The following is a 57,122-nucleotide window of genomic DNA, read 5'->3' on the forward strand; positions in this document are numbered from 1 at the left end:
CCGAGGATTGAACCCGTCGGATTGGACGGCGTGTTCACGATGATCATCTTTGTCTTCTCCGTGATCACGTCATATATCGACTCGTCCACCTGAAAGTCCGCATTCAGCGAGTAGTGGACAGCCTTTCCTCCCGCAATCTGCACGCACGGCTCATATGAAACCCAGGACGGATCGATCACGACGACCTCGTCCCCCTTGTTAAGGGTCGCCATCATCGTAATGCGGATAGCATCCTTTGCCCCCGCCGTCACCATGATCTGTTTCTGCGTTGCCGCAATGTGATTGTCGCGGTTCAGTTTGTCGGCAACCGCCTGTGTCAGTTCCGGAATGCCGCGGGACGGCGCATAGTGCGTTTCACCGCGATTCAGCGCATCAATTGCTGCCTGCGTAATATGGGCAGGCGTTGCAAAGTCCGGCTCACCCACCGCAAGACTGATCACATCAACACCGGATGCGATCATCTCCTTCGAACGGTTGCTCATCGCCATCGTAGCCGAAGGCGCAACCGCTGCAATCATTTCCGAAACTGATCTCATTCCTCAAGTCTCCGGACCATCTTTACTGCCGACTCAACCGCACGCTTGCCGTACTCAATACGATCTTCAGCCTCAAGTCTCGTCATGCCGGGTCCGGAGATGCCAAGCGCAACCGGTTTGTCGAACTCAAGCGAAAGGTCGAGAATCTTCCGTGCCGCATGCTGGACCACAATCTGATCGTGATCCGTTGCACCCTCGATAACGCAGCCGATGGTGACAACCGCATCAATATCCGACTTTTTCAGAAGTTTGCGAATGGCAAGAGGCATATCGTAGGCGCCCGGAACATATATCCGGTCGTGAACTGCGGCACCAAGGAACCTGGCATGCTCTTCTGCCTCCATCTCCATCATATAGGTAAGATCGCGGTTAAACTCTGCAACAACGAATCCGAGTCTGACTGGTTTGTCGGTCATGGTAATCTTAGTACAATTCTGTCGCAAAAGTATATAGTGGTTCACAAAAAAGTCTCAACTCAAAAATGAGTTGGCAATGAGTTACTGTTTGATCATCCGGGTCGAGGTTTTCGCTCTCTGATAGCACCAGGAGAAGATTGCAACCGACAGAGGTACCAGAATCAGAATGCCGACACCGGTCGGAGTGTCTGCAATCACGGTCCAGCCGAAGTTGTCCGGCGTAAGGAAACAGACAAGCAGGATATGGACACATCCCATGATAACGGCTATCAGAGTCGCTATGAGAGTTGTGATCTTTTCACGGTAGACGTACCAGATAAGACCACTTACAACACCTGCAATCAGCGTTGCAAGGCAACAGGGAACCATCGTTGCACCGCCAAGTGTAAACCGGTAAGCGGCACCGATAACAGCAGCACCAACCCCTATTACGGGGCCAAACCACAGACCACCGTAGATCGGACTGCCATCACGGACATTGAGCAGTGCACCGCCGTACTCAATGCTTGCGATCGATCCAAGCAGCGACATTATTCCAAAAATTACAATTCCAACAGAGTATTTTACCCAGTCGGTAAAATCTCCTTTCATATCGTCAAGCAGGCGTGTTTTCCCAAGGATAATCCCAAGTACAGCAGCAAATCCAAGGTTCACACTGAACAACATAATGAGACTTCCTGCAGTCGCATCCATAATATATAGTAAAGATCTCTACAGTATTTGAGAGTGCCGATGATCTCACTGATGCTTGTGGCCGTGTATGTGGTGAAGATCCGGTGCATGCGGATGGTTGTGTACCAAATCCTCATGCGTATGCAGATGGGAGTGCTCGCCTTCCACTGGGGGATCATGGTCATGAGTGTGATGTTCGTCGTCATGACGGTGACGGTGTTCATGCGTCAGCAGTGTGTGGACATGACGATGGCGGTGACCGCCGGTCGCGGCAAAGTAAGCCCCGGCAATCATAATCACGGTAGCAGCTGCAAAGGAAACGGTCAGCGGTGTCTGGAAGATCACAAACGACAATCCAACACCAATGAACGGGGCAACTGCATAAAATGCACTTGTCCGGGCTGCACCGAGTGATCTCTGGGCGAGAACATAGAAGTAGATCGAAAGACCGTATGCAAAGAATCCGAGGAGAAGTGCGGCAAGAATACCGCCGACATCCGCAGTCATCTCGCGTGCAACCAGGGCGAGCAGAAGTGCACCGCCTCCCGCACCGAATCCTTTGATGATCACAATCTCCACCGGATCTTTTAAGGAGAGCATCCGTGTGCAGTTGTTCTCAAAACCCCAGGCAACACAGGCAAGCAGGACAAGAATTGATCCGGCGGAGAAGGCAAAACTACTCATGTCCTCAATGGTGAGGAGGATGCTTGCGCAGACGATCAGAATAATGGCAAGCCACAGCCGCTGGTCAATCGCTTCACGGAAGATGAGAAGGGCGATTACGGAGGTGGTGACGATCTCAAAGTTGTTTAAGAGAGATGCGTTCGCTGCAGTAGTCATGGTAAGGCCGAACATCAGCAGAACAGGTGCAGCAATATCGAGCACAATCATGCCGATGACGTACGGAAGGTCCTTTCTGCCGACTGGAGCCTCGCGGACCGTCTGTTTTCCGGCGGTCTGAACCAGACTGACCACAGCCATACCAATACCTGCCCCGAGATACAGGAGAGCTGCAAGCAGTGCCGGAGGCACACTGTCCAGCAGTACTTTGGAGACCGGAGAGCTGATGCCGTAGAGGACAGCGGCAAGTACGGCAAAACCGATTGCGAGATACCGGGGGGCAATGACTGCGGGCATATTCTGTTTGTAATATTGGCAATAATTGCATATAACTCTCTGTTAGAATGGATTTTTTTATTGTTATGCGGATTTATTACCCAAAATACCGGGGTGTGTGACACGTATTACGGACTGCAGATTTGTGTGGAAAGGGTAAACGATTTCGTCACCGCATGCTGAAATCAAACACATAGAGGAACCCGGACTCGCTATGCAGAATTTTTTCCAGGCGGTACTCAACGATCACCTGTTCTGTTCTGGATACTGCCCAGGGAACAAAGGAGGAGTCGGCAACTACGATGTGATGCGCGGTGTTTCCTTTTCCGGATTTGGGAAGGATGAAGGCGGACGGTTTTGCAGTAAGAACTCCCGCACGCAGTTCAAGGACAATGTTTTCTGCATGCCGATTGGCAGATTGGTAGGTGAAAACCACCGGATAGTATGCCGTACCGTTTTCCTGAAATGCGGGTACCCCGCGTTCCATGCAAAATCTCCCGGGAAACGGGCGGGAGACGGAGAAGATTGAGACAGGAGCTTTGATTGGTGCAAGGATGAAAATTTTTTGGCCATAGACTCCGGTATTTTCCGCCGCAACAAAGCTGTCCAGATCATATTTGAATGCAGCAAACTGCCGGAGAAGATGATCATTCTGGGAACGTTCCAGATCTTCAGCGAACTGCGGTACGGCATGAACCGACCAGATGCCGAGAGCGAGAATGATCATCACAAGAATCAGAGAAAACCCGATCACTTCGGAAACCGCATCATCACTGCACATCAGGCAACCTCAATCACGTAGAGAACTTCCCGAACGGTCAGGTTGCATTGCCCGGCATCGCCCAGTGTCTGTGCAAAAACATTCCGGAGAAGGGAGTCGCCAAAAACAGAAACGCTTGCGTTAGTGAACTGATACTCACGGATGTTTTCCACATGAAACCTGAGAGTGATCGGTTCCGTTTTGGAAATTTCCATCGCAGGGGATGCAAGAGCAGGGATCATGAGACGGAGATCGTTTTCGCGGGGAGCAACGGACGGAGGAAGAATCACCGACCGTGTTCCGCCGGTCGTAAGCACAACCGCACCACAATCGGCCGAGAGTACAAAACGTTCCGCGTACACAAATTCAGGTGTATACGATAGTCTGAGCGGAAAATAGGAGGTCTCCGACTCATTGATCGTGATGCGGATTATGGTGTCCGAGTTTCCGATGCTGAGAGTTCCGGCATCGATCGTCACCGATCGGGTGTCACCGGTTCCTCCCGCAATCCACAGGAGATCCATTGCAAGTTTCATGTCCGAGAACTGTACCGCAGTCTCCGCTGCGATATGCTGTTCCTTCCGCAGCTCTCCGGCAGGAACACCTCCTGCTGCCCAGACGGCCAAAACAACTGCGATCAATGCAAGAATGCAGATGAACCCGACAACTTCGGAGAGACCATCATCTGCAGATGAGTGCATAGCAGAACTTTCTCGAAACTCATGATATAATTTTGCCTATTTTTTGACGATGCAAATGCTATTATTTCGGAGGAGATATGCCAGCTCATCATGACGTTGAAATAAAATACAAAGTCTTGTCCGACGCTATCTTTATGTGTGTCGGGGACGAATACATTAAGCACTCTTCCATGAGTCCCAACGACTCTACCGGAGAAAAACGAGGTATCCTTATGACAAAGAGACCGCTTGAAATTTTAGATCAGGTCCTTAACCGCCAGCCGGTGATTATTTCACTGAAGGGCGGGAGGGAGATCCGCGGGGTTCTCCAGGGCTATGACGTTCACATGAACCTGGTTCTTGACAAGGCTGAGGAAGAAGGAGAGAACGGCATCGTTCAGCTCGGCACGTTAATCGTCCGCGGCGACAATGTCATCTACATCTCTCCGTCTGTAGAATAAATGAGGTGAAGTAAACAATGACAAAAGGCACACCATCAATGGGTCTGCGCAACAAGCATTCCCACATCATCTGCCGCCGCTGCGGAAAACAGTCTTTCCACGCCCGGCATGGTGTTTGTTCATCATGCGGATTTGGCAAGAGCTCCAAGATCCGCGGATACAAATGGACGAAGAAAGCAGCAGATAACTAAAAAGGTTGTTGTATGAGTGGTATTGCCGGCATCGTTGATTCTCGCGGTGTCGCCTACCCCCTATATTACGCCCTGCATGCGCTCCAGCACAGAGGCCAGGAGGCTGCAGGAATATCTACTTTTCACGAGAAAACTCTTCTGACCCACAAGGGTCCCGGTCAGCTTGCCGAAGTATTTAATGAACAGATTCTATCCAAGCTTCCCGGAACGGTCGGTATCGGACAGGTGCTCTACACTCAGAAAGCACACCGCGGCAGAACAGAAAACATTCAGCCGCTGAAGTTCTCGTTTCAGGGCCATGAGCTGTCCATTACGGTAAGTGTTGCACTGGTGCAGGACAACCGCGAGTCTCTTCGTGCAGAGTATGAGGGGAAAGGGCACATCTTTTCAACGACCACAAATGCAGAGCTGATTGCGGCGATGATCGCCCATGAGCTCATATCCGGGGCAAATGCGGAGAATGCATTTGTCAATGCAATTCAGCGGCTGAAGGGAGCATACGCAGGTGTCGCAATTCTGGACGGGGTGCTGTATGCGTTCCGTGATCCGCTGGGAACAAAACCACTGTGTCTGGGAAAACTTGACACCGGCTACATTGTGGCATCGGAAAGTGTTGCAATTGATACGCTGTCGGGAACATTCCTCCGTGACATCACACCGGGAGAACTGATCATCATCAACGGGGACGGCGTGTCCAGCCGTCAGGTGCTGACTGCGGATCACAAGGCGTACTGCGTGTTTGAGTATGTCTATACCGCACGGCCTGACTCAGTGATTGACGGGGTGCTGGTGTATGATGCACGCCGGAGAATCGGTGAACGGCTGGCAAAGCATCCGGTGAAAGCAGATCTTGTCTCGCCGGTGCCGGACTCCGGCACGGCGTTTGCAACGGGTTTTGCGGATGCATCCGGCATTCCGTACATGGAAGGACTCTTAAAGAACCGGTACGTCGGCAGAACTTTTATCATGCCGGCCCAGAGTCTGCGGGAGAACGCGGTGCGGATGAAACTGAATCCAGTTCGCCGCCACATCAGCGGAAAGTCCGTTGTCCTTGTGGACGACAGTATTGTCCGCGGTACGACCTCGCTCCACATCGTGGATATGGTGCGTGAGTTCGGCGCGGCAGAAGTACACATGCGGATTGGTTCAACACCGATTGTTGCTCCCTGTTACTTCGGCGTGGACCTGCCGACCCGTGAAGAGCTGATCGCAAACGGCAGAACGGTTGAGGAGATGCGCGAGATGATTCATGCAACAAGCCTTGAGTACATCTCGACCGATGATCTGGTAGAGTCGGTAGGTATCCCCCACGAAGATCTGTGCATGGCCTGCTCCTGCGGAGCATATCCGCTGGACATCCCGAACGAGTCATGCTGTACGTGCCGCAGGATAAAACCGGCGAAAGAAAACTAAGCTAAGCAGCAGATACCTGCTGCAAATATTTTTTGAATCTGTGTGTGTTGCAATATGAATGAACGGGGTTTGTTTTCCAGCAGGATGGGATTCATTCTTGCCGCAGCGGGGGCTGCAGTAGGTCTTGGAAATATCTGGAGGTTTCCGTATCTTGCAGCCGAGTACGGCGGCGGTATTTTTCTTCTGGTCTATCTGGTTCTCGTGGTGACGCTCGGATTTACTATTATGATAACCGAGATTGCCGTCGGCAGATCAACCGGGACGAGTGTGGTGACAGCGTTTGCCGGACTGAACAAAAAATATACGTTCATCGGGTATTTGTCATTACTCGTTCCGCTGATTATTCTTCCCTACTATTCGGTCATCGGCGGATGGGTAATGAAGTATGCGGCGGTGTACTTCACCGGCGGCGCTGATGCAGCTGCGGCGGACGGATTTTTCGGAGGATTCATTGCACTGCCGCTTGAGCCGATTCTCTGGACACTGATCTTTGTGGCACTTGCCTGCATTGTGGTACTGCTCGGGGTGGAAAAGGGAATTGAGCGGGCGAATAAAATCCTGATGCCAACGCTGATTCTGATGCTGATAGGACTTACGGCCTACTGTCTTTCCCTTCCGGGAGGACTGGACGGTCTGTGGTACTACATTTATCCGGACTTTTCCAAGTTTTCGGCAGAGACGGTGCTCGCGGCAATGGGGCAGGTGTTTTACTCACTGACGCTCGGGTTCGGCGTGATGATTACCTATGGTTCGTATCTTGCAAAGAAGACGGATATGGAAAAGTCGGTGCGGACCATTGAAATTTTTGATACCGGTGTTGCGTTTCTTGCAGGTCTGCTGATTATCCCTGCAGTATTTGTATTCTCAGGCGGCAGCCCCGAGGCTCTTGGTGCAGGTCCGGGACTGATGTTTCAGGCGCTGCCAAAGGTGTTTGATATGATGCCGTTCGGTTCGGTTGTTGCAGCTATCTTCTTTGTGCTGGTAGCGGTCGCAGCGCTGACCTCCTGCATCTGCATGCTTGAGGTGCCGGTTGCAGTGCTCGGAGACCGGTTCGGCGTGTCCCGGAAGATTGCGTCGGGACTGGTGTTTCTGTTTACGATGGCACTTGCGGTTCCGGTTTCGCTCGGATTCGGTGTTCTTGACTGGATCAACGTTGCGGGAATGTCGCTCCTGGATATGTTTGACTTCTTCAGTAACAGCATCCTTCTTCCGATCGTGGCGTTTCTCACCTGTATCTTTATCGGATGGATTGTGAAACCGAAGGTGGTTATTGATGAGGTGAAAAGTTCGTCTCCGTTCCATGCAGAGCGGATGTATGTGGTGATGGTGAAGTTCATCGCACCGCTCTGTATTGCGGCGATTCTGATCTACGGTCTGTTTTCGGTTCTCTGAAAATGACCACACTTCTTTTATAGTGGTGTGCCGATAGTATCAGGTATGCAGGGAAAGAGATCATGACGGATATTACGTTGAGATATCGTCTGGGCGGAGAGGACTATGTGGCGTTTAACGAAGAACATACTGCCAACTCACCGGTGATACAGAAGCAATTGGAAAAAAACCGAAACGGGACGGCACTCGCCTTTGCAGTACTTTCCTTTGCGATGACGTGGGTATGGACACAAAATATCCTGCTTTCCCTGGCTTTCGGGATAGTTATTGGACTTATTCTCGCTTTTGTATATCCCAAACAGATGAAAAAGTCACTACATACACAAACCTGGCGCATGTTCTGCAGTGAGGAGGGCGATCCGGTGCGAGAAGCTGACTACATACTTACCATGCCTCCGGATGCACTTCACTGCACATGGAACAAAAATCACCTCATAATTGACTACGGAAATCTGTACAAGGTGATTGAGAGCAAGACGCATGTCTATCTCTATTATGATGAGATTCAGGCGCTGATTGTTCCGCAGCATGCGTTTTCTGACACGGATGCAAAGAAAGAGTTTTTTGGAGTCCTCGAAAAACGAATGACTGCCGCGAAAAACACGGCATCTTGATTACGGTGCAGCACCCTTCTACTTAGTATCATGATAACGGTACTGTCCGGCGGAACCGGCACGCCGAAACTCATCCGCGGACTCCGCCAGATTCTGCGGGACAACGAGATCACGGTTGTGGTTAATACCGCCGAGGATCTCTGGATGTCGGGGCTGTATGTTTCACCTGATATCGATACAGTGCAGTATCTTTTTTCCGGACTGCTGAACACGGACAGCTGGTGGGGCATCCGCGGCGACTCATTCGAGACATTTCATGCCATGGAAAAACTCGGGTACACCGAACCTCTGCCGCTCGGCGACCGCGACCGGGCAACCAACATTGCCCGCGCCGAGTTTTTGCGGCAGGGCATGACACTGACCAAGGCAACGGAAAAAATTGCGAAAGCCTACGGGGTGCAGGCCACCATTCTGCCGATGTCCGATCAGGAGGTTACGACGTACGTCAGAACCGAGGACGGAACACTGATGCATTATCAGGAGTACTGGGTGGGCCGCCGCGGCAATGTGCCGATCACGGGAATCGTCCGGAAGACGGCGGGCGATGCACTGCTCACAGCAACCCCCGAGGTGATCGCAGCAATTGAGGAGAGTGACGGTGTGATTATCGGGCCGTCAAACCCGGTGACAAGTATCGGTCCAATCCTTGAGTGTGCCGGTGTCCGGGAAGCACTGCAAAAGAAGTTCACGATTGCGGTAAGCCCCTTTATCGGCAGCCGGCCGATCAGCGGCCCGGCAGCGGCCCTGATGCAGGCGTGGGGATATGCGCCGACCGCCTATGGAACGTGGGAGGTGTACAAAGATGTCGTCAGCATGTTTATTCAGGACAAGCGCGACACAGAGATTGACGTCCCCGGTGCCCACCGGCTGGATACGATGATGACAAACGAAAAGAAGGCCGAGTCCCTTGCCTGGGATCTGCTCTCCTACTTCCCGAGGAAATGAACACGCTTGCTGTCTGCGGAATGATCTGTTCTCTCTGCTGTCAGCATCTGAAAAAGAAAAATCCCTGTCCGGGTTGTGTGTCGGATGAACCGGACAAACCGATACACTGCAGAGACTGCAGCATAGCTGCGTGTGCCAGTGAGAAGGGATTGTCCTTTTGTTTTTTGTGCGGAGAGTTTCCGTGCAGACGAATAAAAAACCTTGACAGAAGGTATGTCAGGCGCTATCAGGCGAGTCTCATTGCCTTCGGCATTCGTGCAAAAGAGATCGGCGTCAAAAATTTTCTTGCAGAAGAACTGCCGAGGTGGACGTGCGACTGAGGCGGGATCGTATCTCTGCATGATGGTGTGTGCAGTGAGTGCGGAAAAAAACCGGACAAGTAACTATTCAAAAAAAATTATTTTCGCATCTGACACGGGATGCAGATATATTTTCCATCGATCTCTTTCGCAAGACCGTCCGCCACCTGCTCACCGCAGACGGAACAGACAACATTGTTGTAGATCTTTGCCTCTCGCGGCAGAGGCTGAACTGCAGCCTTGATCGCAAACAGTTTTTCCGCAGGAGTTGCAAGAATTTCATCCACATGCGCATGTGCAAGGCGGTGAAACTCCTCATCCTCGGCAGGTGTTGCCGAGCCGTCCATGATCTTTGGTCGAAGTTCCACCATTCGTACGTTCTTCGGAACCGCGTCGGGGACGGCAACAAGCCGTATGGAAGTATTGTTGTCGCGGCGGTAAAACGAGAATGCCGTTTTACCCCAGTTGTTTACAAACAGATTGCCTTTGCCCGCGGTGCAGCCGAGCAACACCTGAATTGCATCAACCGTACAGGAGTCAGTCTCCGTGATCGCCACAATCTCTTCATCTTCGGAGAAGTGCAGGTCCAGTTTCTGTGCAGCAAGTTCGCAGGCTTTGTATCCGAGTGCAAGGCCGCCGCAGGCATGACCGTGAAATGCTACAAGATCGGCGAAGTCTTTCATAGCAACATAATCGCCGCTCCCTCCTATTAATAGTATTGATATGAAAATACGTAAGTTCCTTTGGCCAACATTTTTCCATACACTTATTATTGAGTATGAAAAAGAAATAAGATGATAACATGAATGTGTGCCGACGATCTCTTTTCATACTCTTAGGATGTGTTTTTGTTGTTTTTCTGTGCATCAGTGCAGGATGCATATCCACGCCGACAACAACATCAAACGAAACTCCTCATACCATCACTATAACCGATGCATTCGGCCGGGAAGTTACCATCCCCGATAATCCACAGAAGATCGCCGTATCCGGTTCCGGCTCAATGCGGTACTTCGTGTATCTGGACCTGGACCTTGACCGCATCGTCGCGGTTGACTATCAGGACAGCAGCCTCTTCACCCGGGAAAATGAACTGCGGCCTTACCTCTTGGCAAATCCGGAGATCAAGAACCGGGCGGAACTGGGATCTGCCATGGCGGTTGTAGACAATGAGAAACTCCTCGCATCAGGAGCCGAGGTTCTCTTCATGGGAGGGGCAAGCAGTTCACGGATCGAGGTCGCCGATGAGATCACGGCAAAGACCGGCATCCCCGTAGTGATGTTCTACGTAGGTGACTATGTTACCAAAGGCGATCAGATTCGTGAGACGCTCCGAATGCTTGGAAAAATTCTGCATGAGGATGCACGTGCCGAAGAGATCATCACTTACTTTGGATCAGTTGAAGAGGACGTCAAAAACCGTGTCGCAAATGTAACGGAGTCCGAAAAGCCGACAGTGTATATCTGCGGCGTTTCCTACAACGGCGCACACGGAGCAGACGGAACCGATCCGAATTACCTGCCGTTCACCCTGCTTGGTGCAAAGAACGCAGCCTCCGGCATCGGTGAGACCAGTCAGACAGGGTATGCAAAGGTTGCCAAGGAACAGATTCTTGCCTGGGACCCGGACATGATCTTCGTGGACCTCGGGACACTGACCGCCGCAGAAGGCGGAGCACTCGCCGAGTTCCGGAACGATCCCTCCTACGAAGGACTCTCGGCAGTTAAAAACGGAGAGGTGTATGCGGTCAACCCGCACACGTCGATGAACGTGAACCATGAAACGAGTCTTGCAAACGCCTACTACATCGGCAAAGTCCTCTACCCCGAACAGTTCGCCGACATCGATCCGGCAGCAAAGGCCGATGAGATCTATGAGTTCGTGGTCGGCGCACCGGTGTACGATCAGCTGAAGTCACATGTCCAGAACCTTTCCTATCAGAAAATGGAGCTGTAGATCTCAAACATTTATTATCAGCTAATATCTCCAAGGTGGAAATTTATGAATGATGCAAGTAGCGAATGGAATGAACAGTACGCGAAACAGGAACAAAACATTTCCTATCTTTCCAGTGCAGATCACTTCTCCCTGCAAAAACATGTAGACCGTATGGTACGGGACATGAACAGTAAAACATTTTCACGGATACAAGAACAACTCTCCCTTCTTTCCTTCCCTGCCGGATCAACCGTGCTTGATATCGGACCAGGACCGGGAACCCTTGCCGTTCCTTTAGCGAAAAGAGGATGTAAAGTAACCGTCGTTGAACCATCCATACCAATGGTCTCCGCGATGAAAACCTATCTGCAAGAATCAGGAGTAACCACAGACATCCAGGTCATCCCCAAACTCTGGGAAGAAGTAAAACCCGAAGAAATTGGAGTATTTGACTATATCATCTCCTCATTTTCACTGGCAGTCCCCAACTTGTCCGATGCACTTGATAAAATGAATAACACGGCAAACCGGCAGGTACACATATTCTGGTTCTTGTCCAGTCCGCACTGGGAAACAGTACGCCGTGATCTCTGGCCAGAACTCTATGGAGAAGAGTTCATGGGAAAACCCCGATCTAATCTTGTCTGGAACACGCTGTATCAGAAAGGAATTATGGCGAATCTGACCGTACATCGCATGAAGACAGAATATATCTACACCTCAGAAGAAGAAGCACTGGCACACTATTGGGAACAGTTCCCCATAGTCAAAGAAGAACAAAAAGACATCATTGTGAAGTATCTGAGAACACATCTAGTTCCCCTCAAAGATGGGAGGTATCAGTTCCCAGCATTAGAACACTATGCACACATATGGTGGGATATAATTTGATAAAACAACATTCACAGATTATTTGGTAACAAATAGAATTAAGGTTATGACAAGACCGAGCGCATGTGCGTATTAAAAAAACTCATTTTTTCACACTAAATGAAGTGTATTTAATACTATGGAAGAAGATATACTTTTATGGACAGAGACTGGAAAAATTATTATCTTCTTGGAATTACCTGTATGATTCTCCTCATCTGCTGCATCTCATCGGGATGTGTGGGAACTACTGGTACGGAAAATACCGGCGACACCATAACGATCACCGATGCGGCAGGTCGTCAAGTAACGATTCCGGACAATCCTCAAAAAATTGCAGTCAGTGGTTCAGGTGCTCTCAGATATTTCGTTTATCTGAACGTCGAACTGGACAGAGTTGTTATTGTAGACTATGGAGACAGCATGCTCAACAAACCATCCAGAGAAATGCGCCCCTATATTCACGCACACCCAGAGATTAAAACAATTCCAGCTCTTGGCTCCCAGACACACGAAGTGGATCCCGAAAAACTTCTATCCTCAGGTGCCGAGGTTCTCTTCCTCTCCATGTTCACTGCGACAAGAGAGAATGCAGATGAAATTCAGGATAAAACCGGAATCCCAGTAGTCATGTTCTACACCGGCGATTACATCACCGATAAAGATAAAATCCAAGACACCTTCCGTATGATAGGAAAAATCTTCCACAAAGAAGAGCGTACTGAAGATCTCATAGCCTACTTTGACTCCATCACTACTGACCTTCAGTCACGCATCCCGAATATTTCAGAAGATGCAAAACCCACTGTCTACATTGGTGGTGTCTCTTACCGGGGATCTCACGGCATGGATGGGACAAACCCATACTACTACCCGTTCACTATACTCGAAGCGAAAAACATCGTAAGTGGCTATGGAACATCGGAAAGTATTGGATATGTGCAGATCGCAAAAGAACAGCTTCTTGCTTGGGATCCTGATATAATCTTTGTTGATCTCGCCACTATTCAGGCTGCCGAAGGCGGAGCAGTGACGGAACTGAAGAATGATCCGTCGTACCAGAATATGAAAGCGGTTCGAAACGGAGATGTGTATACGGTCAACCCGCATACCAGTTATGTTGTCAACTACGAGACCACACTTGCCAATGCATACTATGTAGGTAAAATTCTCTATCCGGAACAGTTCGCCGACATAGACCCTGAAAGAAAAGCAGACGAAATTTACACCTATGTAGTAGGTGCCCCCGTCTATGAACAACTGAAAGAAGATGTAAACGGGCTATCTTACCAGAAACTTGAGTTGTGACCCCATGAAAAAAATAATGAGTATTGGTATCCTGCTTCTGCTGATCACCGTATGTCTCACCGCAGGATGTATCCAGACATCAGACCCTCATGAAACGGAAACCATCACCATAACCGACTCTGCCGGTCGTGAGGTTGTCATACCCGCCGACCCGCAGCGGATCGCTGTGTCCGGTTCCGGCTCAACGCGGCTCGTTGCCTACCTTGGGGCACTTGACCGCGTCGTTGCGGTTGACAGTCAGGATGGAAAAACAACACAGACCTCCGACCTCCGTCCATACGGTCTTGCAAACCCCGGACTCCGGGAACTTCCGACACTTGGGACCGCCAAGGGTCAGATCGAGCCGGAGCGGTTGCTTGCAGCATCCCCTGATCTGATCCTCAAGAGTACGAGTGGAACCGATCTTGCGGGAGAGGCGGACGAACTTACCGCAAAGACCGGCATTCCGGTCGTGCTGTACTCGCAGTATGATCCCGGCACAAAACCGGACGAGTTCGCTGCAAACCTGCGGCTTTTAGGAAAAGTCCTCGGCAAAGAGGAACGGGCCGAAGAGATTCTGAAATACTTTGATGCGATCAGAGAGGATCTCGCCAGCCGGACAAAGGACATCCCCGATGAAGGAAAACCGATGCTGTATGTGGGAGGAGTTGCATATTCCGGTTCACACGGATTTTATTCAACGCAGCCCAACTACCTGCCGTTCCGGTACCTGAGTGCAAATAATGCCGCCGCAGGGGCAGATACGGGTTCGGGTACGACGGAGAATGCAAAAGTCGCCAAGGAACAGATTCTTGCCTGGGACCCGGACATTCTCTTCGTAGACCTTGCAACGCTGACTGCGGCGGGAGGCGGATCAATTGTGGAACTTTCAACCGATCCTTCCTACAACTCCATGACCGCCGTTCAGACCGGCGAGGTGTATGCGGTTCTGCCCCACACCTCCATGGGTGCAAACTATGAAACGATCCTTGCGGATGCATATTACATTGGAAAAGTTCTCTACCCCGAACAGTTCGCCGATATCGATCCGGCAGCAAAGGCCGATGAGATCTACGAGTTCGTGGTTGGTGCACCGGTCTATGATCAACTGAACGCAAATGTGAACAACCTGTCGTTCACGAAGCTGGAGATTCCTCTACTCTAACGGGGTATCCATGCAGCGGGAAAACGGATCTGCCCCGGAACACTACCGGGCCTATGTAGGAAGAAAAGTTACGCTGATCCTCGGCGGTGTTGTCCTTGCCATCATCATGTTCTTCGTGTCGGTGTCGGTCGGAGCAGTCTCAATCCCTATCCCCGACATCATCGCAACACTTCTGGGCGGTCAGGGGACAGGACTGTATGAACGCATCATCTGGAACATCAGAATCCCGCAGGCACTGACCGCAGTTGTTGCAGGTGCAGGTCTTGCCATTGCCGGTGTTGCCATGCAGTCGATTCTGAGAAATCCTCTTGCATCACCGTTCACGCTCGGCCTTTCCAACGCCGCAGCATTCGGCGCTGCGATTGGTATTCTGATGTTCGGCGCAGGAACAACCGGCAGCAGCATCGCCGACGCCGTCGTCGTCAACAATCCGTATCTGACAACTATCTGTGCATTCCTCTTCAGCATGCTGACGACCGTGATCATTCTGCTGATTGCAAAGATGCGGTCGGCGACGCCGGAGACGATGGTGCTTGCCGGGGTTGCGATCAGTTCACTGTTCAGCGCGGGACTGATGGCGATTCAGTACTTCGTGGACGACACGAAACTTGCATCCATTGTGTTCTGGCAGTTCGGCGACGTGTCGCGATCCAGCTGGATGGAACTTGGCATCATCACGGCTGTGGTGGTCGCGGCGTTTGCCTACATCCTGTTCAAACGCTGGGACTACAATGCAATCGATGCAGGAGACGAGACCGCACGCGGTCTCGGCGTGAATGTTGAGCGGACGCGACTCTTCGGCATGATAGCAGCATCCGTGATCAGTGCGGTGGTCGTGGCATTCCTCGGCGTCATCGGATTTGTGGGACTTGTCTGTCCTCATATGGTACGGAGAGTAATCGGCGATGATCACCGGTTTTTGATTCCGGGAAGTTTCGTCTGCGGCGCGGTTCTTCTGCTCATCTCAGACACGGTCGCACGGACCATGATCGCCCCGCATGTCCTGCCGGTCGCGGTACTGACGGCGTTTCTCGGAGCACCGGTGTTTCTGTATCTCATCATCAGGGGGAGGCGAATGTGAAAGAAGAATACCCTGAACACGAAGAGCATCACGGCCACCATGTTCACGAACACTCGCACATCGAAGGATATACGCACACGCACGAGCACTCGCATGATGTGCCGCACGAACATCACGGAACCACACCCGGAAAAGCGATCCTCAATGTGGAAGGCGTAAATTTTGAGTACCGGTCCGATCCGGTTTTGCAGGACATTACGGTAGGCGTTGCCCGAGGCGAGATTCTTGCAATTCTCGGACCGAACGGCGTTGGCAAGTCCACGCTTTTAAAGTGTATGAACCTGATCCTGAAACCAAAAGTGGGTACGATTCTTCTGGAAGAAAAGGATCTTACCAGGATGTCAGGATCAGAGATTGCACGAAACGTGGGGTATGTTGCCCAGCGCAACGAGTCGGCGCGGATGACGGTGTTTGACACGGTACTTCTCGGGAGAAAGCCGCATCTTGGCTGGAAAGTAACGGAGAAGGATTACCAAATTGTGGATGCTGCGTTGCAGCGGCTCGGACTTGCCGACATGCAGCTGCGTTACATTGATGAGATCTCCGGCGGCGAACTGCAGCGGGTCTGTATCTGTCGGGCAATTGTACAGGAACCTTCTGTTCTTTTGCTGGATGAACCGACATCGGCACTGGATCTCTGCCGGCAGATGGCAATTCTCCGTGTCATTCGCGACGTGGTGGATCATCATAATGTAGCAACGATTATGACGATGCATGATCTCAATCTTGCCCTGCGGTTTGCCGATCGATTTTTATTCATGAAGGATGGGAAAATCTATGCTGCCTGCGATCGGAGCGGTGTTACGGCGGATATGATCGAGGCAGTGTACGGCATTGCGGTTGATATTGTGATGCATAAGGAAATGCCGATGGTGATTCCGCGCTAACCCTGCATCACTGAAAAAAACTTACTGTTTTTCCTCTTCCGGGATGATTTCTCCGGAAGAGACCACACCGGCGACGCTTCCGCACTCTTCCCGGAGAAGGGAGTTGCGCCACCGGATCGATTTTACGGTACCGTCACTACAAAGCACCGGACCGCGATACACCCTATCCTCGACATTCAGCATTCCGGAGACCATCTGTTCAAATGCCTGAAGCCGGTTTTCCCGTACAGCCGCCGGAACAATCATCTCAAACCAGTTCCTGCCGATCAGATCGGTCTCGGTGTATCCGAGAAGTTTTGCACCATAGCGGTTGATCATCTCGATCACACCGTCACGACGGACGACGACCAGCATAACTCCGGCGACATCCAGATAACTCCGGGTACGATCGCGTTCACGCTGAAGTTTTTCCTGTAAGAGACAGCGGGAAGCAACCGTACTGATCTGGAATGCCGTTGACATGACAATGCCGCGAAGCACTGTATCCGGCAACTGCGGCGTGGTTGAACCGAGTATAATACAGGCAACCGTTCTGCTCTCGTGCACAATCGGCATGAGAACGAGGGATGCGGCATTGTCCATGATGGAGAGGGTTCCTTCAAGAAACAGACCCATCCGGTACTTGTCAAAGATTGCCGGTTCGCCTTTGCGGATAATGCGGTCCACAATTGAGTCGCGGGGAATTGTCGGAGCGAACCGTCCCCCTTTGGACATGAACAGAACATAGTCGTCGAAAATACTCCGCTGATACACGGCAACTGCTTCAAATCCGCTGATGTTCGGCAGCATCTCCATTGCCGGCACCCACATCTCCTGCGTACTGGAGATTCCTTCCAGCACAAACGCGAGTTCCCTCGTCATCAGCTGGCGGTTCCGATCCACAACTTCATCAGAGATGTCGGTTGCCATCGTCAGCAAATATTCGCGGTCCACGGAAAGGACCATCGGCAGCACACGAGCGGAGATGTAATGAACTGTGCCGTCCACCTCAACGCGATCCTCGGGAACATTTACCGGTTTGCGAAATGCCTTCACCTGATCATGGGCATCGATCAGATGACTGGAACCAAGACGAGAGAGAAGTTTGGAGGAGGGGAGACTCCGGATCTCCGATCGGTTCATGTGCAGGAACTGTTCCGCCGCGAGGTTGGAGTAGACGATGGCATTTGTTTTTACATCGGTTACGATGATGATACCCGGAATATTGTCCATGACGCCGTCGAGGAACAGTTTCCACCGCTTGATGCCCTGCTCGGCGTTCCGGCGATCGGTTACGTCGCGCAGAGCTCCGTTGTAGCCGAGGAACATGTTCGACTCCTCGTCCAGAACCACCGGTGTTCCGGAGAATTCACAGTAGATGCGAGTTCCGTCCTTACAGATAAACGGAAATTCAAGCAGCGTGAAACCGGTTTCACGGGAGACCTCTGCAGTGAGTTCCCAGGAAAATCGTGCGTCTGCACCGGACGGCATGAAATCGGAGAAGGATCTGCCGATCATTTCGTCAGGGGCGTAACCGCAGATAGTAGTGATCTGCGGGCTGATGTAGCGAATGATCGCATTTTCATCCACAGACCAGATGCAGTCCTGCACCGTTTCAACGAGTCTGCGAAACATCGCTTCACTCTGTTCCAGAGCGGCCTCCGCGCGGACATGTTCGGTGATATCGTCGAGAACAACGGTGACACCCGGTTTTCCATCGGCAAGAACCATCGGATAGATCTTTTGATCCAGATAGTACTCCTGATCGTTGCGGAATATTCTTAGTTCGCCCCGGACGGTCTCGCCGCGAATGGCATGACGAATCTGATCCGTGAGCATGTCACTGCAGAGCGATTTTGCGGGACCTTCATAGATGAGAGAGTCGATGACGTCGTCGGAGGTTACGGACAAAAAGGAGAGAAGTGCCTCATTTGCCTGAATGACACGGAGATTTTCATCAACCAGAAGCACCATCTCCGAGGAGAGATTCAACATGGCAGAGACCGGGACGCGTTTGGAGAGGAAGAAAACTTTTGCTTTGCCGAACGTTCGCATCTCCACCTGCCCCGAGACACGAAGTGTGTCCATGTAGCGGGCGATGGTGTTGCGGTTCAGGTGAGCGGCCTCTGCGATCTCCGTGACTGACATTCCTCGCGGATTGTCCTTGAGAAGTGTAAGAATATCGGAAAAATCTCCGGCCGACTCGTTCATTACTCATTTATTGGCCTTTGACTGCTATAATGCTTTCTTCATGGCACGGCCATGATGCACAACATCAATGCCAAGCGATAACGAATAATTTTAAATATAATTACTGCAAATAGAATAGTAGCAGCCGGTGCGAACAACACCGGGTGCAGACAGACCTGCGGAACAAACGCAAGAAAAAACGTACAGATTCCATGCAGTCAAAGTTCAACCGGATACACCACACCACAGAAATCCGAATGAATGACAACACACACCTCATCACACACCTACACACCAGCCTACGTGCGGGAGTTTGCGGGTCTGCCCCAATACAATAACACACCTCCAAACGGTTAATGACACACACGTACCACTCTCAAAACCCCTTAATTTTCTTTTTTATGAGTTTTGAGATTTTTTAAAATTACATCAAAAATACTGTCCGCGGTATTTTGGACGGAATCAGTTTCTTTCATGAAAAAAATTATAGTTCGGGATTTTTGTACGGATCGATCATCTCAATGCCGTGAGATTCCTCTTCCTCGCCATCAATTGCAAGCGGGTACTTTCCTGTCAGGCATCCGGTACAGAGATGACTGCACGGAACGCCGATAGCCTCGACGAGGCCTTCCAGGGAGATGTGGGCAAGACTCGTTGCCTCAATTGCTTCCCGGACTTCGGCGACGGACTTGTGATTTGAGATCAGTTCCTCCCGCGTCGGGAAGTCAGTACCCAGATAACACGGCGCAATAATAGGCGGGGACGCCACGCGGAGATGCACTTCCTTTGCGCCGAACTCACGAACCAGTGCGATGATGCGGCGCGAGGTTGTGCCCCGGACGATGCTGTCGTCCACCAGCACTACGGATTTCCCGGTGATGTGACCGCGAACCGGATTCAGTTTCATCCGAACAGCCATCTCCCGTTTTGCCTGGGTCGGCATGATAAAGGTCCGGCCGGTATAGCGGTTCTTGATCAGTGCTTCACGAAACGGGATGCCTGATGCCGCCGCATAGCCGGTGGCTGCGGCAGTCCCCGAGTCCGGAACCGGCGAGACGATGTCGGCCCCGGCCGGCGCTTCCTTTGCAAGAAGGAAACCGGTCTTCTGGCGGACATCGTACACTGAGATGCCGTCGATCACCGAGTCGGCACGGGCGAAGTAGATGTACTCAAACACGCAGTGGGCCGGAGACTTTGCCGTCATGATCTGACGGGGGTATACTTTGTCAGCTTTGAGGCGGATACTCTCCCCCGGAGCAACGTCGCGGAGAAGTTTTGCACCGACGGCATCAAGCGCAACACTTTCGGATGCAACGATGTGACCGCCGTCTTCAAACTCCCCAAGGCAGAGCGGCTTGATGCCGAGCGGGTCACGGAATGCATACAATACACCGTCCAGCATGAAGATGACGGCATAAGAACCGCGAATACTCCGCATGCAGAAACTGATGGCTTCACCAACGGTGTGACCATGAATGAGCTCGTTTGCAAGAATTGCGGCGATCACTTCTGTGTCGGATGTGGTGGAAAAAATGTGGCCACGGCCTTCATACTCGTAGCGCAGATCGTTTGTGTTGACCAGATTGCCATTGTGGACGATGGAAAGCGAGTGACCGCGGAACAGGAAGTTGAACGGCTGGATGTTTTCCGGTTTTGATCCGCCGGTCGTCGGATACCGGACATGACCAAGTCCGGTTTTGCCGGAGAGGCTTTGCAGAATATCGCTGGTAAATACCTCAGAGACCAGACCATATCCCTTGTATTTATGGACTGTTCCGTTGTCATAGGTGGAAATTCCCCCGCTTTCCTGCCCGCGGTGCTGAAGTGCATACAGCGCCCAGTACAATGAACCCGAAACCTCGAAGTTTGCGACGATGCCTGCGATACCGCACATGTGGAGAAGTATTGGTGCTGGGGGATAATTAGGTACTCGCCCTCATCAGAGATCATTTCTCCCGACGGCAGGGAGTCGCGGTAATTTCACGATAAAACAGTCTCAACCCATCTTTGATCTCCGGCGGAAGATCGCGCTTCGGAATATGTCGGATTGCCCCTTCCAGAGCATACAGCAGATGGAGGCAGGCCGAGTCATCGATAGATCGGATCAAAAGCCAAGCTTCTCTGCTACCTGTACTGCGCAGATCAGCGGCGGTTGTAATACCGACTGCATTCAGCTGGACTTCAACAACTTTTCCAATATTCGGGAGGTCAGTAAGTTCACCCATGATTGCTTAATGCGTGATGAAGACCGCGGCAACAATGACCGTGGTCCACTTTCCGTCCGCGCCGCAGACGGCAGATGCAGCAAGATGGCTGGTCTTGATGATCTTGCCGCTTGCGAGGTACACCTGTTCGCGTTCCTGCCATGCGGTTTCCGGATCAAACGGGATGTCCATGATGGTTGCAAGCATTGTTGCCGCAAGATCCTCGGCATACTCGCCGCACTCGTGACCAGAGATGCCCGCGGCATGGTACTCGGAGAGGTATCCGTGCTGTTTTCCGTGAATTTCCGGTACGGCAAGGCCAACAGATGCGGCAATGTTCTGACCCGGAATATTTGTTTCCGTCCGCGCCATGACACAGTACACGATTTCACCCGGTGAAAGATGAGGAAGTCCTTCCTCGCGGGAGATAATCTTGGCATCCGGGGGCATGATGGAGGAGACGGTTACGAGGTTGTACGGGGCAAGTCCCGCATCCCTGAGAGCCATTTCAAAGGATACCAGCTTGTCTTTGTGAACGCCGCATCCTCTGGTGAAAAATACCTTTTCGGGAACAACCATAATTCTTTAGAAAGTCGATGTGCATCTCATTAATAGTTGTGATTTACCTCTCGACCGCCAAACGTTAAGAGTTAATATCGTTGTATCCTATTACTTGGTAAGTACTCTGCACCCTGCCGTCCGGTCATCCCTTCTTCCCGGCGGCAAAATGAAGAATGCAAAAAGAATATCAGGTTGATTGTATGGCGGACTCAGTTGTAGACAGTATCCTCGCTGCACGTTACTATCGTGTCGGTGAGAAGTCCTTTGAGGATGTGTGCCGGCGTGTGGCTGATGCCCTCGGCGAGACTCCGGAGGAGACGAAGGAATATTTTGAGGCGATGATGAACCTCGAATTTCTCCCGAACTCACCAACGCTGATGAATGCGGGAACACCACTCGGACAGCTGTCCGCCTGTTTTACGCTTCCGGTGAATGATTCCCTGCCGGAAATTTTTGATGCGATCCGCTGGGGTGCAATTATCCACCAGTCCGGCGGAGGAACAGGATACAACTTTTCCCATCTCAGACCGGAAGGATCGCCGGTCCGTTCGACGGACGGCGTTGCCTCCGGCCCGGTGTCGTTTATGCGTGTCTTCAATGCGGCAACAGATGTAATCAAGCAGGGGGGCAGGAGACGCGGCGCGAACATGGGCATTCTGAATGTCTGGCACAAAGACATTATGAAGTTCATCGGAAGTAAGGCAAAAGAGGGAGACTTTTCAAACTTCAACATCTCGGTGATGGTGAACGATGAGTTCATGAAAGCGGTTGCCGCAGGCGATCTGGATCGCGAGTGGCTGAAGACGACCGAGGGTGAGACGGTAACAGTCCGTGAGATCTGGAACGGCATTGTGGAAGGTGTCTGGAAGAACGGTGAGCCGGGCATTCTGTTTTATGACACCATCAATCAGAAGAACCCGACGCCGCAGCTCGGACCGATCGATACGACAAATCCGTGCGGGGAACAGCCGCTGCTTCCGTTTGAGTCCTGTGTTCTGGGTAGTATCAACCTCGCGAAGTTCATCCGTGCGGACGGCGTGAACTACGATGCACTGGATACGATGACGCGGATGGCAGTCCGCTTCCTGGATGCGGTCATCACGAAGAATGTGTTCCCGATTGATCAGATCAAAGAGGCGACCAACCGCACCCGAAAGGTTGGTCTGGGCCTGATGGGTGTGCATGATGCGATGCTGATGCTCCGCATTCCGTACGACTCGGAGGCAGGCCGCAACTTCTGTGAGGAGGTTATGGCACGCATCAATGAGGTGGCAACGGAGGAGTCGGAGCGGCTCGGAAAGGAGAAGGGAACGTTCCCGGCATACAAAGGTTCAGTCTGGGACAAACAGGGAAAGGTTATGCGCAATGCTGCCCTTACGACCATCGCCCCGACAGGAACAATTTCTCTGCTGGCGGGATGTTCATCGGGTATTGAGCCGGTGTTTTCGTATGCGTACACCCGCCGGAACACGGTCGGCAAGACGTTTATTATGGTTCACCCGTACTTTGAGTCGGAACTGCGCCGCGTGATTGCGGGAATGGGACTGACCGGTGCGGAGGCAGAGGCGAAACGCGACGAGGTCATCAACCATGTGCATGAGACGGGAACGGTGCAGGATGTTCTGTGGCTGCCGGATGCGTTCCGTGCAGTGTTTAAGACGGCACTGGATATTCAGTGGAAGGATCACGTGCTGATGCAGGCGGTGTTTCAGAAGCATGTGCATGCGTCGATCTCAAAGACGATCAATATGCCGTTCTCTGCAACCAGGGAACAGGTTGCCGATGCGGTACTGCTTGCATGGAAGGAAGGTATCAAAGGCATGACGCTGTACCGTACCGGTTCACGGGAGGATGTGGTGCTGGCACTTGAGAAGAAGGAGGAGAAGACTGAGGAGGCAGCAGCTGTTCCGGAACCGAAGGTTGTGCATCAGCTGCCGTTCTCCCGCCCGCGGGAACTGGACGGGAGAACGTTCCTTGCGCAGTCGGGATGCTGCCGGCTGTATATCACGGTGAATACGCTGGACGGCAAACCGATGGAGGTGTTCATCCGGACGGTTGGTGCGGGATGCGAGGCAAGCAGCAATGCGCTCGGCAGAAGTATCAGTACGGGTCTGCAGAACGGTGTGCCCTACGAGAAGTTTGTGAAGCAGTTTGCGAAGGTGAGTTGTATTTCTGCTCTGCGGAACAAGAACTCGGAGGGTATGTCCTGTGCGGATGTGGTCGGGAAGTGTATTGAGCTTGCGGCGACGAACCAGGCGATCACGACGCTGGACAACTGGACGGTTGAGACGGTGACGCCCGGAACGAAGAAGGGTAATCCGTGTCCGGAGTGCGGTGAGCCGCTGGACTTCGGTGAGGGATGTAACATGGGTATCTGCAAGCACTGCGGATGGAGCGGGTGCAGCTGAGCGTTCCGTACCCAGCAATCTCTTCTTTTTCGGTTAGAACCTCCCCCGATAACCAGGAAGTTATTTGGCAAACGTCCTATTCGGTTTTCGTTTTATCTTCAGAAGCATTAGTATGTCGTCTATCGGAACAGATTCGTTCAACATAACCCATTTGCCATCGTGATAGATTTCGGCGGTGTCGTATAATTCCATCGTCCGGGCTGAGAGATCATTTCTGATGTTTTCAACTTTTTTTCTTTCGTCCTTTCCGAAAATAATCATAAAACCGAAGCAATCCTGTCGTGCATACAGGGCACACAATGTTTTCCCGCCACGCCGGTACTTATATTCGTATTTCCACTTCTTCCCGCCGTCACTCCATATCTTGTCCATGTCATAGAGCAGGTTGATTTCAAGACATATTTTCTCCCAATACGAAAATGCTCCGGCTCCAATAAGAGAGGTTATCTCATTTTCTGTAGGAATTTCCTGTAATACTGCCATAGTTGTTATCTCTGTTTCAACTTTTGAGGTATCGGTTGGTTCCGGATACAGTATATAGATCTCGGGAATGGTTCAATCTGTCAGTTTTCCCGTGCATATTTACGGAATAATGCGGGGTGATCTGTTTTTGTGTTTGCTTTGCTGATGCTTCTTTCATAACCCCGGGTATTTTCTCCGGGAAATTATTCTGTCTCTATGACAGTGTCCGCACAGAATGAGCTGAACGGGATTCTGTTCGGTGGAGATATGTTTTCTCTTACTCCGGAATGTGAAATATATACAGGCAGTTCCCGGCTGATACAGAAGTGGTGAGACTTTGGCCAATCTTTTTTTATACTCTCCTGTACCACATACCCGCATTGCGATGTGGTGAACGATGAAGAAAATAGTTTTCACGGTGTTGTTGTGCATACTGATGATGTTCGCCTGCGACGCAGCAGCGGCAGCAGATGACGCATGGATCACAATCGATCCGATACAGCAGCCGCAGACTGATGGGCCGTACATCATCACCGGCAGTACAAACATTCCAGCTGACACGGCAATCGTTCTCAAAATATACCAGTATGACGCAGCACTTCCGACGCCGGACGAAAAAGAGATGCAAAATCTTCCCGCCGGATTTACCACTACGATGGTCGTTGACGGAGACGACACCGTCCGTAACTGGTCGGTCAACGGTCCGAACCCAAAATCCCTGCCTGCCGGAAATTACGGCTACATTGCAGCAGCCCGTCTGATGTATCAGGATGATGAACCGCTTGTCGTTGCATCTCTGCCGAAACCGGACATATGGGCGGCAGTCTATCCCATCCCCGACCGGACGGTCGGTGATGCTGTCCGCATCTCCGGTACCACAAACATTCCGGAAGGCGAAACCGTTCGCGTCGAAGTCGTCACCGCGGCCTCCGGGAAAAAATCCGTGTTTCAACAGGATGCCACCATCGCCTCCGGCGACGATGGAACAAACACATGGACAGTGGTGATGGATACCGCCGGATTTTCTCCGGGGACGTATGCAGTGACACTCAACAATGTCCTGCATCAGCAGGGTCCTGTCTTCAGGCTGAATCCCATGACGAACGTGAGCCCATGGTGGATCAGCTTCGACCCGCTCTATGACCAACCCATCGGTGTTTCGTTCACCATCTCCGGCGCGACAAATTTTGCCGCAGGAACACCCCTTGACATTGTGATAAAATCATCCGGTTTGTCCGTTACAGGACCCGACTATCCGAAAGCATTCACCGGAACCGCAACAGTACAGAAAGGAGAGGCCGGCATCAACTTCTGGAGCATCGCAGCAGAGATTCAGTCAAGACATGAAGACGAGTACGAGGTGACGGTCACAGAGCCGGAGACCAGAACCAAAGTGTGGAACTACGTCAATCTGTACCAGTCCGCCGCCGTTCCGCAGGATGCATTCTGGATAACTATGAACGAAGTTCGGACATCCGGTGAAGATGATCCGTATGTGTTCTCCGGCAGTACAACCCTTCCGATCGGAACAAGCGTCACGATTGATCTTCGCCGGATCGATACAACCGTTTCCGGTATACCCGACGATCTCTCCCCATGCCCAAAGATATACAGTACTTCGGCGGTGGTGATTGCGGGAGAGAACGGAGTAAACCACTGGGCAACGGAGTCCGCATTACGACCAACACAGGTGTCGGAGAAAAATGTCCGCTACATTGCAGTCGCCTATCCACAGGAGTTTTCCCGCATATCTCCGGTAACACGGGTGGTCTCCGGAAGCGGTAACTGGACAACGGTCGATCCGATCCCCGGCGGAGCAGTAATTGGTGATATCCTCACATTCTCCGGTAAAACAACATACCCGCCGGGGGAATGGATCATAGTTGAGATGTATCGGGTGCCCTGGCAGGCGAAGCCGGATCAAAAACCCGCCAAGGCAGTCTTCTCGGAAAAGGTGATGATTGACCAAGACTCCCGCTGGTCGATGATGCTGGACACAGCAAACCTCTCTATGGACACCTACACCATTCTGGCAGACGGTTCCCCCTATCTCTCCGGTCCGATCTTTTCCCTGGGAACAGCAGCGGAACACCTGTGGGTCGCAGTCGATCCGATTCCCCTCGTCCGAAAGGGTGACAACTTCACCCTCTCCGGCACAACCGGTATGGATGCAGGTAGTCAGCTCCTTATTGAGATCACACCGCACTTTATTCTTGAACGGGAACTGGCATACGACAGCCGTTCCTACAGTTCGAGTTCCGGCATGGTTCAGGTTGTGCGGGTAATGAGAGGAGAGGAAGGCGAAAACGTATGGAGCGTTCCGGTTCACACGGAAAAATGGAAAGCAGATACCTATGAAGTGAAGGCAGTGGGGATTGAGGTGGACATGATTCACCGGGAAGAGTTTGTACTCTATCCGGCAGATTATACCGTTCCCGTTTCTGAAACGACAACACCGGCGTCACCCGGATTTCTGTTCATTGCAGGAATTTCCGGTGTCATTGTTGCGGCACTGCTTCCCCGCAGGTGACGAGTGTTTGTCCAATCTTTATTTATAGGTCTCACGGGAAACTACCACGCAAAGGGAAGGATGACGAGGATGAAGAAACTATTTTTCGTGGTACTGCTCTGCGGACTGCTGATGATCTCCAGCGGAACAGCAGCAGCGGAGGAAGAGTACTGGATAACCATTGATCCCATTCCGGATCAGATGCTCGGAACAACGTACACAATCTCCGGAGAAACAAACCTTCCTGTGGGAAGCAAGCTGCTCTTTGAACATGAATGGACTGACTGGAAATGCCATGACACACGGGTATGTACCCCGCCAGGAGACTCCGGAATGACCGCAACGGTAATTCAGGTAGAACAGAGTACTAAAGACACAAACATCTGGCGTGTTGTCATGAATACCTCTGAGTTCAGGTATGCACGGGAATTTTTGGTAAGAATTTATTCGCTTGACACCCCGGCCTGGTACAGGACCACCTACAACCTCATCGAATCAACGCCGGAGACACCATGGATCGTCATCGATCCCATTTCGGATCAACACCGCGGAACACCGGTCACCATAACCGGCTCCGTGTTCCGGCCGCAGGAAGGAAGACTCCTCATCACCATACAGCCGGTATGGTTCGATCACAACATCGCTCCCGACACCGCAGAATCCCGCACCTTCGTAAAACAGATGCAGATAACCGTCCCGGAGGGAACCACAGAATCGTATCACTGGAACATCTCCCTTGACACCACCAACCTTGAGCCGGACATGTACCGGGTGGAAGCATCCGGTATCGACTATGATCTCGGCACGCAGAACCGGACCTTCCTCCTTTTCGGTACCGGGGAAGAAAACAACCGCGTGATAGAAATCTCCCCCATGAAACATGCAGTTACAGGAGAATTACTCACCGTACAGGGATCCGTCACCACCAAAAACGCAGCAACACTGATGTACGAACTTGTGCCGAACGGCATACACTCCTCCCGTGCCGAAATCCGAACAGGATACATCAGAACAACGCCGGTACAGGCATACGGCACAACCTTTGACAAAATATTCTGGGAAACTACAATCGACACCGCAGGACTCAAAGCAGGAAACTACACGCTGAAAATCTCAGCGCTCGACGCACCGGTCACCGCCACGGAAGAGATAGAACTTTTGGACAAAGGAACCGTCCCGGCCGCCACACAGACGCCCGGATTCGGATGTGGTATCCTCGCAATTGCATTCGGAACAGCAGTAGTCCTTGGAACACTCCGCAGAAAATAAAAAAAGATCACGCGCCGTCCTTCTTGAACAGCCGGAGGCAGCGATCCTTGTACTCCTCCTCCGTGATAACACCGGTATCCCGCAGAAGTTTCAGCGACTCAAGACATGCATCAACCGTCTCCTCCTCAAAGGAATCCTGCGGCTCAAGCGTAATTGACATCGGAATCGTTGTCTTCCCCGATGGCGGGACAGGCGGCATCGCCGCGGATGACGCACGCGGCAGAGGTGTCGGAAGCGACACCTTCACCGGTTCTTTTACCTCGGGAACCGGCAGTTTGTCAAGTTCCTCCGCGATCACCGCAGCCGCTTCTTCCTCCTTCTGTTTTTTTTGTGACGGTTTCGGGGTCACATACACCTCGGAGTCATCCTCATCAACCGGTACCAGCGGCTCGGTCGCAAGCTTCGCAAGCATTCCGCCGCCGGGGCTGCGGTGATGCGGATGCTTCTCCGGGAGAATCATCGCATCGCCCCCGTCCTCATTCGCCCACTGGGAATCGGTAACCACCGGGCCATCCCCGAGAACCGTCGCATCATCAACGGAACCGTCCGTCAGTTCCGCAATTTCCGCGTCTGCTGCCTCGCTCTCCGCCGTCTCGATCATCCGCTGAACCCGTGAGTTCATTGCAGCCGACTTCATCTCCGTATCAGCTGCCGGAACAACCTCCGGGACCTCCTCAAACACATCCCCGTCCCCAGCCTCCGGTGGGAAATGTTCGAACAGTTTTTCCGTCGGCTCATAGCATCCAAGACCCGGCATCTCCTTGTCCTCAAACAGATCCTCTGCAGGAATGGTAGGAACCGATGACAAAACAGGATCACTCTCTTTTACCATGTACTCGTCCGTCAACAGACTCTGCCGGTGCAGGAACTTCCACTCGCCGCCCACCCGCTCAATCATCATATCGCGGAACGTCAGCAGAGCCGCCCGCACCTCCTCAGGCTTATTGCGGATGCGGTCAAAGACATTCATCTCGCCGTCAAGACGGGTAAAGGTCAGAACCGTGGAAAGACCACGGGTAAACTTCACATGAACCTGCATCAGATCCACGTAATTGATCTGAAACACCCGGTACACCACCGACGTCTCCGGATAGGCGCAGACAATCCGTAGTCGCGTGATTAAAATCGGAAGATGATAGTTCTCACTACTGCGGGCGTAGAGCACTTCCAGTACCTCTTCGTCGGCCGGTATCTCATCCAGTATCTCGATCGGGAGATCGTATTCATAGAGAACTTCGGGTCGCACAGTCACCGTCCAGATATTGCTTATAGTTTGGTACTGTATCTTTGTTAAAGTTCGTAATTCAGCAGGGGCGGATCACTTCTTTTTTCTCCGGATCTTCCGGAGAAATGCGTTGCGTCCCTCCTCATCCCCTGAGATCCACCACGGGGTCCAGGCAGGATTCCAGCACCGGACAAGAACGGTGAACACTCCAGAAATGATTGCGCAGAACAGAATCGCTGCAAGGAAAAATCCGAAGATGGATCCGCCCACCAGCGGAACAAAAACTGCAGAGAGCATTACACAGTACGCGGTCAGGTGGGAAACAACAAGAATCAGTACCCAGCCGAGATTGCGTTTTGTGAAGTTCGTCACCGCAAGGTAGCTGACGGCACAACCGCTCCCGAGTGCAAAGAGACAGAGGGGATAACCAAGCTGCGGCAGGGATGATGCCGGGATCAGAACGCCGGTACCGAGAACTGCGACAATGATCCCAAGAATTGCAGGGACAGCAATGCGCTGCGGAAAGGGAAGCGTCCGGGTGAAGTAGATGAGTGCAAGCGCAATCACGGCAGCACCGAGCGTGTAGTTGAGGGTGTCCACCCAGGTGGATGCATAGGCGAGAAGTACGGTCAGCGTGTCCATGAACTGCTGTACTGTTTTGCTGCGGGAGAATATAGCGTTTCAGGGAGGAGAGAGGAGAAAAAAGAATTGTTGATTCAGAGATGACTATTTCTGAAATCCCCGATTCGTTTTCTGGTAAGGGAAAATATTGCCGGAATGATCTTCTTCATGAGAGTTGTATAGGGGAGACCGGTCTGATCAAAGAGAGTAGAAAAACTCTGCTCACGGATATAGGCGAGGTTCGGAAGCAACAAAACGGAACGCAGGACAGTGTTCGGATCATCACCCCATGGTGTCTGCAAAAGATAATTCCAGTATGGAAGATCAATCTCACCGTGGGATGATTTCCAGGGTTTTGATCCTGCTGCATAGTGAAGAATTCCATTCTCAGTACCTACGTCCGGATAATACATGTATCGGTTGTAATGTCCCGGAAAATGTACATACGACTGGTGAAACAGGATGTTTAAAATGTCCTGATCCGGAAATGGAAGTTCTGGGTATGTCCGAAGAATATCCATGGATCTTTCAGATAAAGAAATCGTTCTGCGCAAGTAGTCAAGATTGAAAAGAAGAACACCTGAACAAAAATATTTGGCAGGATCAATGTTTAACGAGTGATAGAGCCGGACTCTTTTCAGAGAGAAACGAGGAATATCACTGTCCGGAACTGCTGCCAGGGGAGCATGCAGAACAGAGGTATTCCAGATAGCCCGTACATCCGTATTAACCACTACATCACAATCAAGATATAATATTTTTTCAACATCGGGAAGAAGCCCGGGAAGATACAACCGCATCAAACTACCCGGAGTCCATTTCTGTACACTTTTCAGTTCATAAACCCACTCGGGCAACTCCACGTGATGATAGAAAAGCTCTGCCCCGAATTTTTCACAGAGTTCTCCATATTTTTTCTTATTTATCTCGGATCCCTCAGGATTTTTCAGACTCAGTTTTTCGTCGTATAACAGATGAACCGCAGCTTTTGCCCCATGACAATTATCCAGAAACGAAACGATGGTTACGCCGCAATGCTGATTGTAGTCATCCGTTAAATCCCACGGAGAAACAGCAAGGTGAATGCAATCACATGCTCTGCTGTTGCGACATCCTACAACATTATCACACGGCAAAAGACATAAAAGATTTCAAACAAAAATCGTCAAAAAAGAAAATTGGTATTGGGGAGATTTACATCATACCGGGCATGCCGCCGGGCATACCGCCCATGCCGCCTGCTCCGCCCATTGCGGCCATCTCTTCCGGAGACGGGCCTGCGGACTTTGCGGATGCGATGACATCATCGATTCTGAGAATCATGACCGCTGCTTCTGCTGCGGATGCGATTGCCTGGGTCTTTACCCGGAGCGGCTCAACGACGCCTGCTGCAAGCATATCGACCGGCTTACCCTCGAAGACATCCAGACCAAAGGTCTTCTTGCCTTTCTCGTGGGCTGCACGAAGCTCGACAAGTTTGTCGATCGGGTCAAGACCTGCATTCTCTGCAAGGGTTCTCGGAATGACCTCAAGTGCGGATGCGAATGCCTCGATTGCAAGCTGGATACGTCCGCCCTGGGTTGCTGCGTACTCACGGAGTCTGAGGGAAAGCTCAACTTCCGGTGCTCCTCCGCCTGCGACAATCTTCTTGTCCTCAACGACAACACCGACAACACGGAGTGCGTCCTCAAGTGCACGGCCAAGCTCGTCAACCACATGCTCGGTTCCGCCCTTGATGATGATGGAGACTGCCTTCGGGTTCTTGCACTTCTCGACAAAGATCATCTCTTCGCCGCCGACCTTACGCTCTTCGACAAGACCTGCAACACCAAGCTCATCAGCGCTGATTGCGTCAATGGAAGAGATCAGTGCGCCGCCGGTTGCACGTGCAAGCTTCTCCATGTCGGACTTCTTGACACGGCGGACCGCAAGGATGCCTGCCTTGGAAAGGTAGTGCTGTGCAATGTCGTCGATACCCTTCTGACAGAAGAGAACGTTTGCGCCGGATGCCTTGATCTTCTCAACGATGCCCTTAATCATGCGCTCTTCCTCATCGAGGAACAGCTGGAGCTGATCGGGGCTGGTGATGCTGATCTCTGCATCAACTTCGGTCTTCTTGTACTCAACTGCTGCGTTGAGGAGGAGAATCTTGGCATTCTTCACGGTCTTCGGCATGCCGGGGTGGACACGCTCTTTATCGATGATCATGCCTTCGACAATCTCGGAGTCCTCGATTGCACCGCCGACACGCTTCTCAACCTTGACGTTCTCGGTGTCAACGGTTCCGTCTGCGTCTGCAACAAGGGTGATTGCACGGACGATTAAGTCGCAGAGCTTCTCCTTGGATGCCTCGGCGTTCTTGCCGGTCATTGCGGTTCCTGCAATCTTTGCGAGGATTTCCTTGTCCTTTGCCTTGACATCAACTGCGATGGTCTGGAGAAGTTCCTGTGCCTTCTCTGCGGCCTGGCGGTATCCGAGGGTGATAACGGTCGGGTGCACGTCCTGCTCAAGAAGCTCTTCGGATTTCTTCAGAAGTTCGCCTGCAATAACAACTGCGGTGGTGGTTCCGTCTCCGACTTCGTCGTCCTGTGTCTTTGCAACCTCGACCATCATCTTTGCGGCCGGGTGTTCAATGTCCATCTCTTTGAGGATGGTCACACCGTCGTTGGTGATGACGACATCGCCGATGGTATCGACGAGCATTTTGTCCATGCCCTTCGGACCAAGGGTTGTTCTTACTGCACCGGCAACTGCCTTTGCTGCAGCAATGTTCATGCTCTGGGCATCCCGTCCACGGGTACGGGATCCGCCTTCTTTCAGAATCAGAATAGGCTGTCCGCCAAGTTGTGCTGACATGATTATTATCTCCAAATACTCTGTGGCATACAGAGTAATGTATGCAGATTAGGTTGCTTTGTTGTTCTATATAAAGTTGATTGTATTGCAAATCCATCGGGACAAAAATGTAAGATAATTTTTCAAGGGCAGGGGTCCTCTGCCGGGGCGCGCCCGCCGGCTCATGAGGAGTTCGTTGCGTCGGATGTACAGACCGTTCCGCACCCTGGCTTTCCCGGAGTTCGTTTGATGAAATCTGCGGGAATATGTTCAGGATAATACAGAATTGCCCAGTCGCACAGCGTATCAAGGATGGGAAGAAGATCCATACCGGCCTGTGTGAGGCAGTACTCAACACGCGGAGGGATTTCCTCATACTGTGTCCGCACGATGAGACCGTCCTCTTCCAGAGACTTCAGCTGGAGCGAGAGCATATGCGGCGTGACCTTCGGCAGGTTTGCCTTGATGTCCGAGTACCGGGCAACGCTGTACCCGATATGCCAGACAATGAGTGCTTTCCATCTGCCGCCGATACAGTCAAACGCCGCCTCGACAGGACACTGGTAGGAATGGTTTTTGGTATTCATGATTGTTTGGGGAAGAGTTGGTAGAGTACATATGTTTTCCTGCAATTTATGCCATGCGCAAAGATGAACCTATCAAAAAGAATACCGGATATCATTTCTGGTACTTTTTGATATTTATGCAAAAATCACCAAAGAATAGAGTATGATATCAGAAATTGATGCAGTAAAAACCGTTGCAGGTCTGATGATGGCAGCAGCACGTACCGCTCCAAAGGCAATGGGCATTGACTCCCTTGTGATACAAACCATTGGTAGAGAGGAGATGGGAGCGGTTGCGGAGAAGATGGATACACTGGGAATGGAAACAGGGATGACCTTCTTCAACACGAATGCAGATCACGTGAGAAACAGTGACCTGATGGTTCTCATCGGTGTCAAAGGACGACTGCCGCTCGGTGCGAACTGCGGCGGATGCGGACATGCGACCTGTGCGGAGTTTGTAAAGGCGGCACCGACGGACGCAGATTATCCGGGACCAAACTGTATCTTCAAGATCACCGACCTCGGGATTGTGACCGGGTCTGCGGTGAAGTGTGCGGCATCCCACAACATCGACAACCGCGTGATGTACACCGTGGGCGTTGCGGCAAGGAGGCTCGGCCTGATGGAAGACTGCACGATTGTGTACGGTATTCCGCTCAAAGTATCGGGAAAAGATATTTTCTTTGCAGAAACAATGGCACATTAATCCGACTGTCTTCATTTTTCCGGATGTTGTTCCTGATCAATGATTCCAGCAGAAGTCGTCCGAGGAATCTCCGGAAAAAAATCTCCGGCAATTTTGCAGGGTGGAGTGAGGGATCTGATCCGGATAATATGCTGATGCCCAGCTTCCCAGACTGCCCAGTATCGGAAGCAGTTTAAGCCCTGCTTCCGTCAGATGATACTCAACGCGCAACGGAATTTCCCCATACTGGGTTCTGACGATCAGTCCGTCACTTTCAAGACTTTTCAGCTGATGAGAAAGTATGTGCGGGCTGATGGTTGAAAGGCATGCCTTGATATCCGAATAGCGGACCTTGTCATAGGCAATACACAAGATAATAAGCGATTTCCACTTTCCACTGATAAAATCAAAAGCGACTTCGACAGGACACCGATATGGACCTTTTTCTTTGACGGCCATTGTTACCTGTGACTACCCTTTCGATTAATAGAGAATTATACTCTCATTTGATAAATGTTCTCTGTCCGCGGCACATTTCGACGGGATCCCGGGTAACCTCTATGGTACTTGGTACCATTCAGATTACTTTTTGATATTTTTGCTCGGAAAACAAAAACAGACGCATGGTATCAGAGACAGAAGTAGTAAAATCGGTTGCAGGTCTCATGGTTGTTGCAGCTCGGACCGCACCAAAAGCGATGGGTCTCGACTCGATTCTTGCAACGGTTGTATACGGAAATGATATTGCACGATTTGCCACAGAGATGGAGGAATATTCAAAAGAAAAAGGCGTGGGATACTTCAGCGACAATGCAAAACAGATTAGAAAATGTGATGCAATTGTCCTGATTGGGGTGAAAGGCTGGATGACGGTTGGTGCAAACTGCGGCGGATGCGGCTACAACACCTGCAGGGAGTTTACCAGAGCTGTACGGAGTCATCCTCCTACCGAATATGCCGAATATCCCGGACCAAACTGTGTTATCAAAGTGACGGATCTGGGAGTTGCCCTTGGATCAGCCGTCAAATGTGCGAGTCAGAACAATGTGGATAACCGGATTATGTACACCGTCGGTGTTGTCGCCCAAAGACTGCATCTGATGAACGGATGTACCATGGTCTATGGCATTCCGCTGAACTCATCAGGTAAAAATATCTTCTACCCGACAAAAATATAATCGAAAAAAACAGGGAGTAATCCCTCTGCTCCCCGGATTTGTTTTATTGTTTATCCGTCACCATCTCCAGCAGATCCGATCCGTCGGAGACATCCTTCAGCCGCTCCTCACCGATCACGAGGGTCTTGCCGATCTTTTTTTCCTTGCGGTAGTCAGAGACCACGCACAGCGAATGGGTTCCCGCGATCTGCGAGATGTTACCAACCAGCTCAGCACGCCGGACGGTTTTCTGGGCAGTTCCGTAGCAGGTGAGAATCGTTTCATCCTCAAACACCGCGAAGGCATGAAATGGTGCCCGGCGAAGTTCCTGCACGCTGATACCGATTGACCGCAGGCGATCAGCAGGCTGCTGATGCGGGTCGGCATCATTGCTGTGTCCCGGAGCCAGAGATGCCGGCGTTCGCTCTTCAGCAGCCGGTGTATAACAGAGAAGATCGATCGGCATCACAATATCATCGTTGAACAGCTCTTCCAGCCGCATGGCAACATCAAGGGTTGTACCCATGCCGCCTTCGTACTTGCTGATAGTCCGGCGGGAAACACCGAGCACATGCGCGAGATCGCCGAGCGACATGGACTGCTCCTCGCGAAGTTCACGGAGCCGGTCAGCATCTATGTTCACGTAGAGGCCGCCGGGGGAGGCATACACGAGCGGCAGTTCTCCCTCCGCAAGATAGTCATATAGTGTCGCAGAGGATATCGCGTTGATGCCGTACCGCAGATAAATTGCGCCGCGTTCCAGCGGCGCATCACGTGCCCGTTCACCGATAATGAGAGGGACTGCTCCCAGATGCCGGGCGATTTTATCCAGATCCCAGGCAACGTCCTCGTTGACACTGTCTATCTGAGAGACGACCTTGATGACCAGCAGATGTTCGGCGTCGGATGTCATCAGATCGAAACTCCGCGGACGGATCTCACAGCGTTCCGATACGTTGTATCCTGCCATGATCAGGATGCTGACCACGTTCTGAAGCAGCCGGTCGTTGGACATAATGGTATAATCGTAATAGTAATGCAGTTCAATAAAATAGTATCGATAAAATGTTCCTCGGAATCGATGACACGGACTCTCCGGACGGTATGTGTACTACCTATCTGGGTGCAATGCTCGCAGAAAATCTGCGGCGCGCAGGATATACCGTCGGAGAGATGCGGCTGATTCGTCTGAATCCGAATGTGGTGTGGAAGACACGGGGCAATGCAGCAGTTTGTCTGGAGGTAACCGGCGGAACACCAGAGGCGGTCTTTGACGCCGCATGCGGACTGGTCGAGGAATTCGCAGAGTTCGACTGTGAAAATACGAATCCGGGCGTAGTCGTGGTGAAGGAACGACCGGACCCGGCATTTTACTATCAGGCGCTGCAAAGATTCTGTACCATTGGAGAGACGGTGCGGAGACTGGATAAGATCGGTGCACTCTACTGCGGCTATAAATGTGGACGGGGACTCATCGGCGCTCTTGCGGCAGTATCGTCCGTTCTGCCGGATGCAACCTACGAACTGCTCGCCTACCGCTCACCCGAACGGTTCGGAACACCGCGGGAGATTGTGGAGGAGAGTTTCTTCGCATCAGCCGCCGCAACGTTCCCGCACACATGGGACACCGTTGATCCTGCCGCAGGTACTGTTGTCTGTGTCCCGCATGGAAAGGATCCCGTGCTCTACGGCATCCGCGGCGAGTCACCGGAGTGGGTAGAAGCATCCGCTGCACTACTTTTGTCCGAACCGCCGACGTTTTCCCAAATATGGAAAACCAATCAGGGAACCGATGCCCACCTTCTTGACTACGATGGTGAACCGCTGGAAGGTTTGTCCTACCGCATAGACGGTGTCGTAATCGCAGAACCGTTAACCAGATGCGGAGGTCACGTACAGTTTCTTTTCATGCCGGACACGGGAGGACCGGCGATCATTGTGTTTGCGTTTGAGCCGACGAAGGAGTTCCGGCACATGGTCCGCAGACTTCTCTCGGGCGACCGGATCACGCTCTGCGGCAGCTGGCGAAAGAACGCCCTGCATCTGGAAAAATTCCGGGCAAACACTCTCGTTACCACGGAAGTTCGTGAGTCTCCGAAGTGTCCAGTCTGCGGCGGCCGCATGACCTCCGCCGGTTACGGCAAAGGATACAAATGCCGCAACTGTTCCGGGCGTATCCGTGATGTTGCAGTGCAAATGCGGGAGATCACCGAAGGCTGGTATGAAGTGCCGCCCGATGCACGGCGGCATCTGGCAAAACCGATTGCCAGGATGCAGGATGATTGAGTCCCGGGCTGAAATGCGATCAATGACGTGTCATTGATTGTCAATAAATGAATTTAGCTACAACGTCACTGCGGACGGAAAAGATAACACCACCCTGCACCAAAGAGATACATAACAATGACTCTTGAGGAGAAGATCACATTTTACTCGCGGGAGGATGCTGCAGAGTTCCAGAAATATCTTAAAGAGAAGGACTGCTCCGCCCGCATCTCGGTTGAACATATATTCTCCGGCACCCCGTACTTCGAAGGAACCATCTCCGCATTCGAAGAACTCATCAGTAAACTTCTTGCCAAAGAAGAAGACAGCGAACTTGCCCAGATCAAAACTGATCTCCTGAACCGCGAAAAAACCCTCGCTGAATTTTTTTCCACGCACAAAGTCGGCGATACGCTGACCGATGCAACACCTGCACAACTCCTCGCGCAGCTTGAGAGTATCGATGCAAACAGCGACGACGACATTCAAAAGACCGCAACGGAAAAATTCGTCAACTCGCTGATGATTCTCGGAACCCTTGAGGACAACGAACTCCTGAAGGTCGAAGGAGAGACACCCGAGTACACGCTGACCGGTGTAAAGGATCCCAAAGAACTGCGCGTCATGTATGCCTACGCCGATCTCGGTGGAATCTCACCTGAAGATCTCGACGGAACAGGCATCACCAGCCACATCAGAACGTCATCGACAACCGGATATGTAGTCACCACCGGCTCGGAGATTGTGCTTGCTCAAGGCATCGACGACCTCGGCGACTTCCTTGACCATCTCGACGTGGACGACGACGAAGCAGGCCGGTTTGTGGATGCAATCTTTTTCAAACAGGCACTGATCGCAAAAATCCATGAACTTGTTGCAGGCGGCATCACAACCGAAGCGGAACTCCTCGAAGCCTTTGAAGCACCGGCGTTCCCGCTCGGCGAGACCGAGGATGTGATCTCCTTTGATCTCTCCGCCGACTACCTCGCAGGAGTCATAAACGACCTCCGTAAACAGGGTTTCCTCAAGGGAAGAGACGGCAAGATTAAAAGTTGCTAACGCATAATAGTATAGTTAGGTGGGGGATGTGGAGTACAAAGCAGTGTGGACACTGCTGCCCTCACCACAGCTAAATCTGTTTTCCAATATCTTATTGCTGTATCTCACATAACTTTATGGAATTACTTTCAGGTCAGGTACAATAGAATGCACAAACACTGTAATGATCCGGTAAAACAGTTCATTCCCCGCGCAGGTATGACGGTGAACGAACTCGTTCTGGAGATGGGAGGTGCGGGGGCATACAACGGCGGCAGTCTTTACCATGCCGTGGATGTGTATGAGAAGATGCTCACCGACCCGGATATGACGAAGTTCTTCGGACTCTCCGGCGCGATGGTTCCGGCAGGAATGGGCGGCATCGTTTCAACTTTAATTGAGAAGGGACACATTGATGTTCTCACCTCAACGGGCGCAAACCTCACCCATGATTTAATTGAGGCAATCGGCTGCCACCACTATCACGGACAGGCCGAATGCGATGATCTTGAGCTCCGGAAAGAGGAGATTAACCGCATTTATGATGTGTTCCTCCCCAACGAAGCATATGAAGAACTCGAAGAGTTCATTCAGGATGTGTACAATGGTCTGCCGGAGCAGCCAATTACCATCAGTAAGCTTCTGCGGGTCATTGGTGAGCAGCTGGATACGGGTATTCTTGCAACTGCGGCAAAACATGATGTTCCGATCTACTGTCCGGCGTTTCAGGATTCGGTTCTGGGTCTGCAGTACTGGATGTTTTCCCAGTTCCACAAGAAGACGATTCTGGATGCAATCGGTGACATGCATGATCTGCTGAATACGGCATTTTCGGTGAAGAAGGCGGGTGCGGTTCTGGTTGGCGGCGGGGTGCCGAAGAACTTCACGCTGCAGACGATGCTGATGACGGAGAATGCGTTTACGTATGTTGTGCAGCTGACCGGCGACCGGCCTGATCTCGGCGGACTTTCGGGTGCGACACTGGATGAGGCAAAGTCCTGGGGAAAGATAGGAGAAGGCGGTATTGGCGTTACGGTGTACGGGGATGCAACGATTACGCTGCCGATTCTTGCTGCCGCAACGCTTGAGCGGCTGGAGCGGAAGTAATGGCAGACCTTCTTCTTGCTCTGGACGTGAAAGGAAAGAGCGAGGCTGTCCGTGTGGCGGGTGCGTGTACGGGTGAGGTGGATGCGATTAAGATCGGGTATCCGCTGGTTCTGTCAACCGGTCTCGGTATTGTGAAGGATCTTGCAAAGGCCGGGATTCCGATCATCGCGGACTTCAAGGTTGCCGATATTCCAAACACGAACTCGCTCATCTGCGAGGAGGTGTTCGGTGCGGGCTGTTCCGGCATCATCACCCATGCATTTTGCGGCCACGACTCCCTCGCTGCCTGCGTAGACGCGGCGCATGATCACGGCGGCGTCTGTTTTGTGGTCTGTGAGATGAGTCACCCCGGCGCACTTGACTTCCTGACAGGGGAAAACGCCGAGCGGATGGCCGGGATGGCAAAAGCTGCGGGAGCAGACGGCATCATTGCGCCGGCGACACGTCCTGAACGGACGGCGATTCTTCGCGATATCATTGGAACTTCGATGAAAATTTATTCGCCGGGTGTCGGCGCACAGGGAGCACAGCCTGAGGACGTCAAAAAATATGTGGACGGTATCATCGTGGGACGTGCAATTTATGAGTCCGCGGACCCGAAATCTGCGGCACATGAGTTCCGTGTACGGGCGAGATAAAAAAAATATTTTTTTGGTTTTTGAAAGCCATGGGGAAAAACATTTTTTTAATGCATGGAACTTTTTTTGAGGAAAAAAGATTAATCATCTCCCGTCCACTACTTCATTACCAATTATCCCGAGGAAAATGCCATGCTGAAACATCTTGCTCTTATCATACTTCTTGCCGCACTCCTGCTGGTCTTTCCAGTTGCTGCCGCAAATGCTTCGATGATCGAAAATACCAACTTCATCACGGTACAGTCCAGTCCACCGTACGCCGATGTGTACATTGACGGTATTTATCAGGGAAAGACGCCGGTTACCTCGCCGGATCATTACGAGGGACACTATGAGATCAGAGTTGTTCTCGCCGGATATGATGAGTACATCGTCCCGGATCTCTACGTGAAACCTCTCGGTTCCGGTGTTGCGTCGGTAACGGCGAATCTGATGAAGAACACTTCTCTTGCTGGAGTCGTTGTGTATGCAGAACCGGCAGGAGTTGAGGTGTATGTGGACGAGGTGTATGCCGGGACCGTTCCGGAATTAAAGGACGGCGGTCTCCAGCTCGCAGGCTATCTGCCGGGAAAGCACAATTTCCGGTTTGAGAAGGACGGCTACAACACCGTTACCAAAAACGATTACATGCTTTCCGCAGGAAACACCGAAACACTGCGGGTAACGCTGGGCAAAGCTGCGGGGACGACAACGCCGACGGAGGAAGAGACAATTGTGCCGGCAACGACAATAACCACGGTGCCGACAACGTTTGCCCCGACTGCGCCGCCGACCAAAGCCCCGGTGCCAATACTCGGGATTCTTCTCGGATGTGCAGCAGCAGTTCTCCTGATGCGGAGACTCTGAATTTTTTTTATTTTCCAGAGATTTCAGAAAAGTCTTTTCTCTGGTATCAAGCCGTTTGGTACATCATTTTCTCCACAACTTCATCGGATACGGCAAAAAGATGCACAGTACCACCGCCGCCGCCATCAGTACCGCCTGCATCGTCAATGCTTCGGGCATGCCGAATGTATCAGCAAGAACACCGATCGCCACAATCGCAACCGCACTCAGTGCCTGCGGAATACCGATAACAATACCGGACGCAAGGCCCACACTGCCGGGCATCATCTCCTGCACGGTTGCTATCTCAATCGTTGCCGGAGCCATCAGGAAAAATCCGGCGGCAAGCAGGGACAACAGGGAGAGCGGAGCAGGCAGCAGAAAAATTCCCAGATATACAGGAACAGAGCACGCATACGAAATCAGGAGAATTTCTTTTCTGCCGAGTTTATCCGAACTGATACCCGCGACAAGGGTTGCAATCATGCCGGCATAGAACATGCCGGTGACGAACAGTGTCGCAAAGAAGTATTCAACACCCGCATAGGTAGTCAGGTACACCGTTGCGAACGCGAGAAACCCGTAGTACACCCATGTCCGCAGAGAACTGATGCCGAGTATCAGTCCGGCACGCCGCCAGTTTGTTTGACTGCTTTCCCGGGAATACGCAGCAGGCACGGCCGGTTCATGTACCGGTTTCTGCGGGAACCGGGAGATGATGAACGCGACAATGATTCCCGGAATAATCAGATAGATGAGAGCGGGAAGACCTGCCCATACCAGAAGAGCACCCGCAACCAGCGGCGCAGCCCCGTATCCGAAACTCCCGCCCACCGAAAACACCGACAAGAGCGTGCCCCGGTTTGCAGGGGTTGAGAACTGATAGATCTGCTGGTACGCGTTTGGATGAAATATTGCATTCCCAACACCGGCAACAACCGCAAGAACAAGCAGGATCCAGTAGTTCTGCACGAACGCAAAGCAACTGATGGCAACCGCCGTCATCAGTACGCACCAGCTTGCACCCAGCGTCCAGCCGCCCCGATCCTGCAGCCAGCCGGCAACCGGCTGTACAACAGCGAGAGTGATCGTAATGACCGTCACCAGAAATCCTGCCATCGCATACGAGGTGATCCCCTGCACGGCGAAGATCGGCATCAGCACCGGAAGGGCAGCCGAAATGACCGGCAGGTAGAAATCAACCGCACCATGCCCTGCGGCAAGAACCGCGATCCGTTTTGCAAGATTGTTCATGGAGTCCGCTCCAGGTGTACAATTTCCACCGGAATTTCCAGGAATTCCTTTGTATGGAACGTGAACTGTTTGGGAAGTTCCAGCCTGGCGGAAATTATTTCCACGATCTCTGCACGGTCTTTTGTATAAGCGGCGACAAAAGGAATGCTGCCTGCATTCAGAATTGCGTAGCAGACCGGGGCAATGGCAAGGGCCGCATCAATGAACGGCCGATCGGCATGCTCCTTCTGCGCGCCGAACGGCGGGTTCATCACCACTGTGTCGGCGGTGATGCCGGGGTCCGACCCGCCGATGCGGGCCTCGGCAAAGATGATATCCACCCCGAACAGTTCCGCATTTTCCCTGGCAACTGCAAGAGCTGCGGGATCGAAGTCCACTGCCGTAACCTCGGCACCAAGCAGTGCCGCCCCGATGGAAAGCATGCCCGTCCCGCAGCCGAGATCACAGACGCGTGCCCCGGCAATGTCCCCGTTCATCGCCGCATGAAAAAGCATGCGGGCTGCAAGCGGGGCAGGTGTCATGTACTGTTCTGCATCGGCAGACGGACGTGAAAATCCCCGGACCTTTTGCAGCTGCATCTCAAGCTGGCGGAGTTTCATGGTTTACACTATCTCGTCAATTACGTAATCATCCCAGCTGCGAAGTCCGAGCACAATCTCAAACTCTGCAGGAGAAAGGACCGGCATCGGAAACCGGCTCTGATCATCCAGAGCAAGGCGCGGGCATGCTGTGTTCACATAGGCGTCAAAGCCGAGATTGCGCAGCTGCATTTCTGAGACCTCGCGGATGAGAATGATCGATGCGTCCGGCGAGAGGCTTTCCAGTCGTTTTGCAAGTTCCTTTCTGCACTGTCCCGATTTGCTGGAAAGCAGAATGCCGAATGTTTTTGCTGACTTCGCTTTTTCTATCTGCACAAACCGTTTCCGAAGCAGCCGGTCCGCCGAAACCTCCTGCACGTCCCCGGCACCATAGGGATCCAGCGCAAAGGTCGGTTTGCCGGTCGCAAGAGAGACGCCGATTGCGTGAAACACCCCGGTCCCCACAAACAGATAGGCGTCCGCCTCTGCGGACCGTGCAGCCGCATACGTGCAGCCGAGCACCTGTCCCGGCTGCGGCGTACGGACCGACCCCTCACCGACCACTGCCCGGATACCGTGATCCTGCAGCCAGCCGGCCATCTCCTGTGTCTGATGCGCATGCTGAATCGTTGTCACCAGACCAACCTTTGCAAAACATTCGAGAGCCGGAACCGCGGAAAGAAGAATCTCCGGATCAATATCCTGCCGGAACGGAATGTAGATTACATTTTTCTCCTGCGTTACCGGTGTATGGCCGATGTGGACTAAGACATCGGCATCTGCGAGAGCGTCAAGCGCGAGATCACACGCGCCCCAGCATGCATCACCGCAGATAACCACCTCAAACCCTTCGTTGCGAAGAGCAGATGCAAGCATCGCAGTTCCCCGCTTCAATCCTTCCGGCAACTGAACGGCAACCCGCTTCGCATCACGGGAACGGAGATCATCGATCAGATCAGAAAGCGGAATCACAAACCGCACCTCCCAAAGATACCGGATATTCGCATACTAGTACTATACTACTTGATACCGAAAAGAGAAACACCTATCGGAAAACCGGATTCAGGACATGCTGAAAATATATATTTTCCCAGAATATATTGTAAAAATAATATAAAACAATATTTTTAAAATTTACAATATATTTTTTCAAAGGACACATATAGGCATCAGAGATTAGCCTTATTACCTCCCGGCACCGACATGTAACTGGTACTAAATCATGAAGGCGGTCTTAGGACTTGAAGACGGAACTATCATCACCGGAAGCGGATTCGGCGTCGAAGGCGTTGCAACCGGTGAACTGGTAGTTACCCTCGTATCCAACGGATACATGGAAGCCCTCAGTGACCCGAGCGTTGCCGGACAATTATTAATGTTCGGTTACCCGCTCGTGGGAAACTACGGCGCAAACCCCGACCAGCTCCAGAGCGGCAAAGTGCATGCAGCAGGCGCCATTGTCCGTGAGCTTTGCGAGTTCCCTAAGCACGAGCCAACGATGGCTGCGTACTTCGAGGAAAATGGACTCATGGGAATCGAAGGCGTCGACACCCGGATGCTCACCATCAAACTCAGAGAAGAGGGCGTCATGCGTGCAGCTCTTCTCACCGGCTCCGATGACGGCCACGAAGCTGTCCGCCTTGCCCAGAATGCCCCGGTGCAGGAAACCCGCGAACTCGTTCCGGACGTCACCTGCAAAGAAGCCTATCACATCCCGGGTTCCGGCAAAAAGATCGCTGTCCTTGACCTCGGGTGTCGGAAATCCATTCTGCAGAGCCTGCACAACCGCGGAGCAGACCTCTACGTTTACCCCTACGGAACTCCTGCCGATGTCATTCTTGCAGACAACCCGCAGGCATTTTTCCTGACCAACGGTCCCGGTTACCCCTTTGCCGCACCAAAAGCAGTTGCAACGGTCAAGGATATCCTCGGCATCATCCCGGTACAGGGAGTCTGCATGGGAACCGAGATCATCGCTGCAGCACTCGGCGGCGGGGTTGAGAAACTCAAGCTCGGCCACCGCGGTGCAAGCCAGCCGGTGAAGTTCTCCGACGGCTCGGTCGCCGTCACGTTCCAGGGACACGGTTATGCCGTGAACGGCGACAGCCTTCCTGAAGGATGTGAAATCTCCTGCATTAACTTAAACGATCATACCGTTGAGGGATTCGTCAACAACGACCTCGGCGTGTACTGTGTGCAGTTCCACCCCGAACACGATGCTGTTCACGACGGAGCGGAAAAACCAATCTACGACATCATGTACAGAGGAATCCCCGATGCCTAAAAACCCAACACTCAAAAAAGTCCTCTTAATTGGTTCCGGACCGATCCAGATCGGACAGGCTGCTGAATTCGATTACGCAGGAAGTCAGGCGTGTAAAGCCGTGCGCGAAGAAGGCATCGAAGTTGTCCTTGTCAACTCCAACCCGGCAACCATTCAGACCGACCCGGAAACTGCGGACAAAGTCTATGTCGAGCCGTTAAAGGCAGAGATCATCGCCGAGATCATTCAAAAGGAAAAACCGGACGGAATTCTTTCCGGCATGGGCGGCCAGACCGGTCTCAACCTCACCGCAGAACTTTACGAGATGGGTGCCCTTGACGGGGTTCAGATTCTCGGAACCCCGCTTGAGGCAATCTATCACGGGGAAGACCGGGAGATGTTCAAGAATCTCATGCTTGAGATCGGGGAACCGGTCCCGAAAAGTTTCATCTTAACCAAGATGGAGCAGCTTGAGGAAGCCTACGAAACCGTCGGTCTTCCGGCAATCATTCGTCCCGCATACACCCTCGGCGGATCCGGCGGAGGAGTTGCCGAGACAAAAGAGGAACTCAGAAAGATCGTTGAACACGGTCTTACCAAGTCCCGTGTCCACCAGGTCTTAATTGAGGAGTCTGTCAAAGGCTGGAACGAGATCGAGTTCGAAGTCATGCGGGATGCAGCCGACACCTGTATCATCATCTGTGGTATGGAAAACGTCGATCCGATGGGAGTACACACCGGTGAATCCGTGGTGGTCGCACCAATCCTTACCCTGACCGCAGACCAGTTCGGCATTATGCGCCGGGCTGCAATCAAGATCATCCGTGCACTCAACGTGCAGGGCGGCTGCAATATCCAGTTTGCCTTCAAAAACGGAGATTACCGGGTCATTGAAGTCAACCCGCGTGTCTCCCGGTCCTCGGCCCTTGCATCCAAGGCAACCGGCTACCCGATCGCCCGTGTCGCCGCAAAGATCGCAATCGGCATGCACCTTGACGAGATCACAAACACTGTCACCGGCACAACACCGGCATGTTTCGAACCGGCTGTTGACTACGTTGTAGTCAAGGTTGCCCGCTGGCCGTTCGACAAGTTCAAGACCGCAGACCGGACGCTTACCACCGCAATGAAGTCCACCGGTGAGGTCATGGCAATCGGCAGAACCGTTGAGGAAGGATTCAAGAAAGCACTCCGTTCCCTTGACACGGACATCTATCACCACACGGACTTAAACGAGATCAAGATGATCCTCTCCCGTCCTACCGATGAGCGGTTCCCGACGCTGTTCGATGCATTCCGCCTCGGCATGACCGTAGAAGATGTGTATGAACTCACACAGATTGAACCGTTCTTCTTAGAGAAGATTCAGCATGTTGTGGACATCGAACTGGAACTCCGCGAACATCCGACCGAGGAACTGGTCAAGACCGCAAAGAAGTTCGGATTCTCCAATGCAGAAATCCGTGAACTGACCGGATGGAACATCTACAAGATCGAACAGCTCGTAGGTCTTCCTACCTACAAGATGGTGGATACCTGTGCAGCAGAATTTCCGGCAAAGACGCCGTACTACTACTCCACCTGGGAGCAGGAGTGCGAACTCAAAGACACACCGAACAAGAAGGTCCTCATTCTCGGTTCCGGTGCAATCCGGATCGGCCAGGGTATCGAGTTCGACTACTGTACGGTACATGCAGTCAAGTCCCTGCGTGAGGAAGGAATCGAGGTGCACATCCTCAACAACAACCCGGAAACCGTCTCCACCGACTTCGATACCTCCGACCGGCTGTACTTCGAACCGATGCAGCTCGAAGATGTCATCAACATCCTGCGCAAAGGCGATTACGATGGTGTGATGGTGCAGTTCGGCGGTCAGAACTCCGTCAACCTTGCCATCCCGATTCAGGAAGAGATCAAACTGTTCGGTCTCAAGACCAGGATCCTTGGAACCAGCCCGGACAACATGGATGTTGCCGAGGACAGAAACCGGTTCAGCGTGCTGCTGGAAAAAGACAACATTCCGTCACCGGCAAATGGTTCGGCCTACTCCGAAAAAGAGGCCTATGAGATCGCAAAGAAGATCGGCTATCCGGTTCTGGTCAGACCCAGTTATGTTCTCGGCGGTCGTGCAATGGAGCTTGTCCACGATGAACTTGAACTGCAGACCTACATCAAAGAAGCAGTCCGTGTCTCAAATACCCACCCGGTATTAATCGACCGGTACCTCGACAACGCAACCGAACTGGATGTGGATGCGGTTTCTGACGGAACCGAGGTTCTCATCGGCGGTATCATGGAACACATTGAAGAGGCCGGCGTCCACTCCGGCGACTCGGCCTGTGTGATTCCCACCCAGACGCTGACCGTTGAACAGATCGCAACCGTGAAGGACTACACGAGAAAGATTGCGCTGTCCCTTGGTGTTGTTGGTCTGATCAATATCCAGTATGCACTGCACAACGGCACCATCTATGTCCTTGAGGCAAACCCGCGTGCCAGCAGAACGGTTCCGTTCGTAGCAAAGGCAACCGGCATCCCGCTTGCAAAGATTGCAGCGAAGGTGATGCTCGGCAAGAAGCTTGCAGACCTCGGTTACCATGAAAAAGAGATCAAGCATGTTGCGGTCAAGGAAGTCCTGCTGCCGTTCTCCCGGCTGCCGGGCGTTGACCCGATCCTCGGTCCGGAGATGAAATCAACCGGTGAGGTCATCGGTATTGACTACGACTTCGGTCGTGCCTTCTACAAGGCAAGCCAGGCAGCGGACAACAAGCTCCCGCTGGAGGGGAAGGTGTTCATCTCCGTCACCAACGATCAGAAGAGTGCCATTCTCCCGATTGCCCAGAAACTTGCAGACCTCGGCTTCAGTCTTTACGGTACGGAAGGAACGGTGAAGTTCCTGGAACAGCACAACATCCGGATGAACCTGGTCAGAAAAGTGCAGGAAGGATCCCCGAACATCATCGATATGGTGCGGGGTGCAGACATCGATCTGGTCATCAACACGCCGGGCGACAAGAACGCACGGGCGGATCACTTCCAGATTATGCGGGCAACGATCGATTACAGTATTCCCTACATCACAACCATCTTCGGAGCAGAAGCCGCAGTTCAGGCAATCGAGTCGATGAAATCGAACAAGATTACGATTGAACCGCTGTCGCACTATCACGCCGAATAAAAAAATATTTTTTTACTCTTTTTTGAGATTACAGCACGGCATCACCACTTCATCGTCCGCTGCCGGAAGGTGGCAGCTGCCCCAGCGCGAAAGTTCCTGAATAATCGGTATGAAACTCCGGCCAAGTTCCGTAAGTGAGTACTCAACCTTTGGCGGAACCTCCGGATAGACATACCGCGAGATCATACCGTCCTCTTCCAACTCCCTCAGTTGTTTGGTCAGCATTGCCTGCGTTATTCCCGACATGTTGCGGTAGAGATCGCTGAATCGTTTGGTACCGCTGTTCATTAAACACAGCAGACATATTTTCCATTTTCCGGCGATGATCCGCTGTGCCCGGTACACCGGACAGGCAACCGGATAGTTCACTTTTTTTCCAGGGGGCATTGTAACGGAGTAACTATTATTTTTGATAGTATATAGCATAATACATCCTACCCCATTTATGAGTGATACCACCAAATAAAAGACTGGTGAAAATGAAAATAATAGGAATTGCAACAAGTCCGCGAAAAGGCGGCAACAGTCAGAAACTGGTGGAATCCGTTCTTGCCGGCGCAAAAGATGCTGGAGCCGAGACGGAACTCATCTGCCTGACAGATCAGAATATCCATCCCTGTATCGGTTGTGGAGACTGTAAAAGCGGGCATGACACCTGTGCCCAGAAAGACGACATGAGTATGCTCTACGAAAAAATCGCCGCAGCCGATGGAATTATCTTTGGTGCTCCGATCTACTTCGGGCGACTGAATGCACAGGCATACATGGTTATCGACCGCATGTGGGCACTCTTAAACCCGGATTTTTCTCTGAGAATTCCGGCAGGAAAAAAATTTGCAGTGGCGCTGACCTGCGGCCCGGGCGATGCGAAAACCATTCAGCCGATGGAACAGTACTTCCAAAACACCGTTTGCGGTATCTTCGGATTCACCTACGCAGGGACGGTCTGGCAGAATCAGCTAATGTCTCCGGCAGATCTGGAGAAGTTTCCGGAGAAAATTACTGAGGCAAACGAACTCGGAAAAAGACTCGTCTGATCACAATCCCGGACTCTGCCACCGGCAGAATTATTTTTTGTCATGCTGTATAGATACCAGAGTTTATGGCGGACACAATTGATGTGCTGATCCCGGAAAAACAGATCGATGCACGCATCAGGGAACTTGCAAAACAGATAGATGCCGACTACGCCGGAAAATCCGTGACTCTCCTTACCACTCTGAAAGGAGCCTGCTTTTTTTCATGCGAACTTGCCAAATGCCTGACTATCCCGGTCTTCATGGAGTACATTCAGGCAGCAAGCTATGAAGGCACATCCTCGACCGGTACCGTCACCATGATGCTGGATGTCCCGGACACCGCAGTCGCCGGAAAACACGTGATCATCGTAGAGGACGTCATCGATACCGGCAGAACACTTGCAGCCGTCAAAGATCTCATGCAGACACGCAACCCCGCATCCCTCGCCGTATGTTCCCTCCTTGACAAGCACGAGTGCCGGGTTGTTCCGTTTGAAGGAGACTACGTCGGATTTACCATCGGCAACGACTTCGTCGTCGGTTACGGTCTGGACTGGGATCAGAAGTACCGCAACCTTCCCTACATCGGGATTGTGCGGTAACACTTATCATCTCCCGCGTCGATGTTCTGGTATGTGTTCCGCAGGCGGACCAATCGACGTTGACCTCAACGATCCTCTGAAAGGAAAAGGCAAAAAATACCGGTGCAACGAGTGCGGCCAGACCTTTACCGGTCTTGGCAAGCATCCGATGTGCCCCTCCTGCCAGTCCGAGGACGTCACTGAGATCTGACAATGCCGGAAACTATCCGGGTCCCGTTTGTGCGGGACAACCCAATCCTCATCAGAGGACACTCTTCTTTTCTGATCGCGGCACGTGCCCGGGAAAAATTTCCGCTGATCATCGAAACCGATACTGAAGAACTGGTACAGGGCGTATATCCGGGGGATCTGATTGTTGTCTCCGCCCCAGAAGGCGGTGAGACAGCGCCTGCCCTGTATCTTCTGGAGATGATACGGACCTACCACACGCCGGTGATTGCACTGGGAAAGGATCATCCCGCAAGCCGGAGGCTCTCCTACGTTGTCTCGGCTGCGGAGCGAATCGAGATGCGGTGCGATATCCGGCGCGGCACCCATCCTGAACAGCATCTGCTCTGCGCCGCAGATGAGTTCACCGGGATGATTCTGTATACTGACGGAAACGAGCTGGTGATCGAAAACTGCCGCGAGGAGCTCAGACTATCCCATCTGGCATGGAACCTTTCCCTCGCAGAAACAAATTACCATAACCGCGACTGAACATCAGCCGCCCCACGCCGGCGAAGAAGAGAATCGATCTCCTCATGCCGCCAGAGGAGGCCCGCCGCATTGCATTCCCGCACAAAAGTATCCCACAGCTCCGCGTCCGGCGACCCGCACCAGTACTGATCCCCAAACATTCTCTCGTACCGTTCGCGAAGACCAGGGAATTGTTCGTCGAGCCGATCGTAAAAGTACTCCCGTTGCCGATCACGAAGTGACACGGCAAAATATTTCTCTGCGTACACAAACGTTGCGCCGGACTCTGCGGCACGCGAAACGATCGCGGAAATATTTTCCTTCGTGTCGGTGATGAACGGCAGCACCGGCAGAAGAATGACGCCGCACAAAATATCTTTCGCGGAAAGTTTTTCGATCGCAGAAAATCGATCCGATGACGATGCGGCGTGTGGTTCAATCCGCTTCGCAACCGAATCATCTGCGGCAGTGATCGTAATGTTTACCGCCGCCGGGGAGTGGGAGCCTATTGCAGCAAACAGATCCGCATCGCGGCAGACGAGATCGGATTTGGTGATCGCAACAACACCAAACCGGTAACGGTCCGCAAGTTTGAGGAAACCGCGGGTCAGTTCCTGTTCACGTTCACACGGATTGTAGGGATCGCTCATCGCACCGGTAAGGATGGTACCTTTCCGTTTCTTTGTGGAAAGTTCGCGTTCAAGGATGGCGAGCGCATTTTCCTTCGCCCGGACAACGGAGAAGTCGTCGATTCCGTAACATTCACTGCGGGAATCACAGTAGATGCAGGCATGCGGACAGCCGCGGTAGATGTTCACCGTATAATTTGATGCAAACCATCCCGGTTCGCGGTATGCGGAGAGAAGAGATTTTGCGGGAATGGTCTGCATAGATGATTCATCAGTTGACCCGGAACAAAAAAAATATTGCGGACACTACCTTTCCGTCCGCTCCCAGCCAAGCAGCAGCGCCGAGTTGATGATAACCAGCACCGATCCCACGTTATGAATCAGCGCTCCGAGGATCGGGCCGATAATGCCGGTCACTGCAAGAACGATTGCCGCGAAGTTCAGCAGAAGCGCGAGCGCCAGATTGATCCGGATGGTCTGCATCACCTTCTTTGCAAGATCGAACAGATGGGGAATGTACCTGAGATCATCGCGCACCAGAACAACATCCGCCGCGTCCACCGCGATATCACTGCCAATCCCACCCATGGCAACTCCGGCGAATGCCCTTTTCAATGCCGGAGCATCGTTCACTCCGTCACCGATCATTGCCGCCCGGATACCGTCTTCCTGATACCGGTCGATCATCTCCAGCTTTCCGGACGGGAGGCATTCGGCATGTACATCAGAGATGCCCGCCGCCGCCGCAATGCGGGCGGCGGCGGCCTGATTGTCACCGGTGAGAAGAACGGGACAAACACCCATTGCCCGAACTGCATTCACCACCGATGGGGCATCCTCCCGCATCTGATCCGCCAGTGCGATGAACCCTGCCGGACGGCTGTTCGCCGCAACGTACATGATGGTTGATCCGTTCCGGACACATGCCTCAGCCGCACTGACAAGTTCTGGCGGAAGGAAAACATCATGTTCGGCAAACAATTCAGGGTTGCCGACAAGGACCATGACCGCACCACACTCCGCCGCAACTCCCCTTCCCGGCAGCATCACAAATGTACCCGGCTGGGGCGGTGCAGTTCCGTGCTGTTCGGTGTACCGGCGGACGATGGATTTTCCAAGAGGATGCTCTGATCTGATCTCCGCTGATGCGGCAAGCGATAGCAGTTCATCGCCGGAGATGTCCGGGCTGATGGAATGTACTTTCGTAACCTCCGGTTTTCCGTAGGTCAGCGTTCCGGTCTTGTCAAACACCATGTACTGGACCATACTCAGCCGTTCAAGGGCATCGCCTTCGCGGATAAGAATGCCGAACTTTGTCGCATTGCCGATGCCTGCCATGATTGCCGTAGGAGTTGCAAGCACCATGGCGCACGGACAGAACACGACGAGCACGGTGACGGACCGGAGAATGTCGCCGGTAACAAGATAGGTGAGAACAGCAACGGTAAGAGCTGCGGCAACAATCCAGGTCGCCCAGCGGTCGGCGGTTCTGACGATCTGTGCTTTACCTGCGTCGGCTGACTCGATCAGCCGAATCATTCTCGCAAGGGAGCTGTCCTTGCCGACCTTTGTCGCACGCATGTCAAACGATCCGAACTGGTTGACAGTTCCGGAAAAGACTTCGTCGTCCGGCTGTTTGTCAACCGGCAGAGATTCACCGGTCATCACCGACTGATCGATTGACGTGCATCCCGAAAGAATAACACCGTCGGAGACGATCGTCTCGCCCGGCAGTACCCGGAGAACATCGCCGACCTGCACGGTGTCGGCGGAAATGATTTTTTCTTCGCCGTTCTGCACGATCCGTGCGACAGGAGGCGTAAGATTGATCAGTTTTTCAATACCGGCGCGTGCTTTGGCAACCGTCCGTTCTTCAAGATATGATCCGATCTGCATGATAACCGCGATCTCTGCGGCAGCAAATGTTTCACCGATGAGAACGGAAGCCACCAGCGCGATGGATACCAGAACATCAGCACGGATATCAAAACGGGTGACAAGCCCGATCACCGCTTCGATGATGATCGGAACACCGCAGAGGATTATCGCAATCCAGGCAGGATCTGCGGGAAGATCCTTTCCCCAGAGGAAACTGATCAAAACTGCTGTACCCGAAATGAGGATGAACAGAACGGTTCGGATCTCTTCGTCACGCAGTTTCAATAGCACACTTTCAAACATTTGTAACACCAATACACATATACCCATAGGGGTATTGGTATATGTGTATTTTGAAAAACATACGGGAATGAAACTGATTTTCAGATACAACAAAAAGAGAGGAGGAACCTGTCAGCTCATCCGTGAAAAATGTTCGATCGCTTTGGCGAACTCGGCAACGGTTTTTTCTGCGTCACCGTGTTCGATGCCGTCTTTTACGCAGTGGTTCAGATGACCCTCAAGCACAATCTGTCCTACTTTGTGCATCGCCGACTTCGCCGCATTGATCTGGATAAGAATGTCCTCGCACGGCACATCCTCATCGATCATCTTATCGATCGCGTTCAGCTGTCCGATGATCTTTTTCAGCCGGCGGTGAAGATTGGGAGAGTCCATACATTGACGCATGAGGATTACCTGCTTTATAGTTAATTGGTGGGTGAGAGATGATAAAACCGCTTACTCCCGGTACCCTTCAAGCAGCAGCGTTGCAATATTTTTCACCGGCAGCCCCGTCACCTGATGCAGATGAAACTCGCAGAACGGGCAGACCGTAACAATAAAGTCAGCACCCGTAGCCTTCACCATCCCGGCACGGACAGCACCGATGGCGGCGGCTTCATCGGGCCGGCCGGACTTCACACCGCCGCCCGCACCGCAGCAGCGTGCAGGCAGATCGACGAACGTTTCGGCGACACTTTGCAGAAGTTCACGCGGCTGCTCGGAGATTCCCTGACCACGAAGCAGATGGCAGGGATCATGGTAGGTGTAGGTCCCGGCAACTTTTGCGGGAGGGACAAATCCGATCTCACAGAGGTACTCGGTAATGTCGGCAACCCGGAATGGGGTGTCGTAGTCGTTCTTGAGAGTTGATCCACATCCGGCGCACATCGTGAGAACGGTATCGACGCCCGCGTTCACGAACGCAGCAATGTTACGCTGCATCAACTCCGGCACAAAACCGGAAAGGCCGGTTCGGATCAGCGGAGACCCGCAACAGACCTGATCTTTTGGAATCACTACCCGGATACCGTTTTTGCGGAGAACTTCCATCGCATCAAGCGCCGGCTGAATCACTCTGCCGTTGAACATGCAGCCGACGAAGAACCCGACCGTCGCCCGAACTTCTCCCTCCGGTTCAATGATATCCGGCACGCGCTCGAGGAACGGCGTCTCCTTCCGCTCAACGGAACGCCCCGTCTCTTCAACCAGCCGGGCAAGTGCCCGATGAGCCGGAAGGGACAGACCCCGCTTTGCTGCTTCGGCCCGGAGCTTTTCCACGGCTTTCCGCGGAGTTTCGATTCCCTTCGGACAGACCTCCACACATTTATGGCAGGTCGTACAGGCAAAGAGACCCTTGGCAATCGCCTCTTCAATACGGTCGCCGGCGTCCCGGGGATCAAGATTCAGCCGCTGTTCCTGCCGCATGACGGTGGGACCGGCATACTCGGAGGCTGCAAATGCAGGACACGAGGAGATACAGCTGTAACACTCAATGCACTCACGGAGCGGTTTGATCTCTTCGATCGTCTCGTGTGTTACGCCACAGCCGCAGACGGGGACATCGCCCCCGTCTGTTCCCGGATTCAGCCAGGCTATCTGTGCCATCACGGGTGCAATATCAGTGATGAGATCCCGGATGCGGGGAAGCTCCAGCGGCTCGATCAGATCGTTTTCACGCGCCTCTTCCATGCAGGCAAGTACCGGCTCGCCGTTGACGCGGACAGCACACGAACCGCACTGACCGGCACGGCAGCAGTGCCGGTATCCGAGCGTCGGATCGATTTCGTCCCGCACCGCATCAAGCACGTTCAGCACACGCGCCCCGCTCTCAACACGGACATCGTAGATTTCTACATGCGGGGCGGCATCCACATCAGGATCAAACCGCGAGATGCGTACCTTCACAGCCGTCCCTCCAGAATCTCAATCCCGGACTTCGCCTTCGAGAAGAAGGTGTGGCCGAACGGCGAGGTTTCATTCGTCCATGGAACGTTAACATCAGTCCGTGTATGGGCACCGCGTGACTCACGGCGGAGCAGTGCGCCGTCGATCACGAGCGCAGCAACGAGCAGCATATTTTCCGTGATAACGGCGTCACTGATCTCACGCGGCGAGGAGATTCCCAGAGGTGTCGCCCGGAGTTTTGCAATGTCGCGTTCGGCAACCTTCAGATCCAGTTCGTTACGGTAGATTCCGACGTTATTCCACATAATCCGCTTCATTGACCGGCGAACCTCCGCAGACGCCGCAGTTCCTTCGTAAAGTTTTGCGATCCGCTCCTCGGCTGCTGCAATCTGATCCGCATCAACAGCACGCTTCGCCGTACGCTGAACCGCGGCAGCGGCCAGACCCGCACGGCGGCCGAACACCTGCGTGTCCGCAAGTGCGTTGCCGCCGAGGCGGTTCCCGCCGTGTACACCACCGGTCACTTCTCCTGCGGCAAACAGATGCGGAAGGGTAGTGTGCGCCTCCGGTGTAATCCGCAGACCACCCATGAAATGGTGGGCGGTCGGGGCAACCTCCATCGGCTGAGTGCGGATATCAATGCCGAACTGGAGAAACTGCTCCAGCATCAGGGGAAGGCGGGTTTCGATCTGTTCCTTTGGCAGATGGGTTACGTCCAGCCACACACCGCCGTGTTCCGTGCCGCGTCCCTCAAGAACTTCGGTGGCGATCGATCGCGCAACCACATCACGGGTGGAAAGTTCCATCCGGGCAGGATCATACTTTTCCATGAACCGCTCTCCTTTTGTGTTCAAAAGAATCCCTCCCTCGCCCCGTACGGCTTCGGTTATCAGGCGGCCGCGGGTATCATAGGGATACACCGCACCGGTCGGATGGAACTGCACCTGCTCCATATCGATAAGTTCTGCACCCGCACGGTATCCGAGCGCATATCCGTCGCCGGTTCCTGCGGTGGAGTTGGTCGTCGTGTCATACACCTGACCCGCACCACCGGTTGCGAGCACCACCGCATCGGCAGTGATGATTCCAAGTTCTCCCTCCCGATCGCAGGTGACTGCGCCTGTGACTGCATTGCCGTCCTTGAGAAGATCGATGACGGTGAGTTCGTCACGGATCTCAACGGGTGAACCCCGGAGTTTTTCAAGAAGTGTCATCACCATTTCATGGCCCGTGTGATCTCCGGCATAGCAGGTACGGGGGAATCGCTGACCGCCGAACGGACGCTGGGCTATTTCATTTTCGCAGGTGAGATCAAACACCGCTCCCCACGTAAACAGATCGCGGATGCGGTCGGGGGCTTCACGGGCAAGAATCTCGACAAGTGCAGGATCATTGAGGAAGGCACCGCCTTTCATCGTGTCCTCATAATGTGTTGCAACGGAGTCTGCGGATTTCAGAACGGCATTGTACCCTCCCTCCGCCATAACCGTACAGCCGCCTTTACCGGTGATGGTCTTTGATACGATGATCGTCTCGCCTGCTGCTGACGCATCGACCGGGGGGGGGGGGGGGGGGGGGGGGG

At 52.6% G+C, this 57,122-nt stretch carries 57 protein-coding genes (1 of these 57 cut by a window edge); 29 read left to right on the plus strand and 28 right to left on the minus strand.

What is annotated here, in order from left to right; translation table 11 throughout:
* From O0S10_RS03205 to O0S10_RS03230, 6 genes are all read right to left on the minus strand, one after another.
* On the minus strand, positions 1 to 536 hold the 5' portion of the coding sequence (locus tag O0S10_RS03205) for a pyridoxal phosphate-dependent aminotransferase (RefSeq protein ID WP_268924461.1). It extends 595 nt beyond the left edge of the window; 536 of the gene's 1,131 nt are visible here — the first part of the coding sequence; its start codon is at positions 534 to 536; the stop codon falls past the left edge of the window.
* The gene (gene ribH / locus O0S10_RS03210; protein WP_268924462.1) at positions 533 to 952 is read right to left on the minus strand and encodes a 6,7-dimethyl-8-ribityllumazine synthase; all 420 of its coding nucleotides are present in this window, start codon (positions 950 to 952) and stop codon (positions 533 to 535) included. The genes O0S10_RS03205 and ribH overlap by 4 nt, the downstream gene beginning before the upstream one ends.
* An 81-nt stretch (positions 953 to 1,033) precedes the next feature.
* The gene (locus tag O0S10_RS03215) at positions 1,034 to 1,645 is read right to left on the minus strand and encodes a LytS/YhcK type 5TM receptor domain-containing protein (RefSeq protein WP_268924463.1); all 612 of its coding nucleotides are present in this window, start codon (positions 1,643 to 1,645) and stop codon (positions 1,034 to 1,036) included.
* Positions 1,646 to 1,690: 45 nt separating this feature from the next.
* On the minus strand, positions 1,691 to 2,761 hold the full coding sequence (locus O0S10_RS03220) for a DMT family transporter (RefSeq protein ID WP_268924464.1): 1,071 nt from the start codon (positions 2,759 to 2,761) through the stop codon (positions 1,691 to 1,693).
* Positions 2,762 to 2,909: 148 nt separating this feature from the next.
* Positions 2,910 to 3,521 (minus strand): hypothetical protein, encoded by a 612-nt coding sequence (locus tag O0S10_RS03225; RefSeq protein ID WP_268924465.1) that lies wholly within the window; start codon positions 3,519 to 3,521, stop codon positions 2,910 to 2,912.
* Positions 3,521 to 4,201: a DUF7289 family protein gene (locus O0S10_RS03230; RefSeq protein ID WP_268924466.1), complete on the minus strand. Its 681-nt coding sequence runs from the start codon at positions 4,199 to 4,201 to the stop codon at positions 3,521 to 3,523. Before O0S10_RS03230 ends, O0S10_RS03225 begins: the two co-directional genes overlap by 1 nt.
* Before the next feature lie 212 nt (positions 4,202 to 4,413).
* Here O0S10_RS03230 and O0S10_RS03235 point away from each other — a divergent pair, with 212 nt between their 5' ends.
* The 7 genes from O0S10_RS03235 (at position 4,414) to O0S10_RS03265 (ending at position 9,516) form a co-directional block, all read left to right on the plus strand.
* Positions 4,414 to 4,641 (plus strand): LSM domain-containing protein, encoded by a 228-nt coding sequence (locus tag O0S10_RS03235; protein WP_268924467.1) that lies wholly within the window; start codon positions 4,414 to 4,416, stop codon positions 4,639 to 4,641.
* A 17-nt stretch (positions 4,642 to 4,658) separates the two neighbouring features.
* Entirely contained in the window at positions 4,659 to 4,832 is a 174-nt protein-coding gene (locus O0S10_RS03240; RefSeq protein ID WP_268922743.1) for a 50S ribosomal protein L37e, read from the plus strand.
* Positions 4,833 to 4,844: 12 nt separating this feature from the next.
* Positions 4,845 to 6,245 (plus strand): amidophosphoribosyltransferase, encoded by a 1,401-nt coding sequence (gene purF, locus O0S10_RS03245; protein ID WP_268924468.1) that lies wholly within the window; start codon positions 4,845 to 4,847, stop codon positions 6,243 to 6,245.
* A gap of 54 nt (positions 6,246 to 6,299) precedes the next feature.
* Positions 6,300 to 7,637, plus strand: a complete 1,338-nt coding sequence (locus O0S10_RS03250; protein WP_268924469.1) for a sodium-dependent transporter — start codon at positions 6,300 to 6,302, stop codon at positions 7,635 to 7,637.
* A gap of 62 nt (positions 7,638 to 7,699) precedes the next feature.
* Positions 7,700 to 8,251, plus strand: coding sequence for a YcxB family protein (locus O0S10_RS03255; RefSeq protein ID WP_268924470.1), 552 nt, complete (start codon positions 7,700 to 7,702; stop codon positions 8,249 to 8,251).
* 30 nt (positions 8,252 to 8,281) lie between these two features.
* On the plus strand, positions 8,282 to 9,196 hold the full coding sequence (gene cofD, locus O0S10_RS03260) for a 2-phospho-L-lactate transferase (protein ID WP_268924471.1): 915 nt from the start codon (positions 8,282 to 8,284) through the stop codon (positions 9,194 to 9,196).
* A complete protein-coding gene (locus O0S10_RS03265; protein WP_268924472.1) occupies positions 9,193 to 9,516 on the plus strand; it encodes a DUF3795 domain-containing protein in 324 nt (107 codons plus the stop codon). The genes cofD and O0S10_RS03265 overlap by 4 nt, the downstream gene beginning before the upstream one ends.
* A gap of 77 nt (positions 9,517 to 9,593) precedes the next feature.
* Here O0S10_RS03265 and O0S10_RS03270 read toward each other — a convergent pair whose 3' ends face one another.
* Positions 9,594 to 10,178 (minus strand): FmdE family protein, encoded by a 585-nt coding sequence (locus tag O0S10_RS03270; RefSeq protein WP_268924473.1) that lies wholly within the window; start codon positions 10,176 to 10,178, stop codon positions 9,594 to 9,596.
* Between the two features lie 119 nt (positions 10,179 to 10,297).
* On the opposite strand from O0S10_RS03270, the gene O0S10_RS03275 reads away from it, so the two are divergent.
* From O0S10_RS03275 to O0S10_RS03300, 6 genes are all read left to right on the plus strand, one after another.
* Entirely contained in the window at positions 10,298 to 11,452 is a 1,155-nt protein-coding gene (locus O0S10_RS03275; RefSeq protein ID WP_268924474.1) for an ABC transporter substrate-binding protein, read from the plus strand.
* A 165-nt stretch (positions 11,453 to 11,617) separates the two neighbouring features.
* Positions 11,618 to 12,325 carry a class I SAM-dependent methyltransferase gene (locus O0S10_RS03280; protein WP_268924475.1) on the plus strand — a complete coding sequence of 236 codons (708 nt, stop codon included), beginning with the start codon at positions 11,618 to 11,620 and terminating at the stop codon, positions 12,323 to 12,325.
* A gap of 183 nt (positions 12,326 to 12,508) precedes the next feature.
* The gene (locus O0S10_RS03285; RefSeq protein WP_268924476.1) at positions 12,509 to 13,612 is read left to right on the plus strand and encodes an ABC transporter substrate-binding protein; all 1,104 of its coding nucleotides are present in this window, start codon (positions 12,509 to 12,511) and stop codon (positions 13,610 to 13,612) included.
* Positions 13,613 to 13,616: 4 nt separating this feature from the next.
* Positions 13,617 to 14,756, plus strand: coding sequence for an iron ABC transporter substrate-binding protein (locus O0S10_RS03290; RefSeq protein WP_268924477.1), 1,140 nt, complete (start codon positions 13,617 to 13,619; stop codon positions 14,754 to 14,756).
* Positions 14,757 to 14,766: 10 nt separating this feature from the next.
* Positions 14,767 to 15,837 (plus strand): FecCD family ABC transporter permease, encoded by a 1,071-nt coding sequence (locus O0S10_RS03295; RefSeq protein ID WP_268924478.1) that lies wholly within the window; start codon positions 14,767 to 14,769, stop codon positions 15,835 to 15,837.
* Entirely contained in the window at positions 15,834 to 16,724 is an 891-nt protein-coding gene (locus tag O0S10_RS03300) for an ABC transporter ATP-binding protein (protein ID WP_268924479.1), read from the plus strand. The genes O0S10_RS03295 and O0S10_RS03300 overlap by 4 nt, the downstream gene beginning before the upstream one ends.
* A gap of 21 nt (positions 16,725 to 16,745) precedes the next feature.
* On the opposite strand, the gene O0S10_RS03305 is transcribed toward O0S10_RS03300, so the two are convergent.
* From O0S10_RS03305 to O0S10_RS03320, 4 genes are all read right to left on the minus strand, one after another.
* Positions 16,746 to 18,914 (minus strand): PAS domain S-box protein, encoded by a 2,169-nt coding sequence (locus tag O0S10_RS03305; protein WP_268924480.1) that lies wholly within the window; start codon positions 18,912 to 18,914, stop codon positions 16,746 to 16,748.
* A gap of 463 nt (positions 18,915 to 19,377) precedes the next feature.
* Positions 19,378 to 20,787, minus strand: coding sequence for an amidophosphoribosyltransferase (purF, locus tag O0S10_RS03310; RefSeq protein WP_268924481.1), 1,410 nt, complete (start codon positions 20,785 to 20,787; stop codon positions 19,378 to 19,380).
* Between the two features lie 52 nt (positions 20,788 to 20,839).
* A complete protein-coding gene (locus tag O0S10_RS03315; RefSeq protein ID WP_268924482.1) occupies positions 20,840 to 21,118 on the minus strand; it encodes a TfoX/Sxy family protein in 279 nt (92 codons plus the stop codon).
* A 6-nt stretch (positions 21,119 to 21,124) separates the two neighbouring features.
* Entirely contained in the window at positions 21,125 to 21,676 is a 552-nt protein-coding gene (locus tag O0S10_RS03320; RefSeq protein WP_268924483.1) for a pyruvoyl-dependent arginine decarboxylase, read from the minus strand.
* Between the two features lie 182 nt (positions 21,677 to 21,858).
* On the opposite strand from O0S10_RS03320, the gene O0S10_RS03325 reads away from it, so the two are divergent.
* The gene (locus O0S10_RS03325; RefSeq protein WP_268924484.1) at positions 21,859 to 24,066 is read left to right on the plus strand and encodes an adenosylcobalamin-dependent ribonucleoside-diphosphate reductase; all 2,208 of its coding nucleotides are present in this window, start codon (positions 21,859 to 21,861) and stop codon (positions 24,064 to 24,066) included.
* A 60-nt stretch (positions 24,067 to 24,126) separates the two neighbouring features.
* Here the strand turns inward: O0S10_RS03325 and O0S10_RS03330 are convergent, their stop codons facing one another.
* The gene (locus O0S10_RS03330; protein WP_268924485.1) at positions 24,127 to 24,549 is read right to left on the minus strand and encodes a DUF3788 domain-containing protein; all 423 of its coding nucleotides are present in this window, start codon (positions 24,547 to 24,549) and stop codon (positions 24,127 to 24,129) included.
* Positions 24,550 to 24,925: 376 nt separating this feature from the next.
* Here O0S10_RS03330 and O0S10_RS03335 point away from each other — a divergent pair, with 376 nt between their 5' ends.
* Together O0S10_RS03335 and O0S10_RS03340 are read left to right on the plus strand one after the other, a co-directional pair.
* Complete coding sequence (locus O0S10_RS03335) at positions 24,926 to 27,058, plus strand: hypothetical protein (RefSeq protein ID WP_268924486.1); 2,133 nt, start codon at positions 24,926 to 24,928, stop codon at positions 27,056 to 27,058.
* Between the two features lie 69 nt (positions 27,059 to 27,127).
* On the plus strand, positions 27,128 to 28,306 hold the full coding sequence (locus O0S10_RS03340; protein ID WP_268924487.1) for a hypothetical protein: 1,179 nt from the start codon (positions 27,128 to 27,130) through the stop codon (positions 28,304 to 28,306).
* Positions 28,307 to 28,313: 7 nt separating this feature from the next.
* Here the strand turns inward: O0S10_RS03340 and O0S10_RS03345 are convergent, their stop codons facing one another.
* The 5 genes from O0S10_RS03345 to O0S10_RS03365 all read right to left on the minus strand — a co-directional run bounded on the left by O0S10_RS03345 (position 28,314) and on the right by O0S10_RS03365 (position 33,574).
* Positions 28,314 to 29,552, minus strand: a complete 1,239-nt coding sequence (locus O0S10_RS03345; RefSeq protein ID WP_268924488.1) for a hypothetical protein — start codon at positions 29,550 to 29,552, stop codon at positions 28,314 to 28,316.
* Positions 29,553 to 29,624: 72 nt separating this feature from the next.
* Positions 29,625 to 30,173 carry a hypothetical protein gene (locus tag O0S10_RS03350; protein WP_268924489.1) on the minus strand — a complete coding sequence of 183 codons (549 nt, stop codon included), beginning with the start codon at positions 30,171 to 30,173 and terminating at the stop codon, positions 29,625 to 29,627.
* A 74-nt stretch (positions 30,174 to 30,247) separates the two neighbouring features.
* Positions 30,248 to 31,288: a glycosyltransferase family 8 protein gene (locus tag O0S10_RS03355; RefSeq protein WP_268924490.1), complete on the minus strand. Its 1,041-nt coding sequence runs from the start codon at positions 31,286 to 31,288 to the stop codon at positions 30,248 to 30,250.
* 58 nt (positions 31,289 to 31,346) lie between these two features.
* Positions 31,347 to 33,008 (minus strand): thermosome subunit alpha, encoded by a 1,662-nt coding sequence (gene thsA / locus O0S10_RS03360; RefSeq protein ID WP_268924491.1) that lies wholly within the window; start codon positions 33,006 to 33,008, stop codon positions 31,347 to 31,349.
* A gap of 161 nt (positions 33,009 to 33,169) precedes the next feature.
* Positions 33,170 to 33,574 (minus strand): winged helix-turn-helix transcriptional regulator, encoded by a 405-nt coding sequence (locus tag O0S10_RS03365; protein WP_268924492.1) that lies wholly within the window; start codon positions 33,572 to 33,574, stop codon positions 33,170 to 33,172.
* Between the two features lie 142 nt (positions 33,575 to 33,716).
* Here O0S10_RS03365 and O0S10_RS03370 point away from each other — a divergent pair, with 142 nt between their 5' ends.
* Positions 33,717 to 34,262: a ferredoxin domain-containing protein gene (locus O0S10_RS03370; RefSeq protein ID WP_268924493.1), complete on the plus strand. Its 546-nt coding sequence runs from the start codon at positions 33,717 to 33,719 to the stop codon at positions 34,260 to 34,262.
* A gap of 36 nt (positions 34,263 to 34,298) precedes the next feature.
* Here the strand turns inward: O0S10_RS03370 and O0S10_RS03375 are convergent, their stop codons facing one another.
* Positions 34,299 to 34,700, minus strand: a complete 402-nt coding sequence (locus tag O0S10_RS03375; protein ID WP_268924494.1) for a winged helix-turn-helix transcriptional regulator — start codon at positions 34,698 to 34,700, stop codon at positions 34,299 to 34,301.
* 164 nt (positions 34,701 to 34,864) lie between these two features.
* Here O0S10_RS03375 and O0S10_RS03380 point away from each other — a divergent pair, with 164 nt between their 5' ends.
* A complete protein-coding gene (locus tag O0S10_RS03380; RefSeq protein ID WP_268924495.1) occupies positions 34,865 to 35,419 on the plus strand; it encodes a ferredoxin domain-containing protein in 555 nt (184 codons plus the stop codon).
* A gap of 43 nt (positions 35,420 to 35,462) precedes the next feature.
* Here O0S10_RS03380 and O0S10_RS03385 read toward each other — a convergent pair whose 3' ends face one another.
* On the minus strand, positions 35,463 to 36,413 hold the full coding sequence (locus tag O0S10_RS03385) for a transcriptional regulator (protein ID WP_268924496.1): 951 nt from the start codon (positions 36,411 to 36,413) through the stop codon (positions 35,463 to 35,465).
* Between the two features lie 50 nt (positions 36,414 to 36,463).
* Here O0S10_RS03385 and O0S10_RS03390 point away from each other — a divergent pair, with 50 nt between their 5' ends.
* The 5 genes from O0S10_RS03390 to O0S10_RS03410 all read left to right on the plus strand — a co-directional run bounded on the left by O0S10_RS03390 (position 36,464) and on the right by O0S10_RS03410 (position 41,292).
* The gene (locus O0S10_RS03390; RefSeq protein ID WP_268924497.1) at positions 36,464 to 37,684 is read left to right on the plus strand and encodes a tRNA(Ile)(2)-agmatinylcytidine synthase; all 1,221 of its coding nucleotides are present in this window, start codon (positions 36,464 to 36,466) and stop codon (positions 37,682 to 37,684) included.
* A gap of 117 nt (positions 37,685 to 37,801) precedes the next feature.
* A complete protein-coding gene (locus tag O0S10_RS03395) occupies positions 37,802 to 38,722 on the plus strand; it encodes a hypothetical protein (protein ID WP_268924499.1) in 921 nt (306 codons plus the stop codon).
* Positions 38,723 to 38,869: 147 nt separating this feature from the next.
* Positions 38,870 to 39,808: a deoxyhypusine synthase gene (locus tag O0S10_RS03400; protein WP_268924500.1), complete on the plus strand. Its 939-nt coding sequence runs from the start codon at positions 38,870 to 38,872 to the stop codon at positions 39,806 to 39,808.
* Positions 39,808 to 40,446 (plus strand): orotidine-5'-phosphate decarboxylase, encoded by a 639-nt coding sequence (gene pyrF, locus O0S10_RS03405; protein ID WP_268924501.1) that lies wholly within the window; start codon positions 39,808 to 39,810, stop codon positions 40,444 to 40,446. Before O0S10_RS03400 ends, pyrF begins: the two co-directional genes overlap by 1 nt.
* A 132-nt stretch (positions 40,447 to 40,578) precedes the next feature.
* Entirely contained in the window at positions 40,579 to 41,292 is a 714-nt protein-coding gene (locus O0S10_RS03410; RefSeq protein WP_268924502.1) for a PEGA domain-containing protein, read from the plus strand.
* A gap of 63 nt (positions 41,293 to 41,355) precedes the next feature.
* Here the strand turns inward: O0S10_RS03410 and O0S10_RS03415 are convergent, their stop codons facing one another.
* From O0S10_RS03415 to dph2, 3 genes are read right to left on the minus strand one after another with little or no spacing between them, the layout of a single operon-like run.
* A complete protein-coding gene (locus O0S10_RS03415) occupies positions 41,356 to 42,525 on the minus strand; it encodes an MFS transporter (protein WP_268924503.1) in 1,170 nt (389 codons plus the stop codon).
* The gene (locus O0S10_RS03420) at positions 42,522 to 43,124 is read right to left on the minus strand and encodes an METTL5 family protein (protein ID WP_268924504.1); all 603 of its coding nucleotides are present in this window, start codon (positions 43,122 to 43,124) and stop codon (positions 42,522 to 42,524) included. The genes O0S10_RS03415 and O0S10_RS03420 overlap by 4 nt, the downstream gene beginning before the upstream one ends.
* Positions 43,125 to 43,127: 3 nt before the next feature.
* On the minus strand, positions 43,128 to 44,075 hold the full coding sequence (dph2, locus tag O0S10_RS03425; RefSeq protein ID WP_268924505.1) for a diphthamide biosynthesis enzyme Dph2: 948 nt from the start codon (positions 44,073 to 44,075) through the stop codon (positions 43,128 to 43,130).
* Positions 44,076 to 44,325: 250 nt separating this feature from the next.
* On the opposite strand from dph2, the gene carA reads away from it, so the two are divergent.
* Both carA and carB read left to right on the plus strand, forming a co-directional pair.
* Positions 44,326 to 45,387: a glutamine-hydrolyzing carbamoyl-phosphate synthase small subunit gene (carA, locus tag O0S10_RS03430; RefSeq protein WP_268924506.1), complete on the plus strand. Its 1,062-nt coding sequence runs from the start codon at positions 44,326 to 44,328 to the stop codon at positions 45,385 to 45,387.
* Positions 45,380 to 48,544 (plus strand): carbamoyl-phosphate synthase large subunit, encoded by a 3,165-nt coding sequence (carB, locus tag O0S10_RS03435; RefSeq protein ID WP_268924507.1) that lies wholly within the window; start codon positions 45,380 to 45,382, stop codon positions 48,542 to 48,544. Before carA ends, carB begins: the two co-directional genes overlap by 8 nt.
* A 12-nt stretch (positions 48,545 to 48,556) precedes the next feature.
* Here carB and O0S10_RS03440 read toward each other — a convergent pair whose 3' ends face one another.
* Positions 48,557 to 48,931, minus strand: coding sequence for a winged helix-turn-helix transcriptional regulator (locus tag O0S10_RS03440; RefSeq protein ID WP_268924508.1), 375 nt, complete (start codon positions 48,929 to 48,931; stop codon positions 48,557 to 48,559).
* A 92-nt stretch (positions 48,932 to 49,023) separates the two neighbouring features.
* On the opposite strand from O0S10_RS03440, the gene O0S10_RS03445 reads away from it, so the two are divergent.
* The 4 genes from O0S10_RS03445 (at position 49,024) to O0S10_RS03460 (ending at position 50,864) form a co-directional block, all read left to right on the plus strand.
* Complete coding sequence (locus O0S10_RS03445) at positions 49,024 to 49,581, plus strand: flavodoxin family protein (protein ID WP_268924509.1); 558 nt, start codon at positions 49,024 to 49,026, stop codon at positions 49,579 to 49,581.
* A gap of 65 nt (positions 49,582 to 49,646) precedes the next feature.
* Complete coding sequence (gene hpt, locus O0S10_RS03450) at positions 49,647 to 50,165, plus strand: hypoxanthine phosphoribosyltransferase (protein WP_268924510.1); 519 nt, start codon at positions 49,647 to 49,649, stop codon at positions 50,163 to 50,165.
* A 31-nt stretch (positions 50,166 to 50,196) separates the two neighbouring features.
* Positions 50,197 to 50,355 (plus strand): hypothetical protein, encoded by a 159-nt coding sequence (locus tag O0S10_RS03455; RefSeq protein WP_268924511.1) that lies wholly within the window; start codon positions 50,197 to 50,199, stop codon positions 50,353 to 50,355.
* Positions 50,356 to 50,357: 2 nt separating this feature from the next.
* The gene (locus O0S10_RS03460) at positions 50,358 to 50,864 is read left to right on the plus strand and encodes an alpha/beta hydrolase (RefSeq protein ID WP_268924512.1); all 507 of its coding nucleotides are present in this window, start codon (positions 50,358 to 50,360) and stop codon (positions 50,862 to 50,864) included.
* Here O0S10_RS03460 and O0S10_RS03465 read toward each other — a convergent pair.
* From O0S10_RS03465 to tfrA, 5 genes are all read right to left on the minus strand, one after another.
* Positions 50,846 to 51,733 (minus strand): SPL family radical SAM protein, encoded by an 888-nt coding sequence (locus O0S10_RS03465; RefSeq protein ID WP_268924513.1) that lies wholly within the window; start codon positions 51,731 to 51,733, stop codon positions 50,846 to 50,848. The genes O0S10_RS03460 and O0S10_RS03465 overlap by 19 nt on opposite strands.
* Before the next feature lie 45 nt (positions 51,734 to 51,778).
* A complete protein-coding gene (locus tag O0S10_RS03470; protein ID WP_268924514.1) occupies positions 51,779 to 53,653 on the minus strand; it encodes a heavy metal translocating P-type ATPase in 1,875 nt (624 codons plus the stop codon).
* Positions 53,654 to 53,764: 111 nt separating this feature from the next.
* Entirely contained in the window at positions 53,765 to 54,028 is a 264-nt protein-coding gene (locus O0S10_RS03475; RefSeq protein ID WP_268922059.1) for a metal-sensing transcriptional repressor, read from the minus strand.
* 63 nt (positions 54,029 to 54,091) lie between these two features.
* Positions 54,092 to 55,540: a fumarate reductase (CoM/CoB) subunit TfrB gene (gene tfrB / locus O0S10_RS03480; RefSeq protein WP_268924515.1), complete on the minus strand. Its 1,449-nt coding sequence runs from the start codon at positions 55,538 to 55,540 to the stop codon at positions 54,092 to 54,094.
* The coding region (gene tfrA, locus O0S10_RS03485; RefSeq protein WP_268924516.1) for a fumarate reductase (CoM/CoB) subunit TfrA at positions 55,537 to 57,122 on the minus strand (1,586 nt) is incomplete at its 5' end. The genes tfrB and tfrA, both read right to left, overlap by 4 nt.

It is taken from the genome of Methanocorpusculum petauri (assembly GCF_026891975.1).
GTDB classification, from domain to species: Archaea; Halobacteriota; Methanomicrobia; order Methanomicrobiales; family Methanocorpusculaceae; genus Methanocorpusculum; species Methanocorpusculum petauri.

What these genes read in the sequence shown, in the direction of transcription:
- carB (WP_268924507.1), top strand. Translation starts at nt 45,380, where the DNA reads ATGCCTAAAAACCCAACACTCAAAAAAGTCCTCTTAATTGGTTCCGGA.
- O0S10_RS03315 (WP_268924482.1), bottom strand. Translation starts at nt 21,118, where the DNA reads ATGGGTGAACTTACTGACCTCCCGAATATTGGAAAAGTTGTTGAAGTC.
- O0S10_RS03225 (WP_268924465.1), bottom strand. Translation starts at nt 3,521, where the DNA reads ATGTGCAGTGATGATGCGGTTTCCGAAGTGATCGGGTTTTCTCTGATT.
- O0S10_RS03385 (WP_268924496.1), bottom strand. Translation starts at nt 36,413, where the DNA reads ATGTCCAACGACCGGCTGCTTCAGAACGTGGTCAGCATCCTGATCATG.
- O0S10_RS03285 (WP_268924476.1), top strand. Translation starts at nt 12,509, where the DNA reads ATGATTCTCCTCATCTGCTGCATCTCATCGGGATGTGTGGGAACTACT.
- O0S10_RS03340 (WP_268924487.1), top strand. Translation starts at nt 27,128, where the DNA reads ATGAAGAAACTATTTTTCGTGGTACTGCTCTGCGGACTGCTGATGATC.
- O0S10_RS03390 (WP_268924497.1), top strand. Translation starts at nt 36,464, where the DNA reads ATGTTCCTCGGAATCGATGACACGGACTCTCCGGACGGTATGTGTACT.
- ribH (WP_268924462.1), bottom strand. Translation starts at nt 952, where the DNA reads ATGACCGACAAACCAGTCAGACTCGGATTCGTTGTTGCAGAGTTTAAC.
- O0S10_RS03415 (WP_268924503.1), bottom strand. Translation starts at nt 42,525, where the DNA reads ATGAACAATCTTGCAAAACGGATCGCGGTTCTTGCCGCAGGGCATGGT.
- O0S10_RS03325 (WP_268924484.1), top strand. Translation starts at nt 21,859, where the DNA reads ATGGCGGACTCAGTTGTAGACAGTATCCTCGCTGCACGTTACTATCGT.
- O0S10_RS03410 (WP_268924502.1), top strand. Translation starts at nt 40,579, where the DNA reads ATGCTGAAACATCTTGCTCTTATCATACTTCTTGCCGCACTCCTGCTG.
- O0S10_RS03290 (WP_268924477.1), top strand. Translation starts at nt 13,617, where the DNA reads ATGAAAAAAATAATGAGTATTGGTATCCTGCTTCTGCTGATCACCGTA.
- O0S10_RS03275 (WP_268924474.1), top strand. Translation starts at nt 10,298, where the DNA reads ATGAATGTGTGCCGACGATCTCTTTTCATACTCTTAGGATGTGTTTTT.
- O0S10_RS03220 (WP_268924464.1), bottom strand. Translation starts at nt 2,761, where the DNA reads ATGCCCGCAGTCATTGCCCCCCGGTATCTCGCAATCGGTTTTGCCGTA.
- O0S10_RS03400 (WP_268924500.1), top strand. Translation starts at nt 38,870, where the DNA reads ATGCACAAACACTGTAATGATCCGGTAAAACAGTTCATTCCCCGCGCA.
- carA (WP_268924506.1), top strand. Translation starts at nt 44,326, where the DNA reads ATGAAGGCGGTCTTAGGACTTGAAGACGGAACTATCATCACCGGAAGC.
- O0S10_RS03445 (WP_268924509.1), top strand. Translation starts at nt 49,024, where the DNA reads ATGAAAATAATAGGAATTGCAACAAGTCCGCGAAAAGGCGGCAACAGT.
- O0S10_RS03320 (WP_268924483.1), bottom strand. Translation starts at nt 21,676, where the DNA reads ATGGTTGTTCCCGAAAAGGTATTTTTCACCAGAGGATGCGGCGTTCAC.
- O0S10_RS03240 (WP_268922743.1), top strand. Translation starts at nt 4,659, where the DNA reads ATGACAAAAGGCACACCATCAATGGGTCTGCGCAACAAGCATTCCCAC.
- O0S10_RS03470 (WP_268924514.1), bottom strand. Translation starts at nt 53,653, where the DNA reads ATGTTTGAAAGTGTGCTATTGAAACTGCGTGACGAAGAGATCCGAACC.
- cofD (WP_268924471.1), top strand. Translation starts at nt 8,282, where the DNA reads ATGATAACGGTACTGTCCGGCGGAACCGGCACGCCGAAACTCATCCGC.
- O0S10_RS03265 (WP_268924472.1), top strand. Translation starts at nt 9,193, where the DNA reads ATGAACACGCTTGCTGTCTGCGGAATGATCTGTTCTCTCTGCTGTCAG.
- thsA (WP_268924491.1), bottom strand. Translation starts at nt 33,008, where the DNA reads ATGTCAGCACAACTTGGCGGACAGCCTATTCTGATTCTGAAAGAAGGC.
- O0S10_RS03350 (WP_268924489.1), bottom strand. Translation starts at nt 30,173, where the DNA reads ATGGACACGCTGACCGTACTTCTCGCCTATGCATCCACCTGGGTGGAC.
- O0S10_RS03250 (WP_268924469.1), top strand. Translation starts at nt 6,300, where the DNA reads ATGAATGAACGGGGTTTGTTTTCCAGCAGGATGGGATTCATTCTTGCC.
- purF (WP_268924468.1), top strand. Translation starts at nt 4,845, where the DNA reads ATGAGTGGTATTGCCGGCATCGTTGATTCTCGCGGTGTCGCCTACCCC.
- O0S10_RS03465 (WP_268924513.1), bottom strand. Translation starts at nt 51,733, where the DNA reads ATGCAGACCATTCCCGCAAAATCTCTTCTCTCCGCATACCGCGAACCG.
- O0S10_RS03370 (WP_268924493.1), top strand. Translation starts at nt 33,717, where the DNA reads ATGATATCAGAAATTGATGCAGTAAAAACCGTTGCAGGTCTGATGATG.
- O0S10_RS03460 (WP_268924512.1), top strand. Translation starts at nt 50,358, where the DNA reads ATGCCGGAAACTATCCGGGTCCCGTTTGTGCGGGACAACCCAATCCTC.
- O0S10_RS03330 (WP_268924485.1), bottom strand. Translation starts at nt 24,549, where the DNA reads ATGGCAGTATTACAGGAAATTCCTACAGAAAATGAGATAACCTCTCTT.
- O0S10_RS03420 (WP_268924504.1), bottom strand. Translation starts at nt 43,124, where the DNA reads ATGAAACTCCGCCAGCTTGAGATGCAGCTGCAAAAGGTCCGGGGATTT.
- O0S10_RS03475 (WP_268922059.1), bottom strand. Translation starts at nt 54,028, where the DNA reads ATGGACTCTCCCAATCTTCACCGCCGGCTGAAAAAGATCATCGGACAG.
- O0S10_RS03365 (WP_268924492.1), bottom strand. Translation starts at nt 33,574, where the DNA reads ATGAATACCAAAAACCATTCCTACCAGTGTCCTGTCGAGGCGGCGTTT.
- O0S10_RS03280 (WP_268924475.1), top strand. Translation starts at nt 11,618, where the DNA reads ATGAACAGTAAAACATTTTCACGGATACAAGAACAACTCTCCCTTCTT.
- O0S10_RS03335 (WP_268924486.1), top strand. Translation starts at nt 24,926, where the DNA reads ATGAAGAAAATAGTTTTCACGGTGTTGTTGTGCATACTGATGATGTTC.
- O0S10_RS03270 (WP_268924473.1), bottom strand. Translation starts at nt 10,178, where the DNA reads ATGAAAGACTTCGCCGATCTTGTAGCATTTCACGGTCATGCCTGCGGC.
- O0S10_RS03440 (WP_268924508.1), bottom strand. Translation starts at nt 48,931, where the DNA reads ATGCCCCCTGGAAAAAAAGTGAACTATCCGGTTGCCTGTCCGGTGTAC.
- O0S10_RS03305 (WP_268924480.1), bottom strand. Translation starts at nt 18,914, where the DNA reads ATGAACGAGTCGGCCGGAGATTTTTCCGATATTCTTACACTTCTCAAG.
- O0S10_RS03295 (WP_268924478.1), top strand. Translation starts at nt 14,767, where the DNA reads ATGCAGCGGGAAAACGGATCTGCCCCGGAACACTACCGGGCCTATGTA.
- O0S10_RS03395 (WP_268924499.1), top strand. Translation starts at nt 37,802, where the DNA reads ATGACTCTTGAGGAGAAGATCACATTTTACTCGCGGGAGGATGCTGCA.
- O0S10_RS03380 (WP_268924495.1), top strand. Translation starts at nt 34,865, where the DNA reads ATGGTATCAGAGACAGAAGTAGTAAAATCGGTTGCAGGTCTCATGGTT.
- O0S10_RS03215 (WP_268924463.1), bottom strand. Translation starts at nt 1,645, where the DNA reads ATGGATGCGACTGCAGGAAGTCTCATTATGTTGTTCAGTGTGAACCTT.
- O0S10_RS03455 (WP_268924511.1), top strand. Translation starts at nt 50,197, where the DNA reads ATGTGTTCCGCAGGCGGACCAATCGACGTTGACCTCAACGATCCTCTG.
- O0S10_RS03255 (WP_268924470.1), top strand. Translation starts at nt 7,700, where the DNA reads ATGACGGATATTACGTTGAGATATCGTCTGGGCGGAGAGGACTATGTG.
- purF (WP_268924481.1), bottom strand. Translation starts at nt 20,787, where the DNA reads ATGTGCGGTATCGCAGGCATCGTCGCAAACTTCGAGGTTTCGGGTTCA.
- pyrF (WP_268924501.1), top strand. Translation starts at nt 39,808, where the DNA reads ATGGCAGACCTTCTTCTTGCTCTGGACGTGAAAGGAAAGAGCGAGGCT.
- O0S10_RS03230 (WP_268924466.1), bottom strand. Translation starts at nt 4,201, where the DNA reads ATGCACTCATCTGCAGATGATGGTCTCTCCGAAGTTGTCGGGTTCATC.
- O0S10_RS03375 (WP_268924494.1), bottom strand. Translation starts at nt 34,700, where the DNA reads ATGGCCGTCAAAGAAAAAGGTCCATATCGGTGTCCTGTCGAAGTCGCT.
- hpt (WP_268924510.1), top strand. Translation starts at nt 49,647, where the DNA reads ATGGCGGACACAATTGATGTGCTGATCCCGGAAAAACAGATCGATGCA.
- O0S10_RS03235 (WP_268924467.1), top strand. Translation starts at nt 4,414, where the DNA reads ATGACAAAGAGACCGCTTGAAATTTTAGATCAGGTCCTTAACCGCCAG.